The organism is Mesorhizobium waitakense (genome assembly GCF_056431085.1).
In genome coordinates, this window is record NZ_JBWKME010000072.1 from 1 (window position 1) to 55,650 (window position 55,650).

Here is a 55,650-nt window from a genome sequence, read left to right on the forward strand (position 1 = left end):
AGGAAATCGAGCGGAATCTCGTTGCGCCGGGTCTTGTCGAACAGATAGCGGGTGCCGCGAATCCATGTCGACATGATCAGCCCCATCATGCAGGCGACAGTAATTGATACCCATCCGCCTTCGAATATCTTGACGACGTTTGCCAAGAAGAAACCGCTGTCGATAATGCCGAACAGCAGGGCCAGAGCCAAGGCAAGCGCCAGCTTCCATTTCCACAGCTTGCGCATCACCACGAACAGCAGAATGGTCGTCATCAGCATTTCGCCGGTCACCGAAATTCCGTAAGCGGAGGCCAGCGCACTCGAGCTGCCGAAACCAACCACCAGCAGCATCACCCCGATCGCGATGAGCAGGTTGACGCGGGGCATGTAAATCTGCCCGAGCTGCATTTCAGAGGTATGCTGCACCTCGATGCGCGGCAGAAGGTTGAGCTGTACGGCCTGACGGGTCAGTGAAAAAGCGCCCGAGATGACCGCCTGGCTGGCGATAACGGTCGCGGCCGTTGCCATGCCCACCATCGGCATCAGTGCCCAGTCAGGCAGCATCTGAAAGAATGGATTGGTCGGCCTGCCACCATTGGCCAGGACAAAAGCGCCTTGCCCGAAATAGTTGAGCAGCAGGCACGGGAAAACCACGGAAAACCAGGCCATCACGATCGGCTTGCGCCCGAAATGGCCGAGATCGACATAGAGCGCCTCGGCCCCGGTCACGGCCAGGAACACGGCACCGACGGTCACAAAGGCGGCGGTCGGAGTACCGGCGAGATAATAGACGGCGTAGTAAGGATTGATCGCCATCAGGACCGATGGATCGTCCGTCAGGTGATAGAGCCCTGCGATGCCGATGGCCAGGAACCAAAGCGCTGTCACCGGCCCGAACACCGCCGCGACCTTTCCGGTGCCGAAGCGTTGCACCGAAAACAGAAAGGCCAGGATGACCAGCGTGATGGGCACGACATAGGCATCCAGTGTCGGGGTCACCACCTCCAAGCCTTCGACCGCCGAGAGCACGGAGATGGCCGGTGTGATGATAGCGTCGCCAAAGAACAGCGCCGCACCGCAAAGCCCGATCCCGAGAATTAGTCGGGCGCCTTTCGGATAGGCGCTTCGTGCAAGCGCCATCAGGGATAGCGTACCGCCCTCGCCCTTGTTGTCTGCACGAAGCACGAAGGCGACATACTTTATGGTGACGATGATCGTCAGCGCCCAGACAATCAGCGACAGAACGCCCAGCACATCGCTACGCGTATCGGTGCCGGGAGAAGCATGGAGCGCTTCTCGGAAGGCGTAGATGGGGCTGGTGCCGATATCGCCATAGACGACACCGAGCGCGCCCAGCATCAGAACCTTGGTGCTGTGCTTTTCGACCTCGGAATGGCTCGATTGTTCGACGGTTCCAGCCTCGCTACCGCTACTGGCAAGGGCCATCGACCACTCTCCGACAAGCGCGCGGCGCTCTATGCATGCTGCGATACGATATCAATTGCACGCGATGGCTGCCATACTTTCAATGCGCGGCTCTACCCTACCACCCGCAGGCCTTCAGGAACCGCCCCACCGTGCCGGCCATGCCATACTTCAACGCGTCGGCTGTCAATCCATGTCCGATCGACACTTCGGCTAACGCCGGAATGCGCTTTGCCAGTGCCGGAAGGTTGCTGACCACCAGATCGTGCCCGGCATTGACCTGAAGACCGGCGACAAGCGCGGCATCAGCGGTTTTTCCCAGTCTTTCCAATTCCTTGGCCGCTCCGGCGGGATCGGAATGATAACTACCATACGGACCTGTATAAAGCTCTATGCGGTCGGCGCCGGTGTCACGCGCGGCCGTCACGCCCGCAGGATCCGGGTCCGAAAACATCGACACACGAAAGCCGCCCTTCTTCAGACGCCTGACGATCGGAGTAAGGAACGCGGCCTCGGCGGCAAAGTTCCAGCCATGGTCCGACGTCGCCTGCGCCGGATCGTCCGGCACCAGCGTCACCTGTTCGGGCTGATGCTTTTCCACAAGCACCAGGAAATCCTCGGTCGGATAGCCCTCGATGTTGAATTCCGCGCGCGGAAATTCGTCGTCGATCAGGGACCGTATCTCAGGCAGATCCGAGTGTCTCGTGTGCCGCTCGTCTGGGCGCGGATGCACCGTCAGCCCATGCGCCCCGGCTGCGAGCGCGATGCGGCCGAGGCCCGTCACGCTCGGCCACGGCAGGTCACGCCTGTTGCGCAGCATGGCGACGGCATTGAGATTGACGGAGAGTTTTGCGGGCATGGAAGCGGCCTCGGAGATCATTCGACGCGCCACCTATAATGCCTTTGGCGGGAACAGACAGGGGGTTTCGAGTGTTCCAAGCGTGATGAAGTGAGTCCGCGAAAGGAAGCGCCATGAATTTTCTCGATGCCGTACCGGCTATCCGTCGTCTCGAGACCAGCCGTGACGATCTTCTCGCCATCGATGTCGTCGGCCACGTCTCGGCGGCCGATGGCGAAAACCTTTTCGGGTTGATGGAGGCAGCCTATGCCCTTCACCCACATATCGACGTGCTGGTGCGCCTTGTCGATCACGATGGCGTCGACTGGGCCAATATTGCCGAAGAGACCCTGACGCAGGGCACCGCCCATGCAATGCAACATGTCGGCCGTTGCGCGACGATCGGCGAGCCGGACTGGATCGCCGACGCGCGACATGTCCTGCGGGATGCGCCGTCAATCGAATTCAAGCATTTCGAGACCGAGGACGAAGCCTCGGCCTGGCAATGGCTTGGAGCCCGGCCGACCGAAGAGCAACAGGGTCGAGGCTGAAACACGACAGCCCCGCAGGGCCGTCGAATGCCTGCTACCTGACGATCGTCAGCCGCTCGGCCGCGCGCGTGATGGCGGTGTAGAGCCAGCGCTGGCGGGTTTCCTTGAAGGCCCAGCTTTCATCGAACAGCACGATCTCGTTCCATTGCGAGCCCTGCGCCTTGTGCACGGTCAGCGCGTAGCCATAGTCGAAATCGTCGAAGCGCTTCTTCTGCTGCCAGGGAATGTCGGCATCCGGATCCTCGAAGGCCGCCTTGAGCAGTTTGATCTTGGCGACGCCGCGATCCGGATCGTCCTCTTCCGGCGACACCAGAAGGTTGATGCCGGGCTTCACCGTCTCGCGCGACGAGGTCATCACCTTCCACAGCGAGCCGTTAAGCAGGCCCTTGGCCGGATCGTTGCGCAGGCAGACGAGCTTGTCGCCGGCCTGCGGATAGTCGGCATTGAAGCCTTTGAGTTCGCGCAGCCGCTGATTGTAGCGCCGCCGAGTCCGGTTGGTGCCGACCAGCACTTGGTCGGCCTTCAGCACCAGTTCCTGGGTGACGTCTTCCTTGCCGATCACCTGTGCCGTGCCATAGTCGCCACGCATGAATTCGCGGCCCTCGCGCACGTCGAGCGCCAGCCGCAGGATCGGATTGTCGCGTGCCTGCCGGTGGATTTCGGTGAGCAGGAAATCCGGCTCGTGGTCGGTGAAGAAGCCGCCGCCCGAAATCGGCGGCAGCTGGCCAGGGTCGCCGAGCACCAGGATCGGCGTGCCGAAACTCATCAGGTCGCGGCCAAGCTGTTCGTCGACCATCGAACATTCGTCGATGACAACCAGTTTCGCCCGCGAGATCGGGCTCTGCCGGTTGAGCGAAAAGGTCGGTGACATCGAGGTCTTGCCGGTGACCTCGTCCGATACCGATTCCTCGCCCTTCGGCCGATAGATCAGCGAATGGATGGTGCGGGCGTTGATCGCGCCCTTGGAGCGCAGTACCTGTGCGGCCTTGCCGGTGAAGGCGGCGAACTGGACCTGGCCGTCGACATGCTCGGCGAAATAGCGCGCCAGCGTCGTCTTGCCGGTGCCGGCATAGCCGAACAGCCGGAACAGCTGTGGCTTTCCGGTCTTGAGCCAGCGGGCAACCGCTTGCAGCGCCTCGTCCTGTTGGGGAGAGAATTCCATCAGCGCGAGAGACCGGATTCGCAAGGGAAAGACAAGATAGCCGCCACCACCATCGACGTGTCGGGGCGCTTCAGTGCCGCGGACGGGTCAGGCTATCAGGCGCAAACAAGAACGTAAAGAGAACAGAGGTAGCAGCGCCACGATTATGGTCAGGCTGCTGCCACGACCTATCGGATCGGCCTAGGGTCGTTCTCCAGCAGGATCGGCTTGCCATGCGGAGTGGCGTGCGCGGCGCGCTCCCAGGCTTCAGCCATGGCATCGACATCCGCCCTGGCGGCCAGCCCTTTCGAGACGAGCAAGCTTTCCAGCGCCACCAGCCAATGTTCGTAATAGTCATGGCCGTCATCCGCGGCACCCGGCTTCTTCACCTGTGCCGACAATGCCTGCGCCCATTCGCTCCACGAAAACTGGCCCTTGTCATGCAGCGCCACCGTCATGGCGAACACTTCGGCCTGCCATGGCCCGGCAAAGACCGGGGCATCGACGCTAAGCGGCAAATCGGCGGCGTGATCGTTTGCCTCACGCCGGCTCAAGATAGCTCTCCCAGGCATCGATCGACACGCTCAGCGTCGGGTCGGCGCCCTCGCCCCAGATTTCCGACCCTTCGAAAACCACCGTGTAGACCCATTGCGGGTTTTCGCCCTGGCCATGCGCGTTGCTGTCTGGAAACACAAAGCCGTCGCGCACCGCCTCGATCGTTCCATGCTTGCCGCGTGCATAGCGCGGCAGCCGCGTGTGGCCGGTCGGGTTGAAGTTCTTGGTCCGCACGGGATCGCCGGCCTTGAACCGCGCCGGCTGCGCCACCGGCCGGTCGCAAGGACCGCCCTTGGCCAGCACCGCAGGCACGTTTTCGGCCTTCAGCACCCGTTTCGGCGCCGCCGCCGGATCGACCGCGGTGCCTGCCTTGAGATCGCGCTCGCTGACAAAACCATGGCCCTTGAGCAGCACTTCCAGCGCCTTGATCCATATCTCGTAGTAGCTGGAGGCATAATAGTCGGCAGGATGCAGCGATTCCCGGGCATGCCGGCTCTCGTCAATGTTCCACGCGCCCATCGCGCCTGCGCATAAGGTCACGCCCAGCGCCCGCCTTTCCCAGGCGGCATGGAAATACGGCTCGTCAATTTCCGGCGCGACCGGACCGAAGCCCATCTGCCCGCCAAGGTCCTGCGGCCCGTTCATGCCGGCTGCCTCGCCAGAGCGGTGCCGATCATCGCGTCGCGGCTCACCAGATCGGCCAGCCGCTCCTCGCTCCAGCCCTCGGTGCCGTCGGGACGCATCGGCACGACGAGATAGCGCAGCTCGGCGGTGGAATCCCAGACGCGGATCTTTTTGTCGGCCGGCAGCGTCAGCCCGAACTCCTCCAGCACACCGCGGGGATCGATGACCGCGCGCGAGCGGTAGGGCGGCGCCTTGTACCAGACCGGAGGCAGGCCGAGCACAGACCACGGATAGCAAGAGCACAGCGTGCAGACGACGAGATTATGCGTGTCCTCGGTGTTGAAGACCGCCTGCATATGCTCGCCTTGGCGGCCGGTGTAGCTGAGCGATTCGATCGCCGCTGTCGCATCGCGTTTCAGCCAGTCGGCGAATGCCGGGTCGGCCCAGGCCTTCGCCACCACTTTAGCGCCATTGCGCGGGCCGATCCTGGTCTCGTAGGTGTCGACGATGACATCGATCGCGGCCGGATCGATCAGCCCCTTGCGAGTGAGGATCGTCTCCAGCGCACGTACCCGCGCGGCAAAGGGATCGAGCTCGTTGTCGTGATCGTGATCGTGTGACATGACCGCAAATTACGTTTCCGGTGATGCCACCGCAAGCGCAACGCCTTGGGCCAGATCCTGGCGACCTTGAATTCTATTCGGCGGCCGTCTTCTGCGGTTCGAGCTGCTGCTCCTCGTTGACATCGAACAGAGAGGGCTGCCTCACAGGTTCCTTCGGGATCTCTTCAGCCTTGCGCTTCGGCATCAGCCCGACCAGCCAGCCCGAGAAGTTCTCCATGTAGACATAGATCACCGGCGTCACGAACAAGGTCAGCGCCTGCGAAGCAAGCAGGCCGCCAACAACGGCCACACCCAGCGGCTGGCGCAGCTCGGCGCTGGCGCCGGTGCCGAGCGCAATCGGAAACGTGCCCATCAGTGCGGCCAGCGTCGTCATCATGATCGGCCTGAAACGCATGAGGCAAGCCTTGTGGATGGACTCGGTGGCCGACAAGCCGTCTCGTCGCAATTCCAGCGCCACGTCGACCATCATGATGCCGTTCTTCTTGACGATGCCGATCAGCATCAAAATGCCGATCACCGCTATGACAGACAGATCCATGCCGGCGAAGCGCAGCGCAACGACGGCGCCAAGCACCGCCGATGGCAGGCCGGTGAGGATGGTGAGCGGGTGGATGAAGCTTTCGTAGAGGATGCCAAGGACGATGTAGATGGTCAGGATGGCGCCGCCGATCAGCAGGCCCTGGTTGGCCAGCGAATCCTGGAAGGTCTTGGCCGTGCCCGCAAAGGTCGTCGAGATCGCCGTCGGCATGCCGATCTGCTCTTTGAGCGCGTTGATGCGGGTCACGCTGTCGCCGAGCGCCACGCCTTGCGGCAGATTGTAGGAGATGGTCACCGCGGGCAGCTGGCCAAGCTGGTTGACCGTCAAGGCGCCGGCCGTGCGATCGACCCGGGCAAAGGCGCCAAGCGGCACCAGACTGCCGCTCGCCGTCCTCATCTGGATGGCCAGCATCCGCTCGGGCGACCATTCGATGTTGGGATCGAGTTCGGTGATGACTTCGTAGCTGTCGGCCGAACCGAAGATTGTTGAAACCTGGTCGGTGCCGAACCCGCCATAGAGAGCGGAGCGCAGCGTGTCGGTATCGATGCCGAGTTGGGCGGCCTTATCGCGATCCACTACCAGCGTCGCCTGCAGCGCATTGTTCTGCAAGTCGCTGGTGACGTCGGCGAAAGTCGCATGGTCGGCCGCCATCGCGTCGTTCATCTTCTGCGCCCAGATATCGGTCTGGCCGGTATCCAGGCCCTGAACCACGAGCTGATAGGCGCTGGCCGACGATCGTGAACCCAGCCTCAAATTCTGCACCGGTTGCATGTAGGTCTCGATACCCGCCACGCCGGCCAGTTGTCGCCTTAGATCCGAAAGCACCTTCTCGATATCGGGACGTTGGTCCTTCCCCTTGAGCTGGACGAAGAGCTGCCCCTGGTTGAGCGCATTGTTGCCGCTGCCCGCCGACCACGCCACATGGTCGACATAGGGCGAATGCGAGAAGACGTTGGCCACCTGCCCTTGCAGCTTGACCATGGCGTCAAACGAGATGTCCTGGCGCGCGATGGTCGTCACCGATATCTGGCCGATATCCTCCTGCGGGAAGAAGCCCTTCGGCGAGACCTGGATCAGCCATACCGACGCTGCCGCGGTTCCGATGAAGACGAGGAACACCAGGAAGGTGTGCCGCAGGCAGAAGCTCAAGATCCGGTCGTAGCCGCGTGTGATGAAGTCCTGCTTGTGACCAGGGCCATGCTTGTCGCGATCGGCCTTGGTAACCGACAGCAGCCGCGAGCACAGCATCGGCGTCAGCGTCAGCGACACAAACATCGAGGCCAGGATGGCGACCGTCACCACGACGGCGAACTCGTTGAAGATGCGGCCGATCACGCCGCCCATCAGAAGCACGGGGATGAACACGGCGACCAGCGAAATCGAGATCGAGATGATGGTGAAGCCGATTTCGCGCGCGCCCTTCAGCGACGCATCGAAGGCCGACAACCCATCCTCCTCCATATGGCGGAAGATGTTTTCCAGCATCACGATGGCATCGTCGACGACAAGGCCGACCGCAAGCGTCAAGCCCATCAGCGATATGTTGTCGATGGAAAAGCCGAACAGGAACATCGCGCCAAGCGTGGCGATCAGCGAGATCGGCACAGCCACGGCCGGGATGATGGTCGCCGTCACCCGGCGCAGGAACACGAAGATCACCATGACCACCAGCGCGATGGTCAACAGCAGCGTGAACTGCACGTCATCGACGGCCTGGCGGATCGAGGTCGAACGGTCGTTGAGCAGCTTGATCGAGGCGGCGGCCGGCATCTGGTCCTGGAAGGACGGCAACATCGCCTTGACCTTGTCGACGACGTCGACCGTGTTGGCGTCGGGCTGGCGCTGCACGGCCATGATGATGGCGCGCGTTCCGTCATACCAGCTCGCCGTCGTCGTGGTCTGCACCGAATCGACGACGCGGGTCACCTCGCCCAGCCGTACCGGGTGACCGTTCTTGGTGGCGATGATGAGGTTGGAGAAGCCGGCAGCGTCGGTGAGTTGCGTGTTGGCGGTGATGGTGAGCTGCTGCTTGTCGTTCTGCAGCACGCCGAGCGGCGTGTTGCTGTTTGCAGACGCGATCGCCGCCTGCAGCTGATCGATCGAGATGCCGCGCGCGGCGAGCGCGGTCGGATCGATCTGGATGCGCACGGCGTATTTCTGCTGGCCGAAGATCGAGACTTGCGCGACGCCGTCGATGGTCGACAGCGACGGCGAGATGACGTTTTCCGCGAAAGCATCGAGGTCGGTCAGCGGAACCGTGTCGCTGACCAGCGACATCAGCAGGATCGGCGCATCGGCGGGATTGACCTTGCGATAGCTCGGCGGCGCCGTCATCTGCGGCGGCAATGATTTCTGCGTACGCGCGATCGCAGCCTGCACGTCGGCCGCTGCCGCGTCGATGTCGCGGTTGAGCACGAACTGGATGGCGATCGAGGTCGAACCGAGCGAGTTCGTGGTCGAAATCGAATCGATGCCAGCGATGGTGGCGAATTGCTTGATCAGTGGCGTCGCCACCGATGTGGCCATCGTTTCCGGCGAGGCGCCGGGCAACTGGGCCGAGACGTTGACCACCGGGAATTCGGCGCTGGGCAGTGCCGCCACCGGCAGGAACTTGTAGGCGAACAGTCCGCCCAGCACGAGGGCGAATGACATCAGGAGGGTGGCGACCGGCCTGCGAATGCAGAATTCAGAGATCATTGGGCCGCCTCGCCGGCCTTGTCGGCTTGCGCGACCTTGGGAGCGGCTTGGCCGCCGCCACCGGCCGCGGCCTTGCCTTCATGCACGGCGGCGCCGTCCTTCAGCCTTGTCTGGCCTTCGGTGACAACCTTCTCACCGCTTTTCAGCCCCTGGCTAATGGCGCTGTTTTCACCTTCGGTCAGTGCCACCTCTACCGGCCGCATCTCGACCGTGTTGTCCGGCTTGACCACGTAGACGAACGGCCCCTTCTGGCTGGGCTGCACCGCAACCGTTGGAACCGATGTCATCTTAGGCATGATACCGGCATCGAGCACGACATTCACATACTGGCCCGGCCACAACGACAGATCGGCATTCGGTACGCTCGCCCGCGTCGCGATCGTGCCGGAAGCGGTGTCGACGCTGGAGTCGACGAAATCGAGCGTCCCCTTGCCGATTGGCGTCGGATCGCCGTCCTTGGTCAGCGTCACGGCACCCTGCTGCGGCGCGGCAAGCGCCTTGTGCAGAAGCGCCAGGTTACTTTCCGGCAGATTGAAGTTGACCTGCAAGGGGTCCATCTGGGTGATGGTCACCAGTGGGGTCGCCGTGCTGCTGTTGTTGCCGTTGCTGGTGGTGACCAGGTCGCCGACCGCGACATTGACGGCGCCAAGCCGGCCGGAAATCGGCGCGGTGATCGTGGCAAAGCCAAGCTGGACGTTGTCGGCGTCGATTGTCGCCTTGTCGGCATCGACGGTTGCCGCGGCGGCCTTTTGCGCCGCAACTGCCTGATCGTAGGTCTGTTGCGTGCCGGCCTGCTTGGCGACCAGGTCCTTGGCGCGCTGGAGATCCGAATTCGAGCTGGCGAGCATCGCCTGGTCCTTGGCGAGCGAGGCCTGATCCTTGGCCAGTTGCGCCCTCAGCGCCCGGTCATCGAGCGAGAACAGCAGATCACCGGTCTTCACCATCTGCCCGTCCTTGACGTCGATCGACACGATCTGGCTGGATACCCGCGCATTGATGCTGACGACGGCCGGAGAGGAGACGAAACCGATCGCGTATCGCCGGATCGGGAAATCGGCCGTCGACGCGACGGCCGAGAGGATGGATGCGGAGCGCGCCGCGGTGGCGCCCTTCTTGTCCGAAGCCGCGGCCGGCTGGTCCGCTGCCGCCACCTGCTTTTGGCCGATGATATGTTGGACCTTGCCCAGCGTGTCGGGCGAAACATAGAGCCAGGCCGCCGCAGCAAGGCAAGCGACGGCAAGCAACGAAAGAACGACTTTTCCACGCATGGTCAAAGGCCCTCTCCACCCGACACGCCGTGGTCCGATGGGTATTCTAGCGCAAATCACGGCCCTTTGCCGCGATTTAGCCGAATAGATAGAACACGCCTTTGTCGGAAAAGGGCCAAAACACGGCATTACGAAGATTTAATGTGCACTGCACAATGGATGTGCAGCCGACTAAGGTGGGTCGGATTTCAGGTCAGGCCGGCATCACCTGAATACCGACACACCTAGCGCAGCATGGGCCACAGCGTCGCCGCCAGCAGCACGCCCATGGCGATGTTGAACCATTTCAGCCGCACCGGGTCGGACAGGAAACCGCGCAGCGCGGTGCCGAAACCCGCCCACACCGAGACGCTCGGCAAATTGACGACGGTGAAGGCCACCGAGATCAACACCACCGACAGGAACGGATGCTCCGGATTGGTGTAGACGGCCATGGCAGTGATCGCCATCACCCATGCCTTGGGGTTGACCCACTGGAACGCCGCCGCATCGATGAAGCGCATCGGCTGCCCCTTCGCCTCACCCTTGCCGGCAAGCGAACGCGACATGGCGATCTTCCAGGCGAGATAAAGCAGATAGGCGCCGCCGGCGACCTTGAGTGCCGTATGCAGGATCGGAAACGCCGTCAGCACCGCACCCAGGCCAAGCCCAACCGCCACCAGCAACACCAGGAACCCGATGCTGATGCCCAGCATGTGTGGAACCGTCCTGACGATGCCGAAATTCACGCCCGATGCCAGCAGCATGAAATTGTTCGGCCCCGGCGTGATCGACGTCACCAAGGCATAGACGAGCAGGGCAAGGAATGCGTCAAGCGACATGATATCCTCCCAGACACGTCAGCACTATTGTCTCTTTCCGGCGGCCGTACAAAGACCAGCGGCCGGTTTATGGCAGAGCCAGACCTATGCCTGTCAAAGATTTGGAAGGCCGAGCCGTGCCTACATCCCCTGCGGGCCGCGGTTCATGGCTGCCACGCCGGTGCGGCAGATCTCGACTAGGCCGAGCGGCTTCATGATGGCGATGAACTGGTCGAGCTTGGAGCCCTTGCCGGTGATCTCGAAGATGAAATGCTCGGTGTTGGCGTCGATGACGCTGGCGCGGAAGGCGTCGGCCAGCCGCAGTGCCTCGACGCGGGCCTCGCCGGTACCGGCAACCTTGACCAGCGCCAGTTCCCGCTCCAGCGGCCGCTCCTGGCCGAACTCGTGCGAACGCACGGTCAGGTCGACCACGCGGTGGACCGGCACGATGCGTTCGAGCTGATGCTTGATCTGCTCCAGCACATGCGGCGTGCCGCGCGTCACGATGGTGATGCGCGACAGGTGCTTCTCATGCTCGGTCTCGGAAACGGTTAGGCTCTCGATGTTGTAGCCGCGCCCGGAGAACAGGCCGATGACCCGGGCGAGCACGCCCGGCTCATTGTCGACCAGCACGGAAAGCGTGTGGTTCTCCGGCCTTTCCGTCTCCTTGGCGATGAAGTAGGCGGAGCCGGTGGGCTGAAGGTGCTGTGCGTTCATGACATGAATCTCGATTTCAAACTATTGAGCTAATTCTCTGTTTTCGCACGGCTTCTCGCGACAGCCCTGCCTCGGCTGAGCGGATTACACCAGTTCCCTGCCCTTGGCGTCGATGGCGTTGGCCACCGCCTCGTCGGTCGCCTCGTCGGGCAGCAGCATCTCGTTGTGTGCCTTGCCCGACGGGATCATTGGGAAGCAGTTGGCAAGCGTTGCCACGCGGCAATCGAACAGCACCGGCTTCTTCACCGCGATCATCTCCTTGATCGCATCGTCCAGCTCGTCCGGCTTCTCGCAACGGATGCCGTGGCCGCCATAGGCCTCGGCCAGCTTGACGAAGTCCGGCATCGCCTCGGTGTAGGAATGCGACAGCCGGTTACCGTGCAGCAGCTGCTGCCACTGCCGCACCATGCCCATATACTGGTTGTTGAGGATGAAGATCTTGATCGGCGCGTCGTGCTGCACGGCCGCGCTCATCTCTTGCATCGTCATCTGCACCGAGGCGTCGCCGGCGATGTCGATGACCAGCGCATCGGGATGCGCGATCTGCACGCCCAATGCCGCCGGCAGGCCATAACCCATCGTGCCCAGCCCGCCTGACGTCATCCAGCGGTTCGGCTTCTCGAAATGATAGTGCTGCGCCGCCCACATCTGGTGCTGGCCGACCTCGGTGGTGATGTAGGTGTCCATGCCCTTGGTCAGTTCGTAGAGCCGCTGGATGGCGTATTGCGGCATGATGACGTCGTTGTTCATCTTGTAGGCGAGTGAATCGCGCGCACGCCATTTGGCGATCTGCTCCCACCAGGGGTAGAGCGCCTTCTTGTCGGCCTTGGCGGTGGCCCGCCACAGCCGCACCATATCCTCCAGCACCCGGCCGACATCGCCAATGATCGGCACTTCGGTGTGGACGTTCTTGTTGATCGACGACGGATCGATGTCGATGTGGATCTTCTTCGAGTTCGGCGAAAACGCGGTCAGCCGCCCGGTGATGCGGTCGTCGAAGCGCGCACCGATGCAGATCATCACGTCGCAATCATGCATGGCCATGTTGGCTTCATAGGTGCCGTGCATGCCCAGCATGCCCATCCAGTTCTTGCCCGATGCCGGATAGGCGCCGAGCCCCATCAACGTCGAGGTGATCGGGAAGCCGGTGAGATCGACCAGTTCGTGCAGGAGATGGCTCGCTTCCGGACCCGAATTGATGACGCCACCGCCGCTATAAATGATCGGCTTCTTGGCGCCGGCCATCAATTCGACCGCCGCCTTGATCTTTTCCAGGTCGCCCTGGACCTTGGGCTGATAGCTGGTGCGCGGCGCGATCTGCGGCGAGACGTAAAAGCCCCTGGCGAACTGCACGTCCTTCGGAATGTCGACCACGACCGGACCGGGACGGCCGGTGGTCGCGACATGGAAGGCCTCGTGGATGGTTGCGGCGAGTTCGTTGACGTCCTTCACCAGCCAGTTGTGCTTGGTGCAGGGGCGCGTGATGCCGACCGTGTCGCATTCCTGAAAAGCGTCAGAGCCGATCAGCGAAGTCGGCACCTGCCCGGTCAGGCAGACCAGCGGGATCGAATCCATCAACGCGTCCTGCAGCGGCGTAACCGCATTGGTGGCGCCGGGTCCCGACGTCACCAGCATGACGCCCGCCTTGCCGGTCGAGCGCGCATAGCCCTCCGCCGCATGGCCGGCGCCCTGCTCGTGGCGCACCAGGATGTGCTCGACCTCGTCCTGTTGGAAGATCTCGTCGTAGATCGGGAGTACCGCGCCGCCCGGATAGCCGAAGACATGCTTGACGCCATTGTCCTTCAGCGCCTGCACCACCATTTCGGCGCCCGTCATTTCGGTTCTTGGCATTTCGCGCCGCTCACTCTGTCCGTTGCTCATCGGTCTGGTCCCGTACTGCCGCCATCTGGCGATTGCTGGTCGTTTAGTCGTGTTTCAGGCAATAAAAAAGGCCCCCGAGGGAGCCTGTGTGTGCGCATGGGAGGTTTTCGCCCGGCGGTTACACCGCCTTGCCCACGCGCTTTCCTACGAGAATGAGTGCCGTTTTCATGGTGGCGGACAATAGAATTGGTTTTACGCCGCTGTCAACGGCGAATCTGAGTGACATGAACCCGCAGCAAAGGGGCCGGCTCTCCTCTTCGGCACCGGCAAGCCATCACCGGAAAATCCCATGGGGTTCCCGATAAGGCATTGAAAACACGCCAAACTATTGGAGGGCGTGACGCTGCGGAGCTTTTGAAGAAATACTCCGCTCATCGTGGACAACTCAGTCCGGCCAAATCGCTCGATCGAGAAGCGATCACAATCCAAGGAGGAAAGCTGATGCTCGACAAGGCCCCTAACAAGAAACTGTCCGACCTGCTCGACCAATTCGGCGCCGCCCTGGTCGCCAATGACATCGAGAAAGCGGTCGATTGCTTTCAGGAGGACTGTTATTGGCGTGACCTCGTCACCTTCACCTGGAACATCAAGACCATGGAGGGCCGCGACCAGGTCCGCGACATGCTGAAGAGCCAGTTGTCGAAGACCAAGCCATCCCACTTCGCCATCGCCAAGGGTGAGGACGCGACCGAGAGCGGCGGACTGATAGATGGCTGGATCAGCTTCGAGACAGAGGTGGCGCGCGGCTTCGGCCATGTCAGGCTGAAGGACGGCAAGATCTGGACGCTGCTGACCACCATGGTCGAATTGAAAGGCCACGAGGAGCCGGCGGGTTTCGCGCGGCCGATGGGTGCCAAACATGGCTCGGGCAAGAACCGTCAGACATGGAAGGAAGAACGCGAGAACGAAGCCGCTGAGCTCGGCTTCAAGACGCAGCCCTACACGGTGATCATCGGCGGCGGCCAGGGCGGCATCGCACTCGGCGCGCGGCTGCGGCAGCTCGGCGTTCCCACGATCATCATCGAGAAGAACGAACGGGCCGGCGACAGCTGGCGCAAGCGCTACAAGTCGCTCTGCCTGCATGACCCGGTCTGGTACGACCATCTGCCCTATATCGATTTCCCGAAGAACTGGCCGGTCTTTTCGCCCAAGGACAAGATCGGCGACTGGCTGGAAATGTACACCAAGGTGATGGAACTGAACTACTGGTCCTCGACCGAGGCCAAGAGCGCGTCTTATGACGACAAGAAGAAGGAATGGACGGTCGTCGTCCACCGCGACGGCAAGGACATTGCGCTAAGGCCGAAGCAGCTGGTGCTGGCTACGGGACAATCCGGCAAGGCCAATATGCCGAAATTCAAAGGCATGGAAAACTTCAAGGGCAATCAGCATCACTCCTCGAAGCACCCCGGTCCCGATGCCTATGCCGGCAAGAAAGCTGTTGTCGTCGGCTCGAACAATTCCGCCCACGACATAGCCGCGGCACTTTGGGAAGCAGGCGCCGATGTCACCATGGTGCAACGCTCGACCACGCATATCGTCAAGTCCGACACGTTGATGGAAATCGGGCTGGGGTCCCTCTATTCGGAACAGGCGGTGCAAAGCGGTATGACGACCGCAAAGGCCGACCTCGTCTTTGCCTCCCTGCCCTACAAGATCCTGCACGAATTCCAGATTCCGGCGTACGCCGAGATGAAGAAGCGCGATGCAAAATTCTACACGGGTCTGGACAAGGCCGGCTTCATGCTCGACTGGGGCGATGACGATTCGGGCCTGTTCATGAAGTATCTGCGGCGTGGTTCGGGCTACTACATCGATGTCGGCGCTTCCGATCTGATTATCGATGGCTCGATCAAGCTGAAAAGCGGTGTCAACGTGGCTGAGATCAAGGAGCACTCGGTGCTGCTCAGTGACGGCACCGAGTTGCCCGCCGATGTCATCGTCTATGCCACCGGCTATGGTTCGATGAATGGCTGGGCGGCCGACCTGATCTCCAGGGACGTCGCCGACAAAGTCGGCAAATGCTGGGGTCTCGGTTCGAACACCACCAAGGATCCCGGTCCATGGGAGGGCGAATTGCGCAACATGTGGAAACCGACGCAGCAGGAAGCACTGTGGTTCCATGGCGGCAATCTGCACCAGTCACGCCACTATTCGCAGTTCCTGTCGCTGCAGTTGAAGGCCAGGCACGCAGGCCTGCCGACGCCGGTCTACGGGCTGCAGCAGGTCCATCACAAGGGATAGCGCCTCGCACATCCGCCCCTTTTTGAACCCGCGCGGCGATTCCGCCGCGCGGGCTCTTTCTGTTCAGTCCTGCAGCGTCACGCACTTCGCCTTGGCCCAACGCTCGAGGATCTTGCGCTCGTCCGTCGTTGCCAGACGATTGCCGAAACCGCGCACCTGGACCGCCCGATGCTGCGGATCGAGCTCGATCGTCAGCAAGCGTTCAGTCTTGCCGTGCGCCTTGCGCCGCAGCGCCCAGATCGAGGCATTGCCGGCAATGCATTTGGTCGCATAGGACGACACGCAATGATGCATCGCCCGGCTCTCGGCAACGAGGTCCTCTGCGGTCTTCAACTGGCGGATGGAGAACCACTCGCCATGCGCCTTCGCCTCCTTGGGCGGCGGATGCCATTCCCAATCCTGCAGGCGCGAGCCGTCCCAGGCGCTGCACTGCGTGGGTGCGCCGTCGACGGGCTGAGCCCGCGCGGCGGCCCGCCGGCGCATCGCCTCGATGCGTTCGATCGCAGCAAGATCGCGATGCCAGTCCGACATCTGCCGGTGCAGCGAGGCGAGCGTGCGGCCCTTCAGGCTGTAGGCAGCATCGCGCCGGTGCTTGGCGCCGACATAGTCACAGAGATCGTCGATCTCCTCCTTCGAAGCGGGATGTCCGCAGAAGAAGCGCGCCACCTCGCGCCAGAAGGCCAACTCGCCACGCGGCGTGCGCGCGATCCTCGTGCGTGCAAGTCGTGCAGCCAGCCCCCAATCCTCGGTGTAGGACCGGACGATCGCGAACCAGAACGCCTCGTCGAAGGTGAAATCGCCGGACACGTTCAGGAAGCAGTGCACCTCCTTTCGCGACAGCCACGCATTGGCGCCCGCTTTGTAGAGCGAGCCGCCACCTGCAGCCGTGACGTACCAGGCCAGGCGAAGTGCGATCTCCTGGCCATCTAGTCCCGACCTATCCAGCCAGATGGCCTCGAGCGCGGCCGAAACCGGATAACGCGCAAAGAGATAGCGGGCGGCAGCCAGCCGCAGCCGGGCCGGGTCGCGCGTCTTCAGCTTTGGACGCCACAACGCGCCGTCGCGGATCGCCATGCCTGCATAGCCGCGGCGAACCTCGTCGAGCGCCCGCTCGAAATCGGGAGCGGGGCGCGGCATAGCGGAAACCCGCCGCAGCGATGCTTGATATACTTCAATGCGTTGGCGCTCGGCGTCCTGCCTGCGCTGGATCATGGACTTTGCCATGGCCGTTCTTCCTGATTGGAACCCTGTCAGCCGCACGCAATTCCAGCGTCGGCACGGAATGTGTCGATCTGGGTTGGCGTGACATGGACAGGTCTCCTTTCAGGATGACGGGTTGGGAATGGCGCGGTCTCTAGGCTCACAAGAAACTTGGCACAAGTGCCATTCCTTCAATGTTTACAATGGCCTGCCGGAGTGTTGCAAAGCAGCATCTTTGATTTTCAGGCAGCCGCGATCGTCGGCGGGGAACTCTCGGCTTCCCACCGTTTTCCGCCCACGGGCCGTTGCAGCATAATGAACCGCATGCAGACGATAGCTGCCGCCGCGCATCGCGGCACGGCGGTCCTCAGAGTGCCAGAATATTGGAACCGCTGTGGCGCGGGTCAGCCCGTTCGTCCGCCGCGGAGGCGCAAAATGTGTGAACAAGATCTCATCGTCGCCTCCATCAAAAGCGTGGTCGATACAGTGCGGCCAATGAAAATATGGGCCGCATGTCGGGCGCGGCTAATACATCGGAACAGGCGCAACGGCAAGACGGCGAGCGTGCTCGACCTCGACGGAGTTGCGTCAGGCGCGATCGCGAAAGTCGCGAACGACCCGCTGCAGCAGCGGCACGTAATCGCGGAACGTCCGTGTCTTCATGTTGGCGATCTTGCCGCTCTCATCCCAGATGCGGACCCGGACCGCTTCCTCATGGAAGGGGTTCTTGCGGAACTCGGCCACCTCGTCCGCGCTCATCGGCCCGCCCTGCAACGACAGCGTATGCACCGAAGCCTGCGAAAGCTTGCCGAAATAGCTCGGGTCGGTGGCGCAGAGATAGCGCTTGGCCGAGACATGCAGCCTGACGCATTCGACGATGACAGGCGGAAAGAACGGCGCCAGCACCTCGCCGCCGGCTTCGTCATGATGCTTGTCCTCGACATCCTCGGGCGAATAGGTGCCAAACTCGCTGGTGTAGTGGCCGATGTCGTGCAGCAGGGCCGCCGCCACCAGCTCGTCCGGTGCGCCGTCCTGCTCGGCGAACCATGCGCCCTGCAGCATGTGCCCCGACATGGTGACGGGCTCACCGAGATAGGATTCGGCACCCCGGCGTTCAAAGATGTCGGCGATGAACTCGACGATGTTGTCCGCGTTCAGGTCCTGGCCGCTCATTCCGCCGCCTCCTTGAACCCGTGTTCGATCGCCGCAAGCGTCGACAGCAGGCCGTCCTTGTCGGCGTAGCAACCCTGCAGCCAGCGCTTGCCGGTGCCGGAAAACGCCTTGCGGGCATGCATGACGCGGGTGTTGTCGACGATGAACGCCTGGCCCGCTTCGAGCTTGAAGGTCACTTCGAAGGATGGATCCTCGATCAGCTCGGCAAACCGGCGATAGGCGGCATAGTAAGCCTCCATGTCGGCGAACGGCACGTCGACCGTCGGCGCCAGCGAACGGTTGTTGAAGCGGATGCAGATCAGCTCGCCGTCGGGCCCGAGCTCGATCATCGGCCGCTTCGCCTGCAGCCGCACGCCGGCCGAGCCGGCATATTCGAACCGCGCCGGGCATGAACTCAACAGCCGAAAGCCTTCGGGGTTCTCAGCCTGCAAGACGGCCGCGACGGCAAACCCGTCGACGACGCTGGACTCGCCACCCTCCACCGTATTTTCGATGCAGGACAGGATCTGCAGCGTCGGCACCGGATCGCGATAGGGATTGTCGGTGTGCGCCTGGAGGCCGAGATTGGTGTAGGCGAGATTGCTGGGATTGACCTCGGCGCGCACTTCGAACCAGCGGCCGTAATTGGTTTCCCTGATATAGCCGAACAGATCGGACACTTTGCAGAGCGCCCCGGATTCGGCCGGCAGGTCGTCCATCACCGCGAAGCCATAGGCTTTCACCGCCGACAGCCATTGCCGCAGGACGTCGCGGTCGCGGCTGGCAGCAGGGTAGCCGGCACGCGGCACGGAACTCTGCATCGTCGCCTTGGTCCAGCGCACGATGTGCTCGCCTGTCCAGCCGGCTTGGCGGGCCGCGTCGCGATCATAGGCATTGGCGCTCAGCCATATCGAGGGAAAGCTCACCGTCTTTCCTTCCGGCACGAAGCTGACCTCGAGGGCGTCGCCCTTGATCGACGCCGCGCCGATCTTCGTCGCGGCTGGAATGTCGAGGATGGTGATGAGCCGCTGGCCGTTGCCGGCGCTGCGCGTCTTGTCGTCCAGCGCATTGTCGCGCAGCCACATGGCGTGAAAGCGGGTGCGCGTCCCGTCCTTCCAGCCAAGTTCGATGGTTCCGCCTTCGTCGCCGATCAGCGCGTGGGTGAGCATGGAGATCCATTCCTGTCCGCTACGCCTGCGGTCCGATCCGCAGGTTTCGATTGCATGTTGACCGCGCGAAAGGCATAACTCAAATTATCCTTTTTTGGCCAATGACCTCAAAGAACTAATGGCTCGAATAATCCCGCCCTTGCCTCCGCTTGACTGGCTGCGCAGTTTCGAGGCCGCGGCGCGGCTGTCGAATTTCACCGCCGCGGCAACCGAGCTTGGCTTGACCCAGGCGGCGGTCAGCCAGCACATCCGGCTTCTCGAACAACGGCTGAAGACGCGCCTGTTCTCCAGGCTAGCACGTGGCGTCGCGCTGGCGCCGGAAGGCGCGGCTTACCTGCCCCACATCCAGTCGGCTTTCGCCACCATCGGCAGCAGCACCGCGGAACTGTTCGAGCCGCGCGCCGTCCAGACCGTGACCGTTCGAGCGCCGATCTCCTGTGCCCTGCTGATGCTCGTCCCGGCCCTGCCCGATCTGGCCAAGGCATTGCCGCGCATTCAGCTCGATCTGGTGACGATCCACCGACCGACCGACTACGACCTGCCGGGTTCGGCGCTCGACATCCGTTTCGGCAACGGATCCTTCCCCGGACGTGACGCCGACAGGCTGACCGCCGAGCGGCTCGTGCCGGTGGCTGCCCCGGCCCTGGCCGGCGACGCCGACTGGACCTCCCTGCCGCTGCTTCTGGTCGCCGGCGCACGCGAGATGTGGGCCGAATGGTTCGCGGCCGCAGGGTTGGCCGGCCACCCCCGGCGATCGCATCGCTTCGACAGTTTCGTTGCCGCCATGGAGGCGGCCAGGGCCGGTGCCGGCGTGCTGCTGGGCTCGCGGCCGCTGGTCGATGCCGCGCTCGACAGCAGGACCCTGGTCAGGCTTTCCGACTTCGAACTCTCCAGCACCTCGGGGCATTTCCTTACCAAGGCGTCGACCGCACGCCTGACCAGCGCCGAACAGGATTTCCATCAGTGGCTGCTGTCGCGCCTCTCCGGCTACGGTCCGACGTGACTGGTTACGAGATTGGTCCGATACGCTTCCAGTAGAGGAGCGTACCGGTCAGTCCGCCATGCGGTTTCAAGGCATAGTCCGGTATCTCGCCTGCCAGCGTGAAACCGAGCTTCTCGTAGAGGTCTGAAGCACCCTCCTCCGTCGCCGTATCGAGAACCAGCAGCGTGCGCCCCTTTTCCACGGCCAGGCTCTCGGCGGCTCGCATCAGGTGCGTTCCCACGCCCCTGCCCCGGTAATCGAAACGGGTCATCAGCTTGGCGATCTCGGCCCGGTGGGGCTGGTTGGGCGGACAGTCGAGCAACAGGGTGACAGTGCCGACCAGGACCTCGCCGTCCCAGGCGCCAAGCACCGCCCTTTCCCCTCTTGCCGCTGCTGCCAGGGATTTCTGCCAGAATGCGCTAGCCGCTTCCGGTGCCAGCGGATGCATGAAACTGACCGATCCACCGGCCGCTACCGTTGCGACCAGCAATCCGGCCAGCATCTCCTGCGTCGCCGCAGCTGGGGTCAGTGTTCCGATCTCGATCGAGTTCATGCGCGTGATGTCCGTGATTGCGATGGCACGACTGAAGCGGTCGTCAGTCGAGATGGCGCACGCGGCGGCGCTTTCGTGCCGCCTTGATGGCGCCAATGCGTTCGGTGTCTTCTTCCCTGAGATGCCGCCCGCGCTCCAATATCTCGAGCGTATATTCCTCATAGGTCAGGCCCAGCCGCTCGGCCTTGTCCATGCGCAGCAGCATGACCTCGCGGCTTGGCGCCTTCCACGCCTTGGCATGGGCGGCCTGCCAGGCAAGGAAGATGTAGGGGTCGCCCTTGCCCCATGGCGGCCCCTTGTACTCGTCAAGAGGCGGCCCCCCATTGTGGGAGCGCTTTGGTCGTCTGGCCATGACTTCAACCCCTGACCAGCGCGACGAGATAGTCGGCGCCGGGTTCCAGGGCGTGGAAGGTGCAGTCCGATGGCGCGCCGAGTGCCAGACAATCGCCGGGGTCGAGCCGGTGCACCACATCGCCCTCGGCGAACTCGAGCCGCCCCGAAATCAGCCATATCTGCTGCTTGATGAAGGCATAGGACGCGGCGGGAAAGCTGACCCTGGCGCCCGCCGGCAACTGAACCCTGATCAGTTCCAGCGGCATGTCCGAGGCGGGCGACAGATGCCGCCTGACATAGCCCGTACCAGGGTCGCGCCACACCGGTTGATCGGCCTCGCGCAGCAGCCCGCCGCCTTGCAATTCGGCGCGCGCGATGAGCGTCGACAGCGTCATGCCGAAGGCCGACGCGATGCGCACCAGGAGGGCCGCCGTCGGGCTGGTTTTGCCGCGCTCTATCGTGCTCAGCATCGCCTTCGACACGGCGGAGCGCCCCGCAAGCTCGGCCAGCGACCAGTCCCGCATGGTCCTTTCGGCGTGTATTCTTCTGCCGATGGTCGAGGAAATATCGTTCGCTATATCATCCATATATCCACTATAGCGAAATGCCGGCGATGGAAAAGAGCCCTCTCGCGACAATTTTCACGGACCCCTTAATCGTCTCTACACCATCCGACCTCATCCAGCCTTAACCCCGTTCCTGTAGGGTCGATGCTCCAGGGGAAATGGGGATTGGTCTGTCCATGTATGTCGAACGCGAAGCCTCCGTTGGAGAACCGACATCGCAGGAGCGTCGCAACGCGGAGCAGAACGACAGGCGCATTCTGGGCAACGTCGTGCAATGCGACGGCGCGCGCGCCACCATCGGCGCCTTTGCGGACGATATTGACGGCGCGGTGACCGGCCTGTGGACAGTCGGCAAGATGATTTCCATCAATCTGGGATCCACGCGAACCGTCGGCCTGGTCTACGGGATCGGCAAGTCGGACCGCGCCTGGAGCAATGAAGGTCAAAACCCGATCGAGGTCAGCATCGAGCTGATCGGCGAAGTCCGCGACGGAGCAGAGCCGGGCGCCAAGCCGATCTTCGATCGCGGCATCACCACCTATCCGCATATCGGCGCCATCGCCCATCGCATCCGCACCCGTGACCTGCAGGCGGTCTATGATCTGGCCGGGCGTCATTCGATCACCATCGGCACACTCTCACAGGACGAGACGATCGCCGCCAACATCGCCATCGACGATACGTTGGCGCGTCACTTCGCCGTGGTCGGCACCACTGGTGTCGGCAAATCCACCGCCGTCTCGTTGCTGCTGCGCAAGTCGATCGCGGCACGGCCGGACCTGCGCATCCTGATCCTCGATCCGCACAACGAGTTCGCCGCGTCGCTGCCCGAATATTGCGTCAGGGTCGATTCCAAGACGCTCGACCTTCCGTTCTGGATGTTCAGACTGGAGGAGTTCGCCGAGGTGCTGTTCCGCGGCCGCGAGACGGTGCCGGAAGAGATCGACGCCTTGCGCGACCTCATCCCCGCCGCCAAGAACCTTTACCGCAACCCGAATTCGGGCAGCTACATCAGGCGCGGCAGCGATGCGCTGACCGCCGATACGCCGGTGCCTTACCGCATCGCCGACCTTATCAAGCAGATCGACGAGCGTATGGGGATGCTCGAAAGCAAGACTGATCGCCCGACGCTGAAATCCCTGAAGACGCGCGTCGAATCGGCGGCGGCCGACCCACGCTACCGCTTCATGTTCAACTCGCGCCTGATCGAGGACACCATCCACGAGACGATCGGCAACCTCTTTCGCGTGCCGCATCATGGTCGCCCGGTGACCTGCTTCGAGATGGCAGGCATGCCGTCCGAAGTGGTCAATTCCGTCTGTTCGGTGCTGGCGCGCCTAGCCTTCGACCTCGCTTTGTGGAGCGAGGGCAAGCTGCAGCTTCTGCTTCTGTGCGAAGAAGCGCACCGCTACATGCCGGCCGATCCGCGTCTCGGCTTTGCGCCGACAAGGCACGCGCTGTCGCGCATCGCCAAAGAAGGCCGCAAATATGGCTGCTATCTCGGCGTCGTCACCCAGCGACCGGGCGAGCTCGACCCGACCATCCTGTCGCAATGTTCGACCTTCTTCGCCATGCGACTTGCCAATGAGCAGGACCAGGCGATCATCCGCTCGGCGATTGCCGACTCCTCGGCCTCGACGCTGGCTTTCCTGTCGTCCATGGGCCAGCGCGAGGCCATTGCCTTTGGCGAAGGCGTGGCGACGACGATGCGACTGAAGTTCGAAAAACTATCCTCGGAATTGATCCCCGGCACCAACAAACGCGAAGAGGCTGAGTCGAAAGCCGGCGAGGATGTCGACCTGGTGGCGATCGTCGAGCGGCTGCGCAACGTGCCGAAATCAACGCAGCAGGCGATGGCCTTCGCCGAAGTCGTCGATTCAAGCCGCCAGGCCGGCGATCCCGACTACCGCAAGCCGCCGGCCACCAGTCGGGTGCAATCGGATGACGATTTCGACATGCGCTACGGCCTCAAGCCCGCGACCTTCGGCCTGCGCCCGCAAAACGACTGAGCCGGCAACGTTACGTCTCCTGCTGACAGTTCCGAGAAGCTTGCGAGAAGCGTTCGGGGCTTCGTTGGCATGCCTGGGCAAATCCCGTCAGGGAATTCTTCAGGCTGAGTCGATTGGTGTCGACTTCAAGAACCGTAGCGGAGCGGACATTTGGTCCGTGAGCACCGGAAGCACAGAAGCCGGCATCAAACGGCCAGCCTCACGAATTCAATGATGGGATTTTAGGCGCAGACGCGGTTGCGGCCTTGCCTCTTCGCCTCGTAAAGCTGGCGGTCGGCGCGGCGATAGAACTCCTCCGCCGTTTCCTTGCGGTCCCAGACAGCCAGACCGACGCTGGTGGTGATCTTGAGCCGGACATTGCCGGAGAGCACCGACATGTTGGCGACCGCCTTGCGGATGCGCTCTGCAAACCTGCCCAGCAGTTCGGCGTCCATGTTGGGCGTGACCACGGCGAATTCCTCGCCGCCCAGCCGCGCCGCCACGTCGTGATAGCGTGTCATATCCTTGAGGCAGCTCGCGACGGCTTTGAGCACCTCGTCACCGACATCATGGCCGTGGGTGTCGTTGACCTGCTTGAAATGGTCGAGGTCGAGGATCATCAGCCCGACGGGCTTTTCGATGCGCCGGAACTCCTCGAGATATTCCTTCAGCGCGTCGTCGAAATAGCGCCGGTTCTGCATGCCGGTCAGGCCGTCGGTCAACGCGGCATGCTCGAGTGTCTCGGAGCGGGCGCTGAGCGATACCGTCATGGCGCGCAGCTTGCCTTCCTCCGTCGCCTGTTTGCGGATCAGCGGATAGATGAAGAAAATGCCGAAGAACAGCGCAGTGGCCAAAAGCACCCCGGTCGCGAACAGCAGCTTGTTCAGATAGATGACCTTGTCCATGCCCGAAGCCGTATGCAGCTCGGTGGCGAAGGATTGCAGCAGTCCATAGGCATGCAGCGTCACCAGGCCGGCGGCCAGGATCACGAAGATAAAGACGAAAAATGCTGATTCCGCCTTATGGAAACGCATCTGCTCCCCAATGGAAAAGTGCCCATTGACCTTATGGCATGGGCGGGCTTACGGAGGGTTAATTTGGACAACCGCAACGGGAACCTTACCTTGCAGATAAACTTTTCAGGTTGCAATGGAAACAGGCGATCAAATCGTGGTTTCCAGATCGTCACCGGGCCGCAATCTTTGCCACTCCGAGCCCAGTTGATGCCTGAACCAGGTCGTTTGCCGCTTGGCATATTGCCTGGTTGCGATCTTGGCGCGCTCGATCGCCTCGGGAAAGCCAATCTCTCCAGCCATCGCGGCCTGCAGTTCGCGAACGCCGATCGCTTTCATCGCCGGCAATTCGGGGTCGAGGCCTAGCGCCGATAGCCGCTTGACCTCGTCCAGCGCCCCCTTGTCCAGCATCTGGTCGAAGCGTTTTTCGATGCGGTCGACCAACGCCGCCCGGTCCGGCTCGATCACGATGAAACGCGCGCTCTGCCTGTCGATGAGCGGCCGGCCGCGCTCCGCCTGCCATTCCCGGATCGAACGGCCCGATGCATCGAGCACCTCCAGTGCCCGCACGATGCGTTGGCTGTCGGTCGGCTTCAGCATCATGGCAGCCGCAGAATCCTCGCGCAGCAGCAGGCTGTGCAGCTTGACGGCGCCCTGCTCCTTCAGCTCATAGCGCCAGCGGTCACGAATCCGCTGCGGAATGTCGGGCATTTCCGAAATGCCTTCGGCAAGCGCACGGAAGTAGAGCCCGGTGCCGCCGACAAAAATAGCAGGCTGTCCGGAGAGCGTACTGTCGTCGATCAGCTTCATCACGTCGCGCAGCCACGCGCCGGTGGAATAGGCTGTGGCCGGGTGGACATGGCCATAGAGAAAATGCGGCGCGCGGGCGAGGTCGGCCGCACCCGGCCGGGCGGTCAGCACGTCGAGCACCGAATAGCCTTGCATGGAATCGGTGTTGACGATGACGGCGCCCTTGCGCTCGGCCAGATCGAGCGCAAGGGCCGACTTGCCGCTGGCGGTCGGCCCGGCTATCAGGATCGCGTCCTTCACGCGGCCTTTGCCCGCCTGTCCGCCGGAATCGTCCATGCCGCTCATCGCCACGCTTGTTTCCCGTCCCGCCGATCGCGCTTTGTCGCTGTCGCTTGCGAATATGGCGTCACGCTCGGTCGGCGCAAGCGCTGTTGTCTGGCTTGCCGACGGGATTGCCTGCGATCTTGCCTTGCCGAAAGAGGCTGACGCCGTCGATATAAGTGCCGCCCTGCGTGCAGCACTCGCCACCGAACCGGTCGACGTGATCGTCCAGCAGGCGGAAACCCGCCGCAAGAAGATCCTCATCGCCGACATGGATTCGACCATGATCGACCAGGAATGCATCGACGAACTGGCCGACGAGATCGGCGTCAAGGATCATGTCGCCGCCATCACCGCGCGATCGATGAATGGAGAGATCGCGTTTGAACCGGCCCTGCGCGAGCGGGTGGCGTTGTTGAAGGGCCTCGACGCCGCCGTGGTCGACCGAATCGTCGCCCATCGCCTGACGCTGGCCGCGGGCGGCGGCGCGCTGGTGCGCACCATGCGGGCCCATGGCGCCTGGACAGCACTGGTGTCTGGCGGGTTCGAGGTGTTCACGACGCGCATCGCGGCCATGCTTGGCTTCCAGGAGAATCGCGCCAATCGCCTGCTCGAAGAGGACGGCCGCTTCACCGGGCTGGTTGGCGAACCGATACTCGGCCGCGCCGCCAAGGCCGATGCGCTAATCGAGATTTCCACACGTCTCGGCTTGACGCCGACTGACGCCATTGCTGTCGGCGACGGCGCCAATGATCTCGACATGATCCGGCTGGCTGGCACCGGTGTCGCCCTCCATGCCAAGCCGACGGTGGCGGCACAGGCAAAGGTTCGCATCGACCATGGCGACTTGACCGCATTGCTCTATGTGCAGGGCTATAGGCAGGAAGAGTTTGTACAATGAAACCAATGCGTACCGAGCGCCTGATCCTGCGCAACTGGGAAGATCGCGATCGCGAACTGTTCCACCGGATCAATTCCGACGAACAGGTCATGGAATTCTTTCCGTTCCGCCGCAACCGCGCGCAGGCGGACGCCAAGATGGACGAGGTCCGCGCCTGGGTCGATGAGGACGGCTATGGCTTCGCCGCGGCCGAGATTGCGGCCACGGGCGAGTGCATCGGCTTTGTCGGGATAACCGGGACAGAAGACATCGACGTCCTCCCCGACGGCACGATCGAGATAGGCTGGCGTCTCGCCCCGGAATTCTGGGGCAAGGGCTACGTCACCGAGGCGGCCGAGGCCTGGCTCGCCTACGGTTTCGAAACGCTCGACCTGGACGACATCGTGTCTTTCGCCGTCTACGAAAACCATCGCTCCACCGCCGTCATGAAACGCCTCGGCATGAGGGTCGACCCGGCTAGCGACTTCGACCATCCCGACGTCCCTGACAGCCACCCGGCGCTCAAGCGGCATGTCCTCTACAGATTGTCGCGCAAGGACTGGCAGGCAAGAAAAAAGGCGGCTCAATAGCCGCCTTTTTTCGTCTCAAAATCAGGGCACTACAAGCCTTTCCTGACTTCAGTCCATCCGGATCGTCACGAACCTGAGCTCGCCGGTCTTCGACGCCAGCATCAGCAGCGCGTTCTTGCGCCCTTGCTCCTTCAAGGCGCCAATCCGGTCCATGACATCTTTGGGCGTGGCGACCGATTCCTGTGCGATCTCGGTGATCACCTCGCCCGGCTGGATGCCGCGTTCGGCGGCAGCCGAATCCTTGGTGACATCGGTGATGACGACGCCGGAGACATCGGCAGCAATACTGAACTTCTTGCGCGTCTCGTCGTTCAGTTCGCCGACGGTCATGCCGAGCACCGAAGCCGTCGAGACCGCCGGAGCCTTGTCGCCCTTGTTCTGGTCGGTGTTGCTGCCGTCCTCGCCGCTGGCAAGCTTTTCGCCATCTTCGAGCCGGCCGAGCGTCACCTTCACGGTCTGCTCGACGCCCTTGCGCACGATCAGCACGTCGACCGCCTTGCCGACCGGGCTTTCGGCGACCACGCGCGGCAGGTCGCGCATTTCATGGATGTCCTTGCCGTCGAACTTAAGGATGACATCGCCGGCCTGGATGGTGCCGTTGTCGACCGGGCCGCCCTTGATGACGCCGGCGACCAGCGCGCCCTTGGCGGTCGCCATGCCGAGGCTTTCGGCAATGTCGTCGGTCACGGGCTGGATGCGCACGCCGAGCCAGCCGCGCCGGGTCTCGCCGAACTGGCGCAATTGGTCAACGACGCCGGAGGCGAGTTGCGAGGGGATGGAGAAGCCGATACCGATCGAACCGCCCGACGGCGAAATGATCGCGGTGTTGATACCGATGACCTCGCCGGCACTGTTGAACAGCGGACCGCCGGAATTGCCGCGGTTGATCGCGGCGTCGGTCTGGATGAAATCGTCATAGGGGCCGGAATTGATGTCGCGGTTGCGGGCCGAAACGATGCCGACCGTCACCGTGCCACCGAGGCCGAACGGATTGCCGATCGCCATGACCCAGTCGCCGACGCGCATCTTGGTGGAATCGCCGAACTTCACCGCCGTCAGCTTGTGGCCCTTCGGGTCGACTTTCAGCACCGCGACATCGGTCTTGGTGTCGGTGCCGACCAGCGTCGCCTTCAAGGTGATGCCGTCGGAGAAATTGACCTCGATGTCGTCGGCATCGGCGATCACGTGGTTGTTGGTGACGACGATGCCTTGCTCCGCGTCGATGACGAAGCCGGAGCCCAGCGACTGCACTTTCTGGCCGCCATTGTCCTTGTCGCCGCCACGGTTCTTGAAGAAGTCGTCGAAGAAATCCTGGAAGGGCGAGCCCTCAGGCAATTGCGGCATCGGCACCGCACCCGGACCTTCCGTACCCTTCACAGTCTGCGAGGTTGAAATGTTGACCACCGCGCCGAGCAGGCCTTGCGCAAGGTCGGCGACCGAAGCAGGCCCGTCGGCGGCAAATGTCGGCGCCACGAAGGACGGCACAGCGACGGAGCTGACGAGAAGGGCTACCGCGCCGGCGATGAACGTCCGCCGCGCTGCGCGCAAAAGGGAATTGGTTGTCATCGAGAAGCCTCCCGGTATTCTTGAAAAGAAAAGCGCTTCGACGAAAACGCCGCGTCGCGCCATGTTGGCAAAAAATACGGCACGTTTGCGGCTATGACTATCGGCAGAGGATAAATCATCCGTTATCCCGGGATCGAAGCTCGTATCACGGGATCGAAGCTCGTATCCCCCGGGATCGAAGCTCGCCGCCCTCACCCGCTTCGCACCAGCCAGACGATGCCGACACCGATGGCATTCGCCGCCAGCCCGGCGATCCGCAACGCATTCTCGGGCAGCGACAGCACTTCAGTGGCGAGTTTCCTGGCAAGGCCGGGAAAGCCGCCATAGACCAGACCTTCTATCACAAGGACAAGGCCCATGGCGGCGAAAAAGTCCTGCACCTGCCGCTACGGGCTGGTGCTGGGCTGTGCCGCCGGCGCGGCAGGTGCCGGCGCCGGAGCGGCTGGTGCCGTCACCGGAGCGGCTGGTGCCGGCGAAACCGGCTTCGCCGGTGCCTCCTTGCCGTCGGGATCGCGGAAGAAGCGGAAGAACTCCGAGTTCGGCGACAGCACCATGGTCGTCCCGGTGTTGTCGAGCGCCTTACCATAGGCGTTCATCGACCGGTAGAAGTCGAAGAAGGCCGGATCGCGCTGATACGCTTCCGCGAAGGTGGCACTGCGCTGGGCTTCGCCCTCGCCTCGCAGGATTTCCGACTCTTTCTGCGCTTCGGCAACGATCTCGACCACTTCGCGATCGGCGCGAGCCGTGATGCGCTGTGCCGCTTCGTTGCCGCGTGCCCTCAGCCGCGCAGCCTCTGCCAGGCGTTCGGCCTTCATGCGGTCGTAAGTCTGTTGCGAGACTTCCGCGGTGAGATCGGTACGGCGGATGCGGACATCCTCGATCTGCAGGCCGAGCGACGTGGCGTCGGGCCGGAGCTGATCGCGGACTTCGCGCATCATCACGGCGCGCTGTTCGGAGAGCGCGGCCTCGAAATCGCGCTGACCGTAGACACGGCGCAAGGCAGCGTCGAGACGCGTCCTGAGCCGGGCTTCGGCCAGTTCGATCTGACCGGACACGGCGGCACGGAAGACGCGCGGATCCGAGATGCGATAGGCGATGAAGGCATCGACCTCATAGAACTTGCCGCCCGACACCTGGACGCGGATGTTGTCGAGGTCGAAGCGCAGTACACGGTTCTCGATCAGTTGCACCGTATCGGCGTCGAAGAACGAGAACGGCGCCTTGAAGTAGATGCCGGGTTCGCTCTTGACGTCGACGATCTCGCCGAACCTGAGGACCAGCGCCTGCTGGCGCGCATTGACCACGAACACCGACGAGTAGAGCAGGAACAGGATGATCGCCGCGGCGACGACGATGATGGGGAGACGATTGGCCATTACTGGTTACCTCCCGTAGCGGCAGCAGGGGCGGCCGGCGCCTTCGGCTGCAATGCCGGCAGCGGCAGATAGGGAACGACCCCTTGCCCGTTGCCCTGCTCGACGATCACCTTGTTCGAATCCTTCAGAACTCTCTCCATGGTTTCCAGATAGAGGCGCTTGCGTGTCACATCCGGCGCCTTGGCATATTCGTCATAGACGGAGATGAAGCGCTGCGCCTCACCTTCGGCTTCCTGCACGACCCGGTTCTTGTAGGCGGCCGCGTCTTCGCGAACCTGTGCGGCCTCGCCGCGCGCCTGGCCGAGCTTCTGGTTGGAGTACTGGTTGGCCTGCTCGACGAACTTGTCCTCGTCCTGCTCGGCACGCTGCACCTCGTCGAACGCATCGGCCACCTCGCGTGGCGGTGCTGCATCCTCGATCGAGACCGCATTGACGTTGAGGCCGGCCTTGTAGCCATCCAGAGTGGTCTGGATGATCTCGCGAACCGAGGCGGCGATGCCCTGGCGGTCATCGCGGAAGATGTCCTGCGCCGGCCGGCGGCCGACGGCTTCGCGCATGGCGCTTTCGGCAACCTGCCGCAGCATGCCGTCGGGATCGGAGACGTCGAACAGATAGGCCCGGGGGTCGGAGACCTGATAGGCTACCGAGAATTGGACATTGACGATGTTCTGGTCGCCCGAAAGCATCAGGCCGTTGCCGCTGGTGTTGCCGCCGCCAATGTCGACGAGCTGTTCAGAAATCTTCGCCGTCTCGACGGTTTCGAGCGGCCACCAATGGAAATGCAGGCCGGGTTGCGACAGTTCGGCCTTCGGCTTGCCAAAGCGCAGTTCAACCGCGACCTCATCGGGCTGCACGGTGTAAACCGCCTGGAACGCCCACAGCACCACTAATGCTGCCGCGATCAGCGCGAAAATAGCCGGGCTTGCGCCACCGCCACCCGGCAGTGCGCGCCGTAGCCTGTCCTGGCCGCGGCGGATGATGTCTTCGAGATCGGGAGGTGAGCCCTGCGGGCCGCTCGGTCCCTTTGGTCCCTGCCCCCAGGGTCCCTGATTGTTGCCGCCGCCGCCCCATGGGCCGCCGCCGCCGCTTTTATCGTTCCAGGGCATGAATGTCCTTTCGCATGGAATTCCCTCAAGCGCCGGTATTATAGCGCGAAATCCAGTATCGTTCTTCTATAGGGACGCCACGAGACGCTTTCAACGCGATGCGTTGCCGACTTCGTCCGATTTGGCCCGGTCGCGACCCTTTGTCGTCTTTCAATGCACGTCGCGACGGCGCTCGTAACCCGAATAGCGCGTCGCGTGGCTGTCCTTTTCCCCCGCCGGAATCTCCTGTGAGCTGACCATACGCCAGGAATTGGGATCGATCGGCGGGAAATGCGCATCGCCGTCGACCGCTGCCAGCACATGGGTGACGTGCAGCCGGTCGGCCAGCGGCAGCGCCTGGGCGTAGATTTCACCGCCACCGATGACGCAGACCTCGTCCACACCGACCATGCAGCGCCCGCGCACCGTCGCCAGCTGGATCGCGGCCGCGAGCGAATGCGCGACCTCGATGCCCTCGGCGCGCCAGGCCTTGTCGCGGGTGACCACGATGTTCAGCCTGCCCGGCAGTGGCCGACCGATGCCTTCGTACGTCTTGCGGCCCATGATGATCGGCTTGCCCATCGTGTCGGCCTTGAAGCGCTTGAGATCGGTCGACAGGCGCCAGGGCAGCCCGCCATCCCGCCCGATCACGCCGTTCTCGGCAATGGCAACATAAATCGCGACATGCATCAGTTGGCATCCCCGCCATTGCTGTCCGTCGGATCGAGAAGCAGGATGTCGATGTCGTGCTCGGGATAGAAATCGTCTGCCGTCATCTCGAACGTCGTCGGCCCGACCTTTTTGACATTGTCGCCGCAGAACGAGACCAGCGCTTTCGGATTGACCTTGTCGACGGTCAGCTTGAACTTGCCGATGGTGCCCGCCGCCCAGTTGCCGCCGGTGGTCAGGATATAAGCGATGCGGCTTTCGTTGTACTGGGGATAGCCGTCTGGACCATCCTTCGCCGCCTTGCGCACCGCGTTCTCGAAGGTATCGTCCATGCAGTAACGGGTCTTGTAGCTGGCGTATTGGCCCTGGAACTTGCCGTCGAAGAAAAAGCTGACCGAAGACGTGCCGCCGACGCTCGGCTTGTAACGGTGCGAGACATGAACGTCCTTGTTGGCCGGAAAGGTCGAGCGCCACCAGTAGGTCGACCGCAATTGCCAGAACGGCGCGTAGTTGGGTTTCGCGCCGGGGCTGTCGTCAATCGTGTCCTCGATGATGATGCCGCGGTTGACCCAATCGTCGGCCACCGCTTGCGGCAGCTTTGCCAATGCGGCCTTCGCCTCGTCGCCGAACGGGTTGAACGGCACATTCTGAGCCTTCAGATCGGCACCGATGTCGATGCCGAGCGCGAACACCTTCTGCTCGAGCTGGGGGTTGGCGGCGACACCGTCGATCGTCACCTCGAAGCCGAGAAAATTGTCGCTCTGATTTTCAGGAATCGCCGGCATCTCCTCGGGATCGCCCGAAATGTCGGGCATCGGGAAAGCGACGATCGCGTCGACATCCTTGTCGGTGTTGTTGTGGAAGACGTAGTCGACCGTCACCTTTTGCGGCGAGATGAAGAGGTCCTCGCTTTGCATCGACACGGCATCGCTGCGCGACAGGATCAGGCCGCCGGTGCCGAGCTCGGCAACCGAATCATTGGCGAATGCAGGCGCGGCTGAAAGCGCCAGCACGGCGGTCAGGACGTATCGCAACATGGAAGCCCCCTCGGCTAGAATGCCTACACGACCCTAGCCGTTTCAATGTGGCGTTTCAAAGCCCTTCCGCATCCGCGGGCGCGCCATGACGCTCTGGACTAACAGGTTTCGATCGGGCAGGAGATCGTTCCATGCGCAAGCTTCTCGTCATCGGCATCGGCGCCGGCAATCCAGACCACATGACCGTTCAGGCCATAAACGGCCTCAACCGCGCCGACGTGCTGTTCATTCCCGACAAGGGCACGAAGAAGAACGACCTTGCCGACCTGCGCCGCCAGATCTGCGATCGCTTCGTCACCAACTCGAAGTCGCGCCGCGTCGAATTCGACGTGCCGGTGCGCGCCGAGCCGGCGCCCTCTTACCGCTCGACGGTTGACGACTGGCACGAGGCCATTGCCGCCATCTACGAAGCCCTGATCCGCGACGAGATTGCGCAGGATGGCTGCGGCGCCTTTCTGATCTGGGGCGATCCCTCGCTCTACGACAGCGCGCTGCGCATCCTCGAGCGCGTGCGCCTGAGAGGCAATGTCGCGTTCGAACTGGAGGTCATTCCAGGCATCACCGCTATCCAGGCGCTTGCCGCCAGCCACAAAATGGCGCTGAACCGCATCGGCGATTCCGTCCTCGTCACCACCGGCCGCCGCCTCTCCCAGGAGGGCCTGGCCGACAATGCCGGCAGCACCGTCGTCATGCTGGACGGAAAATGCGCGTTCAACACGCTTGCCGACAAGGATGTCGCTATCCATTGGGGCGCCTATCTCGGTACCCCGGACGAGATTATTCTCTCGGGCCGGATCGGTGATATCGGCCCGGAGATCGAAAGGGTCCGCGAGGAAGCCCGTCTGCAAAAGGGCTGGATCATGGATACGTATCTGCTGCGCAAGCCTGGCGAGCCGCAGGACGATCGGTAATTTTCAGGAACCGAAGGTCCAAACCTAACGACCTACGCCTGCCGTCGTTTCAAAATTGCGCAGAATTCAAAGTTGTTGTGCGGCGTGGCATAGACTTGCTCGACATCCAGCCCGATGAGACCGAGATTGGAAAGTGCCTGTATGCCGTCGCGGAAGCTTTGCGGTGTAAATTGCCACGCGTGAACATCGACGTATGCCCCGCCGGAATTGTCATATTCGCTCATGGCCACGGAGACGGCAGCAATATTCTGCCGATAAACCGGCAGCCCATGATCTCCGGCCCAATGACGGGCAGCGTCATTGTGCGTGATCAGGGCTCTGTGTTCGATGATGCTCTTTACGCAGTGAACGCTGTTGCCCCGAGCGTTGATGAAATCTGCAATTGAGCTCTCTGGAATGAAGTGATCGAAGCAATAACGCTTGTCCGGTACAATCAGGAGGTATCTGCCTGTCGGCACGAGAATCCTCTCGACCTGTCTCAGATGGTGGATCAGATCCGGTTGATGCTCGATGCAGTGACTGCTCAGGCAGAAGTCAAACGTCTCGGCGACGATACCCAAATCGCCGGTGCTGGAGACATAGTCGATATCCACAGGGGCGGTGGAGTATGGGTAGCCGACCGCATCCGCCCTCTTGATCAGGCCCTGCTTGTCCAAGACGTCGAGATATCTGACGTTTGGACCCCGAAGCGTTGGGTTGGTGAAAGGCCCGATCTCAAGGGCTGATCTGCGTCCGACAAGGGCAGTCAGGTCGTTTCGGTGAAACTCTGTGGGGCCGGCGTCCATTCGAATTAGCCCGCGCCTGAGCAGCGGCAGCAGTCTTCTCAACAGGGGAAGCGAGGCAAGCCGCGCCCGCATTGCGCGAGGCAATAGCCGCCAGACATTCGTTAGCCGATGCAGTACCCTCATCGCGCAGCACCTCGTCGTGTTGAGTTGTTGCTAGTGCTGCGCTGCTTCCAAGATCATGGCCTCAGTTTCCTCGATGTATCGAGTGCTCAGGGGGCCGATCTGCTGTGCATCAACGTGTCGTCTAACCAAGAGGTGCCAATTCTAACCAAGAATCCGGAGCCGGACAACTGGCCCACGAGGGCACAAAGCAACCGTTGCGATGATGTTGTTGGCACCGCCCTGTCGGCCTCTGGTTGGCGCGGTGAACTGCGCCAGGGCGTGCCATCTTCCGCTCGGCACCTTTCATCCGGCATCGATTTCAGCCTGCAACGCCTCCATGTGCGTCGCAGCCGCAACCGCCGCCGCGCGCTCGATGGCACGGAAGCGGCTGACAACCGCAAGACCCACCGCCGTCAGTTGCGCGCCGCCGCCCTTGCGGCCACCGGTCTGCGCCGCGACCAGCGGCTTGCCGAACACCCGGTTCATGTCTTCGACCAGGTCCCAGGCATGCTTGTAGGACATTTCCATGCCACGCGCCGCGGCAGAGATCGACCCGAAGGCGGCGATCTGCTCCAGAAGCTCGATCTTGCCCGGTCCGATGCGCCCGTCGGGGTCGAGATTTATCCGTAAGCTCAACGACGGCATTTTGGCTCCTCCGCGGTCACGCCCGATCCCATACTAAAAGCTCTTCCGCGATACCGCTATTCCAAAAAAACATAGCGATGGTCAGCCATCCGCTTCGACGGACAGGCCGGCGCCGGTGTTTGCCCGGTCGAAACTCACCGTCTTGACCACCGCGAAAACCTTGCCGCCGAGCCGAAGCTTCAGCCCCTGCCGCGACTGCTCGGTGATGCGGGCAAGCACGGTTGCGCCGTTGCAGTCGATGCCGACCTCGACTGTCGCGCCCTCGCCCGGACTGATGGCGACAATGGTGCCCGACAGAATGTTGAGCGCGCTGAGGCCTGTCGGTTTCTGCGTTGCGATCATCACGTCGCGGGCGCGGATGCGGACGCGCACACGCGCCCCTGTCTTCATCGCCAGCAGCGGCACCCGGATCTCGCCGGCGGTCGAGCCGAGCACGGTCATGCCGAAAACCTCGTCATGGTGCAGCACCTTCGTGTCCAGCACGGCGCCGCCCTCGGCGCGCTCCTCCGCCGGCAGCAGGTCGAGCCTTTGCATCACCGCCTCTGTCGGTCCGCTGGCGATGACATGGCCTTGCGCCAGCGTCACCACGTCGCTGGCCAGCCGAGCCACCTCGGCAACCGAATGGCTGACATAGACGATCGGGATTTTCGTCTCGTCGCGCAGCCGCTCGATATAGGGCAGGATCTCGGCCTTGCGCGCCTCGTCGAGCGAGGCCAGCGGTTCGTCCATGAGCAGCAATCTGGGGCTGGCCAGCAACGCCCGGCCGATCGCCACGCGCTGCTTCTCGCCGCCCGAGAGCCTTGCCGGTCGCCTGTCCAGCAGCGGGCCGATGCCGAGCAATTCGACAACGGCATCCATCTCGGCGTAGCGCTCCGTTGCCGGCGTGAACCAGCGGCCATAGCGCAAATTGCTGGCCACGCTCATATGCGGAAACAGGCGCGCATCCTGAAACACCATGCCGATGCGGCGCTTGTGCTTTGGCACGAAAATGTCATCGCCCGTATCGACCAGCACGCGGCCATCGACCTCGATGCGCCCTTTGTCGGGCCGGATCAGCCCGGCGATCATATCGATCAGCGTCGTCTTGCCAGACCCGGAAGGTCCGAACAACGCCGTCAGCCGCCCGGCGCTCTCAAAGCGAACATCGAGGCTGAAATCGCCGAGGCGATGGCTGATGTCGACGAGGACGGTCATTCAATGTCCATCCGCCGTCCGACACGCCGTGCCAACACCTCCGAAGCGACCAGTGCGGCCATCGAGATGACAATGGAGATCAGCGTCAGCCTGAGCGCGCCTTCATCACCGCCCGGCACTTGCGTGAAGGTGTAGATCGCCGACGGCAGTGTCTGCGTCTCGTTGGGGATGTTGGACACGAAGGTGATGGTCGCGCCGAACTCGCCCATCGCCTTGGCAAAAGCCAGGATGGCTCCGGCGATCAATCCGGGCAGGATCAACGGCAGCGTGATGGTGGCGAACACCCAGTAGGGATTTGCGCCGAGCGTTCCCGCCGCCGCTTCCATCTTGCGGTCAACCGCCTCGATCGATAGCCGGATCGCGCGCACCATCAGGGGAAAGCCCATGACGCCGCAAGCGAGCGCCGCACCCGTCCAGCGAAACGAGAAGACGATGCCGAAATGCTCGGCCAGGAAAGCGCCGGCCGGCCCTCGCTTGCCGAAGGTCAGCAGCAGCAGATAGCCCGTCACCACCGGCGGCAGAATCAGCGGCAGATGGACCAGGCCATTGAGCAGCGTCTTGCCCCAGAATTGTCCTCGGGCAAGCAGCAGCGCGATCAATATGCCCGGCGGCAGGCTGGCGAGCATCGCCACCGTCGCCACCTTGATCGACAGCCGGACCGCATTCCATTCGTCGGGAGTGAGGTCCAGCAGCCAGTTCATGCGTTGGTTTCGTACCTCAATTGCTCGGCGTCAGGACAGTAAATCCCTGCTCCTTGAACAGCGCACCAGCCTTGCCCGACTGCAGGCATTTCAGGAAAGCCGGCGTATCCTTGTCCTTCGAATCGGCGGTCTGGGCAACCGGATAGATGATCGGCGGATGCGAATCCTCCGGGAAGGTGCCGACCACCTTGACGCCCTTCTCGGCGTGCGCGTCGGTGGCGTAGACGATGCCGAGGGCGGCTTCGCCGGTCGAAACCAGCTTCAGCGCCGCGCGCACATTCTCGGCCTGCGCCACCTTGCCTTCGACCGACGACCAGACACCAAGCGATTCAAGCGCGGCCTTGCCGTATTTGCCGGCCGGCACAGCCTTGAAGTCGCCCATGGCCAGCTTGCCGTCGCCAATCAGCTTGGCAAGGTCAAAACCCATCTCGATCTTGGTTTCAACCGTCGAGTCCTTCGGAGCCACCAGCACGATCTCGTTGCCGAGCAGCTTCACTTCGGTGTCCGGCTTGGTCAGCTTCTTGTCGGAGAGATACTTCATCCAGTCGAGGTCGGCCGAAATGAAGACGTCGGCAGGTGCGCCGCCCTCGATCTGCTTGGCCAGCGCCGAACTTGCGGCGTAGGAGACGGTCGCGGCTCCGCCGACATCGGCCTCGCATGCCTTGTTCACCGCATCGAGCGCGTCCTTGAGGCTGGCCGCGGCAAACACCACCACCTTGTCTTCCGCATGCGCGGCCGGCACTGCCGCCATCAGCGTCGCGGCAAAACCGCCAATGGCGATCGCTCTCAATCCGAAACCTTTGCGCGTCATGGAAAACTCCCCTGGGTTTGAAATCCGATCGGCTCGAAGCCTGCCAACCGATATATCCGCATGAATATAACAAGGGAAGGCCCGGTACCCCTGTGCGACATCGATTGTTCTGGTAAGACGGGCAAAGAAGCCCTGGAAAGGAAACTCCGATGAAGATCAGCGCCCGCAATATCCTCAAGGGAACGATCACCGAGATCGTCAAGGGAGCCACCACTTCGCATGTCAGGATCGACATTGGCGGCGCCGTCGTCACCGCCTCGATCACCAACGAGGCCGTCGCCGATCTCAATCTCGAAAAGGGCAAGCAGGCCTATGCCGTGATCAAGGCTTCGGACGTGATGGTCGGCATCGACTGATCGGTGCCCGATTTCGAGGGTGAGCCGATCGGCGGGGCTTAGACCGCGATCGGCGCCTTGATCGACGCGTCAGCGACGTAGTTTTCCAGCCGGAAATCCTCGAAGCGGAAGGCGAACAGGTCCTTCACCTCCGGATTGATCCACATCGTCGGCAGCGCCCTTGGCGTGCGCCGCAACTGTTCGCGCGCCTGCTCGAAATGGTTCGAGTAGAGATGCGCGTCCCCGAGCGTGTGGACGAAATCGCCCGGCTTCAGCCCGGTCACCTGCGCCACCATCAAAGTCAACAGCGCGTAGGAAGCGATGTTGAACGGCACGCCGAGGAAGATGTCGGCGGAGCGCTGGTAGAGCTGGCAGGAAAGCCGGCCCTCGGAAACATAGAACTGGAACAGGCAGTGGCATGGCGGCAGCGCCATGGCTTCCACCTCGGCCGGATTCCAGGCTGAAACGATCAGTCGCCGCGACTGAGGATTGCGGCGTATCTCTTTCAAAAGATTTGCTATCTGGTCGATGGAACCGCCATGGCCATCCGGCCACGAGCGCCATTGCTTGCCGTAGACCGGGCCGAGATCACCATTCTCGTCAGCCCATTCGTCCCAGATCGAAACGCCATGGTCGGTGAGGTATTTGATGTTGGTGTCGCCGGCCAGGAACCACAGCAGCTCATGGATGATCGACTTCAAATGCAGCTTCTTGGTGGTGGTGACGGGAAACCCACGCGCCAGGTCGAAACGCATCTGGTAGCCAAACACGGAGCGCGTGCCGGTACCGGTGCGATCGCCGCGATCGGCACCGTTGTCCAGCACATGTTGCAAGAGGTCGAGATATTGGCGCATCGGTTCCAGCTTGATTCGAGATTTCACCAATCATAGCGCATGTGTGAACTGACGCCACGCTTGTCTGAAGTCTTCCCCGGCGGAGAGACCTTTTTCAGAATTCGCTCTGGCGAGTCGAATAGCGTGGTTTTCGAGAACCGGAGCGGAGCGTACTGAAGTACGTGAGCACCGGAAGCGCAGAAAACTGCGCTAGTCGGCCGCCAGAGTAGAATTATCAAAAGGTCTCAGAGGGAGCCGAGTTTGCCCAGGTCCTTTGCGACCAGGTAATAGAAAGTCACCCGGTTCTTGGTGTTGTCGGCGGCCATCGCCTTGCAGACCTTTTCGATCGACGCGTCAGCCTTCTTGTCGTCTGATATGCCAAGCTTCTTCGACACCCAGCCGGCCTTGACGCGGTCGAGTTCCTTCGGGTCGGTGCAGGACACCAGCGAGGAATCGCGGTTCCTGAGCGCAATGCCCAGGTGCTTCACGATCTTGTCGACCACGTCGGCGCTTGCCGCGGCGTCGTATTTCTTCACGTCTGCAAGATAGTCGGCCATCGAAATTCCCCTCGTCGGCGCCACGGATCCGATCGATGAGGGTTGTGGCGCGCTGCTGCAACCTGTGCGCTAGGTCGGTAACTCCTCACCATCGCAAAGCTTCGGTTGAGACAGCGCCCAAGTCAACCCTTGGCGATATGGTTTTGGTGTGGGGACAAAGTGCCATTGCGGCCTTTCATTTTCCGCGATCGGCCCCTATATTCGTTTTGTCGGCTTGACCGACTATGGCGATAAATGGGCGATGAAATAAGCCGTTCGGACCCGGGGGCGGTACCCGGCGCCTCCACCAAAAGCCGCTGTTGAGAACAGGGCGGTTTTTGCTGGGGGCGAAATAGGATCGACGAAGGTGTAAAGATCGTACTTTTGCCCGGCATTGTACCACCGTCATCGGGCTAAACCTGTAGTTGCAAATGACAACTATGCGGAAGCACGTCTCGCCGCGTAAGCGGTGCGATAGCTTCAATTCAAGCCCTAGAGGTTCGCACTTCTAGGCGGGGTTCGGAGGTACCTGGCAACAGAAACCTCCACTTCTCCCCTCCTTCAATACGCCTCACGCGCAACGACAGCTTCGGCTGATCAGGCCTTTTGCACCTCCCATGGCCGCGAAGGGCGCAGCACCGCGTGCCCCTTCTCCATGGACAAAAGATGCAAAACGATTCCGATCGATTCTTCGTGCTGACCGGTGGTCCGGGCTCCGGCAAGACTACCCTGATCGAAGCCTTGCGCCGGGCAGGCTTTGCCACCTCGGTCGAAGCCGGCCGCAGCATCATCCGCGACCAGTCCGCCACAGGCGGGACTGCCCTGCCCTGGCACGATCGCGCGCTGTTCGCCGAGCTGATGCTGTTGTGGGAGATGCGCTCCTATCAGGTCGCGTGCGACCAGATAGGCCCGGTCTTTTTCGATCGCGGCGTGCCGGACACGCTTGGTTATATGCGCCTGACGGGCCTGCCCGTTCCCGAGCACGTCATGCATGCCGCCCAATGCTTCCGCTACGCCAGTCGCGTCTTCATTGCCCCGCCATGGCCTGACATCTTCACGCAGGATGCCGAAAGAAAGCAGACGCTCGACGAGGCCGAGCGCACCTATCATTCGCTGGTCAATACCTACGCCGAACTAGGCTATGAACTGGCCCCGCTGCCTTTGGCGCCGGTCGAGGCGCGGCTGCACTTCTTGCTGGCCGAGGCAGGATTGAGATAAAAAGGCCGGGCAAGCCGGGCCTTTTTTCATCAATTGCGATCGCTTATTCCGCAGGTGCCTCGACGGGTTCGCGCGCACGGCCGAGCGTGAACTTGGCCAGCGTGAAGGAGATCACCGCGCAGAGCGTGATGCCGGCCACCATCGGCAGCGGCGTACCGTCGAAGAACACCCCGGCGACGCCCATGGCGACCGCACCGATGGCGAAGTGCAGCGTGCCCATCAATGCCGAAGCCGTGCCGGCGATCTCGCCATGCTCTTCCATGGCCAGCACCGAGGTGGTCGGGATGACCAGGCCGAGGAAGCCGTAGCCGACGAACAGCAGCGCTGCCATCACGTCGAGCCGGTCGATACCTGTCGCCATCATCGCGAACAGCACCACCATCGTCGTCGCGTAGCCAGTCACCGCGACACGCACCACGCGCCGTAGCCCGAAGCGCTCGGCCAGCAGACCCGTCAGCTGCGACATGCCGATGAAGGCGACCGCATTGATCGAGAAGAACACGCTGTAGACCGAAGGTGAAAGCCCGTAATGGTCGATCAGGATGAACGACGAGCTCGACAGATAGACGAAGAAACTCGCAATGCCGAAACCGGCGATGGCCACCAGACCGAGGAAGTTGCGGTCGCCCATCAGGAAGCGGTAGCCGGAAAGCGCGGTTGCAAATGAGGAACCGGCGCGGTCTTCCACCGGCCGCGTCTCCTTGAGCGAGGTCGCCAACAGGATGGTGGCAAGCACTGCTGCACCCGTCACCGTCCAGAACACCGCACGCCAGCCGAAATTCTCGATGATCTGGCTGCCGGTCAGCGGCGCCAGGATCGGGGACACCGAAAACACCAGCATCAGCAGCGACATCAGCTTGGCAGCCTCATTGCCGGTGTGCAGGTCACGCACGATGGCGCGTGGAATGGCCATGCCGGCGCTGGCGCCAAGGCCCTGCAGGAAGCGGAAAGCGATCAGCCATTCGATGGTCGGCGCCATTGCCGAGCCGATGCCGCCGATCATGAACAGCGCAAGGCCGCCATAGAGCGGCAGCTTGCGGCCGACCATGTCGGAGATCGGCCCAACGACGATTTGGCCAAAACCCATCGACAGGAAGAAGATCAACAGGCTCATCTGCACGGCGGCGGTGCCGGCGTGCAGATCCGCGCCGATCGAAGGCAGCGCGGGAAGATACATGTCGATGGCGAACGGGCCGATGGCGGACAACAAGCCGAGCACGACCGCAATGCGGAGGAATTTGGGACTCATGATAAAGGCTTCTTTCGAATCTGGTTGCCGCCGCGGGCCGGCGGGTAACCCAAGGACGTTCCATCCCCTGAAATTCCGACTCTCCAAGAGCGAATTCTCTTCGCCTCTCCGGAGCCAAATCTCTTCGTATTGTGTCCACAAATTTAGACACTCTTGTCTAATTCGTCAATCACCTCTATATACATTTCTATGAAGCTGCACGTTTCTCCTGACACTTTCCCGCCACGCGGCCATGAGGCCAAGCGCATATCGATCGTCGACGCCGCCGCTGGAGTCTTCTGTCGCGAAGGTTATGCCGGCGCCAACATCGACCTGATCGCGGTCGAGGCCGGAGTCTCACGCCAGACCGTCTATAACCATCATGGCGATAAGGAAAAATTGTTCGTCGCCGTGGTGCGCGATCTGACCGAGCGCTGCAATACCGGCATTTTCGCCACCATCGCCACCTTCCCCGATCAGCCCAAGGACCTTGAGGCCGATCTGATCGGCTTTGCCGTGCGCCTGAACCAGAACTGCATCTGCAACCGCGACGGAAAATTCCTGCGCAAGCTGATCCAGACCGAAGGCGAGCGCTATCCCGAACTGTTTGCCGAGTGGCTCGAGCAGGGCCCAGGCCGGACATGGCCGGCCATCGCCGCCCGCTTTGCGAGGCTGGCTTATGGCGGTTACCTCGCGATCGAGGACCCCGATGTGGCGGCGCGTCAGTTTCTCGGCCTCGTCAACGCCGAGCTGCAAACGACCTTCATGCTCGGCGGCACGCCGCGCGAGGACGAGGTGCTCCTGTCAGCGACCAATGGCGTGCGCACCTTCCTGCGTGCCTTTGGCAAGCGCCGGTCCGTCACATCGGTTGAAAAGCAGGCCGCGCTGGCCAGCGCCTGAGCGATCAAATCGTCGGCAATAGTCCTCGTCTCGATGCGGAGGTGATCTATATGCGGTTTACGCCGCGCTCAAGCTTGATTACAGCTATGCGGACGATTCAACGGAACCCGACCGCCACATGGCCGACGACCACATCCGCTACGACATTCTCGCCCAGGAGGCGTTGCGCGGCGTCATGCGCAAGGTCCTGGCCGAAGTCGCGCGCACCGGCCTCCCCGGCAACCACCACTTCTTCATCACATTCCTGACCGGCGCGCCGGGCGTGCGCGTGTCGTCGCGGCTGCGCGAGCGCTATCCCGAGCAGATGACGATCGTCATCCAGTTCCAGTATTGGGACCTGAAGGTGACCGACACCGGCTTCGAGGTCGGCCTGTCCTTCTCCGACGTGCCGGAGAAACTCGAAATCCCCTTCTCGGCCGTACGCGGCTTCTATGATCCTTCGGTCAATTTCGAACTCGAATTCGACGTCAAGACGGACGGTGTCGCAGCCGAGGAACTAGCCGCTGAAGCCTCGCCAGAGCCACTGACCATCGTCTCCGAGAAAAAGCCGAAGGCCGAGAAGAAGGCCGCCGCCGCCGAGCCGGAGAAGAAGCCCGCTGCTGCCGACGCCGCCACTAAGGGCGCCGAAGTGGTCTCGCTCGACGCCTTCCGCAAGAAATAGTCCACGCTTCGCGCCATGGCCGACATCGTCAACCTCCGCCAAGCCCGCAAGCAGAAGGCGCGGGACGAGAAACTGCGCGTCGCCGAACAGAACCGGGCGCTGCACGGTCGTTCCAAGGCCGAAAAGGAACGCGACCGCATGATCGCCGACAAGAGCGACAAATTCGTCGCTGGCCACCGTCGCGAACCCTTTTGCGACAAAGACAACCAGAGCTTCGCCCCGAAAAGCGCGCAGCGGCTTTCGGATGAATCAGATGCTTAGAGCAAAATGAGCACTCCGCCGTGAGCGCCGTGGAAAAGCGCTCGGTGACCATTCGCGGTCACCGCACCAGCTATTCGCTGGAAAAGCCCTTCTATGACGATCTCGTCGCGATCGCAGCGATCAGGAAGCTGACGCTCGCCGCTCTTGTCGCCGAAGTCGACGAGACGCGGCCCCGCGACACCAACCTGTCTTCGGCTCTCCGGCTCTTTGTCCTGCAGTGGGCAAAGCGCGGCGCCGGCTAAATCTTTGACTTTACGCACTTCCGGACGGAAAACCGCTACACACTTTTCCTGGAATTGCTGCTAGAGCGGTTCACCGTTTCCCAGAAACGGCGAACCGCTCTAACTCGTTGTTTTGACGCAATTCCGGACGGAAAACCGTCTCACACTTTTCCTGGAATTGCTCTAGAGGCTCTCGACCACGTCCGCCTTTTTCCTGCGTCTGATACCGAAGGCAAGCAGGGTCGAGCGATCGCGTTCCTCGGCCTGTTTCCTCGACCGCACGCGCATCAGATCCTTCCAGCCGACATAACCGACCAGCTGCAGGCCCTCACGGGTGACGACGGGCAGATGGGACACGTTGGCCAGCAGCAGCTTGTCGGAGAGACCCTCCAGATACTCATCTGGATAGGCCAGCGTAATCTTGCTGCCGGCCAGCAGCTCGCCAAGCGTCGTGGTGCGGTGCGTGCCGGCGCGTCTCCAGCGCAGGATTGCCGGCGGATCGATGAGACCAAGCACATGACCGTTCTCGTCGACGACGGGAAAACTCGGATGCCGCGTTTCCGGCGCCGTCAGGAATGCCGCCGCGCCATGCAGCGTCATCGCAGCAGGTACGCTCTCGACCTGAGAGGTCATCACCTCGCGCACCCTGGTCAGGGCGAAGGGATCGACGCGATATTCGCGAACCAGATGGTGTCCCCTTCTGGCGATCTTCTCGGTCAGGATCGAACGCTTCATCAAGAGCACGGTGACGGCATGTGCCGCCGCGCAGGCTGCGATCAGCGGCACCAGCATGTGCGTGTTGCCGGTCAGCTCGACGGCAAAGAAAGTTGCGGTCAACGGTGCCCGCATTGTGCCGCCCATGGTCGCGGCCATCGCCAGCAGCGCCCAGAAGCCCGGATCGGCCGCATTCAGAACGCCGGCGAGCACCGCTCCCATCGCCCCACCCATGATCAGCAGCGGTGCCAGCACGCCCCCGGACGTTCCCGAACCGAGCGCCACCGACCAGATGATGGCCTTCACCACCAGGAGGATGAGTGCCGCGGTGGCGACCGTGCGGCCGTCCAGCATGTCGGTGATGTTGTCATAGCCGACGCCGAGCGCCTGCGGCTCGATCAATCCGCCTATGCCGACCACCAGGCCGCCCAGCATCGGCCACCACATCCAGTGAATGGGCAGCTTCTGGAAGCCGTCCTCGCAGGCATAGACCATCTGCGTCAGCAGCCCCGACAACAGGCCGGCCGCAACGCCGATCGAGACCCAGCCGGCAAGGCCGACAAAGGACACCTCCATGCCGCCCTGAAACGGAAAGATCGGCCCGGGCAGATGCAGCATGGTGCGCTCGACCTCGGCAACGATTGCCGCGACCGCCACGGGAATGAAGCTGCGCGGGGTCCATTCGAAAAGCAGCAGTTCGACCGCCAGCATGATGGCCGCGATCGGTGTGCCGAAGACCGTGGTCATGCCGGCCGCCGCACCTGCCACCAGCAGCGTCTTGCGCTCATTGTCGCTGACCGGCAGCATTTGTGCGATCAGCGAGCCGATCGCGCCGCCCGTCATGATGATCGGGCCCTCGGCGCCGAACGGGCCGCCCGAGCCGATCGAAATCGCCGACGACAGCGGCTTCAGGATCGCAACCTTGGCGTCGAGCCTTGAGCGCCCGAGCAGGATCGCCTCGATGGCCTCTGGAATACCGTGGCCGCGTATCTTCTCGCTGCCGAAGCGCGCCATCACGCCGATGATCAGCGCGCCGATCACCGGGACGACGACAGAGGCATAACCCAACGGCGTGTCCTGCAGCTTCAAATCGGCAAGCGTGAACTGGCCAAAATAGGCAATGTTTGTGGCAAGCCGGATCAGTTTCAAAAGCGCGATGCCGGCAAACAGCCCCGCCGTCGCTACCACCACGGCGATGGCGGCAACGAGCAGCACCCTGGCATCGGTGGTGAAATCCCTGAGATGACCGGGATTGGAGTGATTGGGCTTCATGACGGACTTTGCTTTCTGGCGGCGAGCCGTATCACGCGGCATGGTCGAGGCGGCCAGCCGGCTTTGTCGGCTGGATATGTATCGTAACACGATATAAATATTCAAGCCGGTTTTGCTCGAAATCCGTTTGAGCTTTCCCGGAAAACGAACAAATGTCTGGTATGACGCAGCCACAGAAACCACGCCCCGCCATCAAGCAGTCCGACTACCAGCGGCTGTCCGAATTTCGCTACCTGATCCGCCGCTTCCTCGAATTCAGCCAGATCCAGGCGGAAGACGCCGGCCTGACGCCGCGCCAGCATCAGGCGTTGCTTGCAATCAAGGGATTCCCGGGCGGCGGACCGGTGACGGTTGGCGATCTGGCGGAGCGCCTGCGCATTCGCCATCACAGCGCCGTCGAGTTGGTCAACCGCCTTTGCGAGGCAGGACTGGTGGCAAGGGATCAGGATAAGGATGACCATCGCCGCGTGCTGCTACGGCTGACCGAGCGCGCCGACGATTGCCTGGCCGAGCTGTCGGCAGCACATCTCGACGAGCTGTCACGCATCGAACCCATGCTCAAGCGCCTGCTCGTCCGCGAGTGACGCGCCGGCGTCGTTGCGGCACGGCAGCGAATTATTCCTGGCACCCTGAATCCTTGGGCTTCCCGGGAACGTCTCGACAGGAGTGGGCCGGCAAGGCGAAACACGATCCAAGGAACAACCACGATGAAACGCCACCTGATACGCTACAAAACCAAGCCGGAGCAGGCCGATGAGAACGAGCGGCTGATCAAGGCCGTTTTCCAGGAACTGAGCGATAAATCTCCGGACGGCATCCGCTATATGACATTGCGGGCCGGCGACGGGACCTTTGTCCATCTGGTCGAAACGGAAACTGATGCCCACGCCGACCTCATCACCGGGCTTGCAGCATTCGAGGCCTTTCAGAATGGCATCCGGGACCGTTGCATTGAGCGCCCACAACGTGACGAAATGACCGTCGTAGGCAGCTATCGGATGCTGGGCGAGTAGTCGGGATAGAGGCGCATGAACATACCTGGCGATATCCGCGAGTCGTTCGATCGCCTGTTCGGGGAATTGCGCCCCAAGCTGCACCGCTACTGCGCCCGCATGACCGGCTCGGCCATCGACGGTGAAGACGTGCTGCAGGAAGCCCTGGCCAAGACGTTCGAAGCCCTGCCCAACACCGGCCCGATAGCGAATCCGGAAGGTTGGCTGTTCCGCATCGCCCACAATGCGGCGCTTGATTTCCTGCGCCGTCGCGCCCGTGAAAAGGCCTTTTCCGATGAGGATCCGGACATGATCGTCGACCCGGCCAACCCCACCGTCGATCGTCAGGCCGCGGCCGCCGGCCTGCACACCTTCATGCGCCTTCCCGTCGCGCAGCGAAGCAGTGTCATCATGATGGACGTTCTGGGCTATTCGCTACAGGAGATCAGCGCCATGCTCGACACCAGCATTCCTGCCATCAAGGCAGCGCTGCATCGTGGCCGCGGCCGCCTGCGCCAGCTCGCCGATGAACCCGAGGATCGCCCTTCCCCCAGGCTGAGTGCGTCCGAACGCCTGCTCCTCGACGCCTACATCGATCGCTTCAACGCCCGCGATTTCGACGCGGTGCGCGACATGCTGGCGGACGAGGTGCGGCTGGAACTGGTGGCCAGGGCGCGGCTGAATGGCCGCGGGCAAGTGGGCGCCTACTTCCGCAATTATTCGTCGGTCCAGGATTGGCGTTCCGTGCCGGGCTTCGTCGAAGGCAGGCCGGCAGTCCTTGTCTGCGATCCAAGTGACCCGACGGTGCGGCCTTCCTACTTCGTGCTGCTGGGATGGCAGGCGGGCAGGCTTGCCGCCATTCGCGATTTTCGTCACGCCCGCTACGTTGCGGACAGCGCCGAGATGTCCGTCCTCTGACGCGCAATTGTTCAGCGCCGGCGGCAGTTTCCGCTACTGCAACGACTTCAGCAGATTGTCGATGGTGAACGGATTTGACTTCGGCTTGGCCGGCGGCGGGTTGTCGTTGGCCTCCGGCAGCGGCGCACGCTCCACCTTCGGCGCCTGCTGCGCGGCCTTGCGTTCGGCCTCGAGCCTTGCCTTTTCCTGCGAGGCGATGCGTCCCGCCTCCTCGTCTGCTTGCGCCTTGGCTGCCTCGTCGGCGGCCTGCTGCTGGGCCGCGGCCTCGGCGTCTGCCTGGGCTTTCGCTTCGGCATCGGATTTCGCCTTTGCATCCGCTTCAGCTTGGGCCTGCGCATCTGCTTGGGCCTTTGCCCTGGCGTCGGCCTCGGCTTTCAGCCGCGCCGCTTCCTCCTGTTGGCGCAGTTCCTCGGCCGCCCTGTCGCGTTCGTCCTGCAACGCCGCGTAGTAGCGCACCTCGCGCCGCAGCCGCTGCTTTTCGAGCAGCGCCGCCTGCATCGCCTCGACGCGCTGCTGTTCCCTTTCCAGCGCGCGCTGGGTCAGGAACTGTGCCAGCGGCTCGCTGTCGAACTGCCGTTTCACGGCGCCGAAAGGCCCCTCGGCGGTGAAGTTCACGACCGGCTCGGAGCCGACCAATGCCTCGTCGCCGGGCTGATAGGTGATCGCTCCCTTGGCGGAAACCATGGCTGCGTTGAGGTCCGCCGCAATGTCGGCGGACAAGGTCGCCGCCGGATTCTCCAGGCTGATAGGCGGCACCCGCAGCGTGCCGCCGGCGATCGTGAAGGCGACATCGGTATCTTTGGCGGAAAAACTGCCATCGGCGGCGATCTGCGGCGCGAAGCCGGCGGTCTTGGCCGCATCGATGTCGCGCCCGATCGCATCCGCCTTGGCGAGAAACGCGCTGAACGCATCGGGATTGACGCCGGCCACCTGCAAGCCTTTCAGCGTCGCCGTGCCGGAACCGGACAGCGCGGCCACCATCGCATCGACCGATTTGCCGCTGGTCGACAGCGCCGTCGAGAAATCGCCATTGCCGCTGATGCCGGCATCCGGCAGCGCGGTCGCCAGATCGGCGCCCGTCACCTTCATCTGGCCAGTGAAAAGTCCGGTGCCGTCAGTGTTCTTCAGTTCGAACAGGCCGGTCAGCGCCCCATTGAGGAATTTCGCCTTGAGGTCCGAAACCCGGATGCCTTCCTGGTCGAGCTTGAGCGAAAAGCCGGCGTCATAGGCGGTGGCGAAGGGGCCGACGGCGAGTGCCGCCGTCGTCAGGTCGAGGTCGGCGGTGAACGGCAGGCTGGATTTCTGGCTAAACGGAGCGGCCGGCCAGCCACCCTTCTTATCGCTGAGGAAGGCGGAATCGCCGAACAACGCCACCGCCGTCGGGTCGAGATCGAGTTCGTCGAGCACCAGCGCGCCGGCCAGATGCGGCACGCCGTCCTTGCCGTCGACCCCCTCCTTCACATCGAGATTGATGTCGCCGGACACCGCCGCCTCGTTGAGGGCGCCACTGAGATCGCCCAGCACCAGCAGGCCGTTGCCATAGTCGCCCTGCGCCGTGAACGACGCCGACATGCCGGCCCCCATGCCCGGCAGGCCAATGCCGGTCGTCATCAGCCACGGCTCGATGTCGGCGGCATCGAGGCTGAGCTTGCCTTTGACGGTAGCCCCTTGCGGCGTGTCTGCAACGGTTCCCTCGAAACCGGCCTTGAAGTCGTTGCCGGCGAGGCTGAAAGTCGTCGCCAGACCACCGCCAAGCGTGCCCTTGGCCTGAACGTCCGTGCTCGCCTCACCCAGCATGCCGAGCGGCAGCGCCGGCAGGCCGTAGAGCGCCAGCAGCGCGGTGGCGTCAGGGTTCCTGGCGTTGAAGGTCAGCGTCACCGGCGCTTCGAGCAACTTGTCCGTGGCTCCCTTCCCCGACAGCGACGCCGAAAAGGCCGAGCCGCCGGCCTTGCCTTGGCCGCTCACCGCCAGCCCCGTGGTGCCATCGCCATTGTCGGCGGCACTTGCCACAAGGTCGACGCGCGCATCCTGGAACAGCTCGGGATAGGCCGCCGCACGGCTTGCCAGCCCCTTCAGCACGGTATTGTCGGGATAGTGCTGGGCGGCGACGTCGACCAGCGGCTTGAGATCGACGGCAACCACCGAAGCGTCGAGCTTGCCGGTCGGACTTGCCGGAAAATCCTTGATCCGGCCCGTGGCGCTGATCGAGGCGCCGGCCAACCCGCCCAACGACAGTCGGTCGATTTCAAGCAACCCGTCGCGCAGCCTCAGCGCCGTGTCGACCGTGTCGGCGGTCAGGCCGCCGGCGCTGACCGGCCCGGCCTTGATCTGGAAATCCAGGTCGCGGTCGGCAAAGCGGTTGGCGCCCTTGTCGCTGACGAAGATCGAAGCGAAGGCTGCCAGCCCGTCGACATCGAGCTCACCGCCTTCGAGCCGCATCAGCACCGACGATTTGGCATCGTCAGGCTGGCTGGAATCGATACTGCCGGAAAACTTCGCCTTGCCCAGGATCAATTCGAGATCGCTGAAGGCCTGCCGCTTTTCCGTGAGATCGACCGTGGCCTTGAAACCGGCGGCCGGCAGACGGCGGATCGCCTCGTCGACATCCTTCGACAGCCAGGCGGCAAAGCCTGAAGGTTGCGCCACAGCCAGCAGCAGCGAGCCGGTGAAGCCGAAATGATCCTCGACGCTGAGCATGCCGTTGGCTTCCAGCGTGGTGCGGCCAGGCAGTGTCGCGGCGAGCGATTCCACCAACCAGCCGCCATCGGTCGGCTCGGCGGAAAGATGGACGTCGCGCACCGTGGTATCGCCGGCGACCACCGCCGGCAGCTTGACCTCGACGGTGCCGGGTATGGTTGGCTTCGGCAGCTCGTGCAACGCTTGCTCAAGCGCCGCGATGCGCTGGTCGAGCGTCGCGCCGACGCCGGCCTCGGCGCCCACCGCCTCGTCGAACTGCACCTGCGCGCCACTGGCCTCGATGGCGAAGCTCGGCTTCAGACCGAGATCGACCGAAGCCTTGCCGTCGGCGGTGTACGGGTTGTCGAGCGGACCGGTCTCGAAGCGGAATTCGTCGACACCGAGCTTCTGGTGGTCGAGCGAAAACTTGCCGTTCAGCCGAAAGCCCGGATCGGGCTTGCCAGCACTGACTTTCACCGTCTCGCCGTCGTTGCCGCGCAGCGCGGTGCTGTTCTTGTCGACACCGGAGATCTTGAACTGGCCGGAGTAGACCGCGGCACCTTTGACGATACCGGCATTGCCGTCGGTTTCGATGACCAGCGGATAGGCATCGGGATCGGCCTTCAGCCGAAGCCGCATCTGCCCGGTGCCTTCGGCCTTGCCGGTGGACGCCACGACCGTGGTGCGAAGGCCGTCGAGCCGCAGTGTGCCGTCCATGCGCCATGGCCCGGCCAGCGACTTGGCCGAGATCGTCGAATTGATCTCGGAGATGAGATGGCTGCGTCCGCCGGCGGCATGGCTGAGTTTGATCTGCCCTTCCGTCACCGTCAGCTTCTCGATCGAGATCTGGTTGAGGTCGAAGGGCGAGGACGGCCGCATCGCCCAGTCGACGGTACCGTTGCTGGCAATATCGATGGTCGCTTTCGGCCGCACCAGCCGCATGTCGAAGATCAGCACCTCGCCACGCAGGAAGGGCGCCAGTTCCGCATCCATCGAAAACGTCTCGACGGTCATGGCCGGCTGGCCATTCGGGCCACCGGCGACGGCGACATCGGAGAAGGTCACCGACGGGAACGGCAACAGCCGCGCCGTGGCGTCGCCCCGCACGGTCACCTTGCGGCCGAGAACGGCGCTGGCCTCGCGCTCGAAATCGGCGCGGTAGCCGGTCCAGTCGACAAAATACGGCACCACCAGCGCCGCACACAGCACCAGCACGAACAGGCCACCGAAGATCACGAACAGACGTGCGAGCATCAGCTCCAAACGGGTTGATTGAAATTCTGCCGCACTCTACCTGCATCCGCGTGTCGATAAAGAGGCAATTCATCCAGCGTTGCGTGATGTCTCATCCGCAGGTTGCGTGATGTCTCATCCGCAGTTGCGTGAAGTCGGATGATCTGAAACAAATCCTGGAAAAGCGGAGATTTTTCGGATGTCAGGGAAGAACTGGGACCGCGTGCCGATCGATGCGCAGAGCGTCGATGCTCCACTGTCGTTGTCGGCGGTCTTTCTTGTCGTCACCGTCGCCGGCGAGCAAAGCGCTCTGGCCAAGGTCGCGGCCGTGCTCGGCGGGCTTGACGATCTCGTCAAGACTGTCGGATTCCGTGACCTGTCCAGCCACCTGTCCTGCATTGCCGGCATCGGCCGCGAGTTCTGGGATCGTCTCTCTCCAGACCGGCGGCCGCTGGAGCTGAGATCGTTTGCGCCGATCAAGGGCGCGGTTCATTCGGCGCCGTCGACAGCGGGCGACCTGCTCTTCCACATCCGCTCCGAACGGCCCGACATGTGCTTCGAGTTCGAACGCATTCTGCTCGACAGTCTCGGTGACGGCGTGACGGTCGTCGACGAGGTCTCGGGGTTTCGCTATTTCGATGCGCGTGACCTGCTTGGCTTTGTCGACGGCACGGCCAACCCGACCGGCCTCGATCTGTCCGCCGCGGCGCTCGTCGGCGATGAGGATGCCGCCTTCGCCGGCGGCAGCTATGTCGTCGTTCAGAAATATCTGCACGATCTCAATGCGTGGGCGCGAACCCCAACGCCCCTCCAGGAGGAGATCATCGGCCGCACCAAGATCGACAACATCGAAATCGATGATGACGACGCGCCGCGCAAGTCGCACAAATCGCTAGCCACCATCGAGGATGCCGACGGCAACGAATACGACATCCTGCGCGACAACATGCCCTTCGGCCAGCCGGGGCGACGGGAGTTCGGAACCTATTTCATCGGCTATAGCAGGTACCTCTGGGTGATCGAGAAGATGCTGCAGCGAATGTACATCGGTGACCCGCCAGGCGCTTACGACCGGCTGCTCGATTTCTCCACGCCGCATACCGGTGCGACGTTCTTCGCGCCAACCCGCCCCATGCTGCAAACACTCGTCGAGGGCGCGCAGGGAAAGCCTGCCGCCGCACGATAGGCAGGCTTCCTCAACGGTTTCAGCCGGCGATCATCGGGAACTTCAGCGTGCGTCGCGCTTTGCTTGCGCCACCTTGGCCGCCTTGCGCTGCCGGCCGAGTTCCATCGGCCGGACCAGATCCGGCGCCCGCCGGTTTGCCACCGACCGCATGCCCTTGCGCGCGGTGCGCGAGTTGAAGGCGGCGCCGTCCGGCGCAGCCCCTTGTTTCATGGCAAATGCCTTGCGCGCATTCTCGATCAGCGAAACGCTGGCCGCCAGCTGCCGGCGCCGTTCGGCCTCGCCATTCAGCCGCCGCATCGCCATGGCCAGCACCGCAAGCTTGAGCTGCGAGCCGCCGTCGGCTTTTGAAGCGACAGCGCCTTTCGGCGCGCCCTTGCCGCGGATTTCGCGCCGACGGCGATGCGCTTCGGTCTGCGCCTTGTCGCGCCGCTCCCGCAACAGCTTGACCAGACCGGCAAGGTCGGCGTCGGAAAGGTCCTGCACCACCGGATGGTGCGACTTTTCCACCAGATCATGTTCGTCGGCGCTCAGCGCGCGCGCCTCTTCCTTGCGTGAAATCGCCATGAAACTTTCTCCTCCGCTGACAGGCCTGTTGGCTCCAAGTCTTTCTGCGCGCTGAGCCTCTGCCTCAAAACCGCGGCGGTCAAGAAAGCCTTCCGGGCGATGCACCGAGGCCCGATGCCACGGCCCGCGCCTGTGAGGTTAGGCGAGCGAGTGTCCGACAGTCTCCATCAGCACGGCCAAAACGGCCCCTTTGTGAAGGCTGGTCGAAAAACTCTTGGCAATGAATTCCAGCGTCGAGTCTTGGAATGTCACGATGAAATGCCGATAGCCTGAAAACAAGTCGGGCTTGTGGGACGAATGAACTCGGTTCGCTTTTTCCAGCGAAGCGATCCAAGACGAGTTGAGAACCTCGAATCCCTCGTAAGGCCGCAAGCCCAACGCATAAAGACGGTGTCCGCTGATGGCTTCGTCGTTCGGCGGTCCGAATTGAAATGACAGATAAGGGTCTGCCGTCAGGATGGCGACAGTCTGGTTGCCCGTCACCGACGAAACCGAGCGCGGATTCGTGCCATCGAATGATGGATCCGGAACATTGACGATATAGGCAACGAGCAGCCTGCCCTCATCCGCAAACGCATGCGGAAGCGGCGCGCCGGCGGACGATGGCGGCACATCGATCGGCAGTAATGTCTCGGCTGTCGACATCTAGTGGCCGACGCCCGGCAATATCTTGCCCGGGTTCATGATATCAAGCGGATCGAGCGCCTGCTTGATGGTGCGCATGATGTCGACGCCGTGCCCGAGTTCATGGCGCAGGAAGCCGATCTTGCCCTGACCGATGCCATGCTCGCCAGTGCAGGTGCCATCCATGGCGATCGCCCGCATATTGAGCCGCGCGACGAATTTTTCCGACAGCGCGATCTCCTTGGGGTCGTCGACGTCCATCAGCACCAGCACGTGAAAATTACCGTCGCCGGCATGGCCGACGATCGGCGCGATCAGCCCCATCTCGGCGATATCGGCTTCGGTCTCGGTGACGCATTCGGCAAAGCGCGAGATCGGTACGCAGACATCGGTCGACAGTCCCTTGGCGCCCGGCCGCAGCGTCAGCGACGACCAGTAGGCGTCGTGCCTCGCCTTCCACAATTTCGTCCGCTCCTCGACGACACTGGTCCACAGAAACGGCCCGCCGCCATTCTCCTCGGCGATCATGCCGAAGGTCTCGGCCTGCTCGGCAACGCCGGCGTCGCTGCCGTGGAATTCGACGAAAAGGCACGGGCTTTCGGGATAATCGAGTTTCGAATAGTTCTTCATCGCCCGCATCTGCAGTGCATTGACCAGTTCGATGCGCGCCACCGGAATGCCCATCTGGATCGTCGCGATGACCGCGTTGCAGGCCGCCTCGACACTCGGGAAGGGACAAACGCCGCCGGAGATCGCTTGCGGAATGCCTTGCAGCTTCAGTGTCAACGACGTGATGATGCCAAGCGTGCCTTCCGAGCCGACCAGCAATCGCGTCAAATCGTAGCCGGCCGAACTCTTTTTCGCTCGTTTGCCGGTCGTCACCGTCTCGCCGTCGGCCATGACGGCGGTCAGCGACAGCACGTTCTCGCGCATCGTGCCGTAGCGCACCGCATTGGTGCCGGACGCCCGCGTTGCCGCCATGCCGCCGAGAGAAGCATTGGCGCCTGGATCGATCG

55 protein-coding genes and 1 other RNA gene (1 of these 56 only partly in view) are annotated in these 55,650 nt (G+C 62.7%); 18 read left to right on the plus strand and 38 right to left on the minus strand.

What is annotated here, in order from left to right:
* Nucleotides 1-1,427, minus strand: a 1,427-nt coding sequence (locus AC07FD_RS16640; RefSeq protein ID WP_478350725.1) for a potassium transporter Kup, incomplete at its 3' end; no start/stop codon positions are given.
* Nucleotides 1,428-1,524: 97 nt separating this feature from the next.
* Nucleotides 1,525-2,265, minus strand: coding sequence for a pyridoxine 5'-phosphate synthase (locus AC07FD_RS16645; RefSeq protein WP_478350726.1), 741 nt, complete (start codon nt 2,263-2,265; stop codon nt 1,525-1,527).
* Between the two features lie 113 nt (nt 2,266-2,378).
* Between AC07FD_RS16645 and AC07FD_RS16650 the strand changes: the two genes are divergently transcribed.
* The gene (locus tag AC07FD_RS16650) at nt 2,379-2,795 is read left to right on the plus strand and encodes a SpoIIAA family protein (protein ID WP_478350727.1); all 417 of its coding nucleotides are present in this window, start codon (nt 2,379-2,381) and stop codon (nt 2,793-2,795) included.
* Between the two features lie 34 nt (nt 2,796-2,829).
* Here the strand turns inward: AC07FD_RS16650 and AC07FD_RS16655 are convergent, their stop codons facing one another.
* From AC07FD_RS16655 to AC07FD_RS16695, 9 genes are all read right to left on the minus strand, one after another.
* Nucleotides 2,830-3,957, minus strand: coding sequence for an ATP-dependent DNA helicase (locus tag AC07FD_RS16655; protein ID WP_457151500.1), 1,128 nt, complete (start codon nt 3,955-3,957; stop codon nt 2,830-2,832).
* Between the two features lie 167 nt (nt 3,958-4,124).
* Nucleotides 4,125-4,490 (minus strand): nitrile hydratase accessory protein, encoded by a 366-nt coding sequence (locus AC07FD_RS16660; protein ID WP_478350728.1) that lies wholly within the window; start codon nt 4,488-4,490, stop codon nt 4,125-4,127.
* On the minus strand, nt 4,477-5,136 hold the full coding sequence (nthB, locus tag AC07FD_RS16665; protein WP_478350729.1) for a nitrile hydratase subunit beta: 660 nt from the start codon (nt 5,134-5,136) through the stop codon (nt 4,477-4,479). Before nthB ends, AC07FD_RS16660 begins: the two co-directional genes overlap by 14 nt.
* Nucleotides 5,133-5,738: a nitrile hydratase subunit alpha gene (gene nthA / locus AC07FD_RS16670; RefSeq protein ID WP_477287034.1), complete on the minus strand. Its 606-nt coding sequence runs from the start codon at nt 5,736-5,738 to the stop codon at nt 5,133-5,135. Before nthA ends, nthB begins: the two co-directional genes overlap by 4 nt.
* Nucleotides 5,739-5,811: 73 nt before the next feature.
* Nucleotides 5,812-8,973: an efflux RND transporter permease subunit gene (locus AC07FD_RS16675; RefSeq protein ID WP_478350730.1), complete on the minus strand. Its 3,162-nt coding sequence runs from the start codon at nt 8,971-8,973 to the stop codon at nt 5,812-5,814.
* On the minus strand, nt 8,970-10,241 hold the full coding sequence (locus AC07FD_RS16680) for an efflux RND transporter periplasmic adaptor subunit (protein ID WP_478350731.1): 1,272 nt from the start codon (nt 10,239-10,241) through the stop codon (nt 8,970-8,972). The genes AC07FD_RS16675 and AC07FD_RS16680 overlap by 4 nt, the downstream gene beginning before the upstream one ends.
* A gap of 224 nt (nt 10,242-10,465) precedes the next feature.
* Complete coding sequence (locus tag AC07FD_RS16685; protein WP_457151506.1) at nt 10,466-11,062, minus strand: LysE family translocator; 597 nt, start codon at nt 11,060-11,062, stop codon at nt 10,466-10,468.
* 120 nt (nt 11,063-11,182) lie between these two features.
* Nucleotides 11,183-11,758 carry an acetolactate synthase small subunit gene (ilvN, locus tag AC07FD_RS16690; protein ID WP_013894763.1) on the minus strand — a complete coding sequence of 192 codons (576 nt, stop codon included), beginning with the start codon at nt 11,756-11,758 and terminating at the stop codon, nt 11,183-11,185.
* An 84-nt stretch (nt 11,759-11,842) separates the two neighbouring features.
* The gene (locus AC07FD_RS16695; RefSeq protein ID WP_478350732.1) at nt 11,843-13,639 is read right to left on the minus strand and encodes an acetolactate synthase 3 large subunit; all 1,797 of its coding nucleotides are present in this window, start codon (nt 13,637-13,639) and stop codon (nt 11,843-11,845) included.
* Between the two features lie 441 nt (nt 13,640-14,080).
* Here AC07FD_RS16695 and AC07FD_RS16700 point away from each other — a divergent pair, with 441 nt between their 5' ends.
* Nucleotides 14,081-15,883: an NAD(P)-binding domain-containing protein gene (locus tag AC07FD_RS16700; RefSeq protein WP_478350733.1), complete on the plus strand. Its 1,803-nt coding sequence runs from the start codon at nt 14,081-14,083 to the stop codon at nt 15,881-15,883.
* Nucleotides 15,884-15,946: 63 nt separating this feature from the next.
* Here AC07FD_RS16700 and AC07FD_RS16705 read toward each other — a convergent pair whose 3' ends face one another.
* From AC07FD_RS16705 to tmpA, 3 genes are all read right to left on the minus strand, one after another.
* A complete protein-coding gene (locus AC07FD_RS16705) occupies nt 15,947-17,107 on the minus strand; it encodes a PcfJ domain-containing protein (protein ID WP_478350734.1) in 1,161 nt (386 codons plus the stop codon).
* Nucleotides 17,108-17,671: 564 nt separating this feature from the next.
* Nucleotides 17,672-18,256 carry a (R)-1-hydroxy-2-trimethylaminoethylphosphonate oxygenase gene (gene tmpB / locus AC07FD_RS16710; RefSeq protein WP_478350735.1) on the minus strand — a complete coding sequence of 195 codons (585 nt, stop codon included), beginning with the start codon at nt 18,254-18,256 and terminating at the stop codon, nt 17,672-17,674.
* The gene (gene tmpA, locus AC07FD_RS16715) at nt 18,253-19,404 is read right to left on the minus strand and encodes a 2-trimethylaminoethylphosphonate dioxygenase (protein WP_478350736.1); all 1,152 of its coding nucleotides are present in this window, start codon (nt 19,402-19,404) and stop codon (nt 18,253-18,255) included. The genes tmpB and tmpA overlap by 4 nt, the downstream gene beginning before the upstream one ends.
* Before the next feature lie 118 nt (nt 19,405-19,522).
* Between tmpA and AC07FD_RS16720 the strand changes: the two genes are divergently transcribed.
* Nucleotides 19,523-20,407: a LysR family transcriptional regulator gene (locus AC07FD_RS16720; RefSeq protein ID WP_478350737.1), complete on the plus strand. Its 885-nt coding sequence runs from the start codon at nt 19,523-19,525 to the stop codon at nt 20,405-20,407.
* A gap of 4 nt (nt 20,408-20,411) precedes the next feature.
* Here the strand turns inward: AC07FD_RS16720 and AC07FD_RS16725 are convergent, their stop codons facing one another.
* The 3 genes from AC07FD_RS16725 to AC07FD_RS16735 are packed head-to-tail and all read right to left on the minus strand — an operon-like array spanning nt 20,412 to nt 21,859.
* A complete protein-coding gene (locus AC07FD_RS16725; RefSeq protein WP_478350738.1) occupies nt 20,412-20,939 on the minus strand; it encodes a GNAT family N-acetyltransferase in 528 nt (175 codons plus the stop codon).
* Between the two features lie 43 nt (nt 20,940-20,982).
* Nucleotides 20,983-21,291, minus strand: coding sequence for a hypothetical protein (locus AC07FD_RS16730; protein WP_184873406.1), 309 nt, complete (start codon nt 21,289-21,291; stop codon nt 20,983-20,985).
* Nucleotides 21,292-21,295: 4 nt separating this feature from the next.
* The gene (locus AC07FD_RS16735) at nt 21,296-21,859 is read right to left on the minus strand and encodes a helix-turn-helix domain-containing protein (RefSeq protein ID WP_457153058.1); all 564 of its coding nucleotides are present in this window, start codon (nt 21,857-21,859) and stop codon (nt 21,296-21,298) included.
* 155 nt (nt 21,860-22,014) lie between these two features.
* On the opposite strand from AC07FD_RS16735, the gene AC07FD_RS16740 reads away from it, so the two are divergent.
* A complete protein-coding gene (locus AC07FD_RS16740) occupies nt 22,015-23,847 on the plus strand; it encodes an ATP-binding protein (RefSeq protein WP_477227045.1) in 1,833 nt (610 codons plus the stop codon).
* A 221-nt stretch (nt 23,848-24,068) separates the two neighbouring features.
* On the opposite strand, the gene AC07FD_RS16745 is transcribed toward AC07FD_RS16740, so the two are convergent.
* Nucleotides 24,069-24,860: a GGDEF domain-containing protein gene (locus AC07FD_RS16745; protein ID WP_478350739.1), complete on the minus strand. Its 792-nt coding sequence runs from the start codon at nt 24,858-24,860 to the stop codon at nt 24,069-24,071.
* 129 nt (nt 24,861-24,989) lie between these two features.
* On the minus strand, nt 24,990-25,934 hold the full coding sequence (miaA, locus tag AC07FD_RS16750; protein WP_478350740.1) for a tRNA (adenosine(37)-N6)-dimethylallyltransferase MiaA: 945 nt from the start codon (nt 25,932-25,934) through the stop codon (nt 24,990-24,992).
* Here miaA and serB point away from each other — a divergent pair.
* Complete coding sequence (gene serB, locus AC07FD_RS16755) at nt 25,924-26,811, plus strand: phosphoserine phosphatase SerB (protein ID WP_478350741.1); 888 nt, start codon at nt 25,924-25,926, stop codon at nt 26,809-26,811. The two genes, miaA and serB, sit on opposite strands and share 11 nt — an antisense overlap.
* The gene (locus AC07FD_RS16760; protein ID WP_478350742.1) at nt 26,808-27,380 is read left to right on the plus strand and encodes a GNAT family N-acetyltransferase; all 573 of its coding nucleotides are present in this window, start codon (nt 26,808-26,810) and stop codon (nt 27,378-27,380) included. Before serB ends, AC07FD_RS16760 begins: the two co-directional genes overlap by 4 nt.
* A 48-nt stretch (nt 27,381-27,428) precedes the next feature.
* Here the strand turns inward: AC07FD_RS16760 and AC07FD_RS16765 are convergent, their stop codons facing one another.
* The 6 genes from AC07FD_RS16765 to AC07FD_RS16790 form a co-directional block, all read right to left on the minus strand.
* The gene (locus AC07FD_RS16765) at nt 27,429-28,946 is read right to left on the minus strand and encodes a DegQ family serine endoprotease (protein ID WP_478350743.1); all 1,518 of its coding nucleotides are present in this window, start codon (nt 28,944-28,946) and stop codon (nt 27,429-27,431) included.
* Nucleotides 28,947-29,137: 191 nt separating this feature from the next.
* On the minus strand, nt 29,138-29,326 hold the full coding sequence (locus tag AC07FD_RS16770; RefSeq protein WP_478350744.1) for a DUF2065 domain-containing protein: 189 nt from the start codon (nt 29,324-29,326) through the stop codon (nt 29,138-29,140).
* Nucleotides 29,327-29,332: 6 nt separating this feature from the next.
* A complete protein-coding gene (gene hflC, locus AC07FD_RS16775; RefSeq protein WP_478350745.1) occupies nt 29,333-30,322 on the minus strand; it encodes a protease modulator HflC in 990 nt (329 codons plus the stop codon).
* Nucleotides 30,322-31,428 (minus strand): FtsH protease activity modulator HflK, encoded by a 1,107-nt coding sequence (gene hflK / locus AC07FD_RS16780; protein ID WP_478350746.1) that lies wholly within the window; start codon nt 31,426-31,428, stop codon nt 30,322-30,324. Before hflK ends, hflC begins: the two co-directional genes overlap by 1 nt.
* Nucleotides 31,429-31,578: 150 nt before the next feature.
* On the minus strand, nt 31,579-32,097 hold the full coding sequence (locus AC07FD_RS16785; protein ID WP_478350747.1) for a dihydrofolate reductase: 519 nt from the start codon (nt 32,095-32,097) through the stop codon (nt 31,579-31,581).
* Nucleotides 32,097-33,113: a DUF4424 domain-containing protein gene (locus AC07FD_RS16790; protein ID WP_478350748.1), complete on the minus strand. Its 1,017-nt coding sequence runs from the start codon at nt 33,111-33,113 to the stop codon at nt 32,097-32,099. The genes AC07FD_RS16785 and AC07FD_RS16790 overlap by 1 nt, the downstream gene beginning before the upstream one ends.
* Nucleotides 33,114-33,244: 131 nt before the next feature.
* On the opposite strand from AC07FD_RS16790, the gene cobF reads away from it, so the two are divergent.
* Nucleotides 33,245-34,024 carry a precorrin-6A synthase (deacetylating) gene (gene cobF / locus AC07FD_RS16795; RefSeq protein WP_478350749.1) on the plus strand — a complete coding sequence of 260 codons (780 nt, stop codon included), beginning with the start codon at nt 33,245-33,247 and terminating at the stop codon, nt 34,022-34,024.
* A gap of 32 nt (nt 34,025-34,056) precedes the next feature.
* Here cobF and AC07FD_RS16800 read toward each other — a convergent pair whose 3' ends face one another.
* The 5 genes from AC07FD_RS16800 to modA all read right to left on the minus strand — a co-directional run bounded on the left by AC07FD_RS16800 (nt 34,057) and on the right by modA (nt 38,262).
* A complete protein-coding gene (locus AC07FD_RS16800) occupies nt 34,057-34,809 on the minus strand; it encodes a methyltransferase domain-containing protein (protein ID WP_478350750.1) in 753 nt (250 codons plus the stop codon).
* A gap of 405 nt (nt 34,810-35,214) precedes the next feature.
* The gene (locus AC07FD_RS16805) at nt 35,215-35,556 is read right to left on the minus strand and encodes a winged helix-turn-helix domain-containing protein (protein ID WP_478350751.1); all 342 of its coding nucleotides are present in this window, start codon (nt 35,554-35,556) and stop codon (nt 35,215-35,217) included.
* 81 nt (nt 35,557-35,637) lie between these two features.
* Nucleotides 35,638-36,750, minus strand: a complete 1,113-nt coding sequence (gene modC / locus AC07FD_RS16810) for a molybdenum ABC transporter ATP-binding protein (RefSeq protein WP_478350752.1) — start codon at nt 36,748-36,750, stop codon at nt 35,638-35,640.
* A complete protein-coding gene (gene modB, locus AC07FD_RS16815) occupies nt 36,747-37,451 on the minus strand; it encodes a molybdate ABC transporter permease subunit (RefSeq protein WP_477286977.1) in 705 nt (234 codons plus the stop codon). The genes modC and modB overlap by 4 nt, the downstream gene beginning before the upstream one ends.
* 16 nt (nt 37,452-37,467) lie before the next feature.
* Entirely contained in the window at nt 37,468-38,262 is a 795-nt protein-coding gene (gene modA / locus AC07FD_RS16820) for a molybdate ABC transporter substrate-binding protein (RefSeq protein WP_478350753.1), read from the minus strand.
* A 149-nt stretch (nt 38,263-38,411) separates the two neighbouring features.
* Between modA and AC07FD_RS16825 the strand changes: the two genes are divergently transcribed.
* On the plus strand, nt 38,412-38,618 hold the full coding sequence (locus AC07FD_RS16825; protein WP_478350754.1) for a TOBE domain-containing protein: 207 nt from the start codon (nt 38,412-38,414) through the stop codon (nt 38,616-38,618).
* Between the two features lie 38 nt (nt 38,619-38,656).
* On the opposite strand, the gene AC07FD_RS16830 is transcribed toward AC07FD_RS16825, so the two are convergent.
* Both AC07FD_RS16830 and AC07FD_RS16835 read right to left on the minus strand, forming a co-directional pair.
* Complete coding sequence (locus tag AC07FD_RS16830; protein WP_478350798.1) at nt 38,657-39,451, minus strand: thymidylate synthase; 795 nt, start codon at nt 39,449-39,451, stop codon at nt 38,657-38,659.
* Nucleotides 39,452-39,675: 224 nt separating this feature from the next.
* The gene (locus AC07FD_RS16835; RefSeq protein WP_095087099.1) at nt 39,676-39,987 is read right to left on the minus strand and encodes a DUF2853 family protein; all 312 of its coding nucleotides are present in this window, start codon (nt 39,985-39,987) and stop codon (nt 39,676-39,678) included.
* A gap of 169 nt (nt 39,988-40,156) precedes the next feature.
* Between AC07FD_RS16835 and ssrA the strand changes: the two genes are divergently transcribed.
* Nucleotides 40,157-40,516: a transfer-messenger RNA gene (gene ssrA, locus AC07FD_RS16840) on the plus strand.
* Nucleotides 40,517-40,632: 116 nt separating this feature from the next.
* Nucleotides 40,633-41,184 (plus strand): AAA family ATPase, encoded by a 552-nt coding sequence (locus tag AC07FD_RS16845; protein ID WP_478350755.1) that lies wholly within the window; start codon nt 40,633-40,635, stop codon nt 41,182-41,184.
* Nucleotides 41,185-41,227: 43 nt separating this feature from the next.
* On the opposite strand, the gene AC07FD_RS16850 is transcribed toward AC07FD_RS16845, so the two are convergent.
* Nucleotides 41,228-42,433, minus strand: a complete 1,206-nt coding sequence (locus AC07FD_RS16850) for a multidrug effflux MFS transporter (RefSeq protein ID WP_478350756.1) — start codon at nt 42,431-42,433, stop codon at nt 41,228-41,230.
* Nucleotides 42,434-42,622: 189 nt separating this feature from the next.
* Between AC07FD_RS16850 and AC07FD_RS16855 the strand changes: the two genes are divergently transcribed.
* From AC07FD_RS16855 to AC07FD_RS16870, 4 genes are all read left to right on the plus strand, one after another.
* Nucleotides 42,623-43,312 (plus strand): TetR/AcrR family transcriptional regulator, encoded by a 690-nt coding sequence (locus tag AC07FD_RS16855; RefSeq protein WP_478350757.1) that lies wholly within the window; start codon nt 42,623-42,625, stop codon nt 43,310-43,312.
* Nucleotides 43,313-43,430: 118 nt separating this feature from the next.
* Entirely contained in the window at nt 43,431-43,973 is a 543-nt protein-coding gene (locus AC07FD_RS16860) for an SspB family protein (RefSeq protein ID WP_478350758.1), read from the plus strand.
* A 15-nt stretch (nt 43,974-43,988) separates the two neighbouring features.
* Nucleotides 43,989-44,234 carry a DUF4169 family protein gene (locus AC07FD_RS16865; protein WP_478350759.1) on the plus strand — a complete coding sequence of 82 codons (246 nt, stop codon included), beginning with the start codon at nt 43,989-43,991 and terminating at the stop codon, nt 44,232-44,234.
* A gap of 20 nt (nt 44,235-44,254) precedes the next feature.
* On the plus strand, nt 44,255-44,476 hold the full coding sequence (locus AC07FD_RS16870) for a ribbon-helix-helix domain-containing protein (RefSeq protein WP_478350760.1): 222 nt from the start codon (nt 44,255-44,257) through the stop codon (nt 44,474-44,476).
* 162 nt (nt 44,477-44,638) lie between these two features.
* On the opposite strand, the gene AC07FD_RS16875 is transcribed toward AC07FD_RS16870, so the two are convergent.
* Entirely contained in the window at nt 44,639-46,441 is a 1,803-nt protein-coding gene (locus tag AC07FD_RS16875; RefSeq protein ID WP_478350761.1) for a chloride channel protein, read from the minus strand.
* Nucleotides 46,442-46,593: 152 nt separating this feature from the next.
* Here AC07FD_RS16875 and AC07FD_RS16880 point away from each other — a divergent pair, with 152 nt between their 5' ends.
* From AC07FD_RS16880 to AC07FD_RS16890, 3 genes are all read left to right on the plus strand, one after another.
* Nucleotides 46,594-47,025 (plus strand): MarR family winged helix-turn-helix transcriptional regulator, encoded by a 432-nt coding sequence (locus tag AC07FD_RS16880; RefSeq protein WP_477302116.1) that lies wholly within the window; start codon nt 46,594-46,596, stop codon nt 47,023-47,025.
* A gap of 123 nt (nt 47,026-47,148) precedes the next feature.
* Entirely contained in the window at nt 47,149-47,454 is a 306-nt protein-coding gene (locus tag AC07FD_RS16885) for a hypothetical protein (protein ID WP_478350762.1), read from the plus strand.
* 15 nt (nt 47,455-47,469) lie between these two features.
* Nucleotides 47,470-48,351: a sigma-70 family RNA polymerase sigma factor gene (locus AC07FD_RS16890; RefSeq protein ID WP_478350763.1), complete on the plus strand. Its 882-nt coding sequence runs from the start codon at nt 47,470-47,472 to the stop codon at nt 48,349-48,351.
* Nucleotides 48,352-48,384: 33 nt separating this feature from the next.
* Here AC07FD_RS16890 and AC07FD_RS16895 read toward each other — a convergent pair whose 3' ends face one another.
* Nucleotides 48,385-52,281, minus strand: coding sequence for an AsmA family protein (locus AC07FD_RS16895; protein ID WP_478350764.1), 3,897 nt, complete (start codon nt 52,279-52,281; stop codon nt 48,385-48,387).
* 178 nt (nt 52,282-52,459) lie between these two features.
* Between AC07FD_RS16895 and AC07FD_RS16900 the strand changes: the two genes are divergently transcribed.
* Complete coding sequence (locus tag AC07FD_RS16900; protein ID WP_478350765.1) at nt 52,460-53,446, plus strand: Dyp-type peroxidase; 987 nt, start codon at nt 52,460-52,462, stop codon at nt 53,444-53,446.
* Between the two features lie 42 nt (nt 53,447-53,488).
* Here the strand turns inward: AC07FD_RS16900 and AC07FD_RS16905 are convergent, their stop codons facing one another.
* From AC07FD_RS16905 to AC07FD_RS16915, 3 genes are all read right to left on the minus strand, one after another.
* The gene (locus AC07FD_RS16905; RefSeq protein ID WP_478350766.1) at nt 53,489-54,010 is read right to left on the minus strand and encodes a hypothetical protein; all 522 of its coding nucleotides are present in this window, start codon (nt 54,008-54,010) and stop codon (nt 53,489-53,491) included.
* Nucleotides 54,011-54,148: 138 nt separating this feature from the next.
* Nucleotides 54,149-54,655, minus strand: a complete 507-nt coding sequence (locus tag AC07FD_RS16910; protein WP_478350767.1) for a hypothetical protein — start codon at nt 54,653-54,655, stop codon at nt 54,149-54,151.
* Nucleotides 54,656-55,650 carry the 3' portion of an FAD-binding oxidoreductase gene (locus AC07FD_RS16915; RefSeq protein ID WP_478350768.1) on the minus strand. The gene runs 424 nt beyond the window's last position, so the window shows 995 of its 1,419 coding nt (coding positions 425-1,419); its start codon lies off the right edge, out of view; its stop codon occupies nt 54,656-54,658.

Bases quoted from the DNA above. Each gene is read 5' to 3' on its own strand.
- AC07FD_RS16905 (WP_478350766.1), bottom strand. From the start codon at position 54,010: ATGGCGATTTCACGCAAGGAAGAGGCGCGCGCGCTGAGCGCCGACGAA.
- AC07FD_RS16675 (WP_478350730.1), bottom strand. From the start codon at position 8,973: ATGATCTCTGAATTCTGCATTCGCAGGCCGGTCGCCACCCTCCTGATG.
- ilvN (WP_013894763.1), bottom strand. From the start codon at position 11,758: ATGAACGCACAGCACCTTCAGCCCACCGGCTCCGCCTACTTCATCGCC.
- AC07FD_RS16730 (WP_184873406.1), bottom strand. From the start codon at position 21,291: ATGGCCAGACGACCAAAGCGCTCCCACAATGGGGGGCCGCCTCTTGAC.
- AC07FD_RS16830 (WP_478350798.1), bottom strand. From the start codon at position 39,451: ATGCGCCAATATCTCGACCTCTTGCAACATGTGCTGGACAACGGTGCC.
- AC07FD_RS16700 (WP_478350733.1), top strand. From the start codon at position 14,081: ATGCTCGACAAGGCCCCTAACAAGAAACTGTCCGACCTGCTCGACCAA.
- AC07FD_RS16825 (WP_478350754.1), top strand. From the start codon at position 38,412: ATGAAGATCAGCGCCCGCAATATCCTCAAGGGAACGATCACCGAGATC.
- tmpA (WP_478350736.1), bottom strand. From the start codon at position 19,404: ATGCTCACCCACGCGCTGATCGGCGACGAAGGCGGAACCATCGAACTT.
- cobF (WP_478350749.1), top strand. From the start codon at position 33,245: ATGCGCAAGCTTCTCGTCATCGGCATCGGCGCCGGCAATCCAGACCAC.
- AC07FD_RS16790 (WP_478350748.1), bottom strand. From the start codon at position 33,113: ATGTTGCGATACGTCCTGACCGCCGTGCTGGCGCTTTCAGCCGCGCCT.
- nthB (WP_478350729.1), bottom strand. From the start codon at position 5,136: ATGAACGGGCCGCAGGACCTTGGCGGGCAGATGGGCTTCGGTCCGGTC.
- AC07FD_RS16725 (WP_478350738.1), bottom strand. From the start codon at position 20,939: ATGAACTCGATCGAGATCGGAACACTGACCCCAGCTGCGGCGACGCAG.
- AC07FD_RS16645 (WP_478350726.1), bottom strand. From the start codon at position 2,265: ATGCCCGCAAAACTCTCCGTCAATCTCAATGCCGTCGCCATGCTGCGC.
- AC07FD_RS16875 (WP_478350761.1), bottom strand. From the start codon at position 46,441: ATGAAGCCCAATCACTCCAATCCCGGTCATCTCAGGGATTTCACCACC.
- modB (WP_477286977.1), bottom strand. From the start codon at position 37,451: ATGAACTGGCTGCTGGACCTCACTCCCGACGAATGGAATGCGGTCCGG.
- AC07FD_RS16880 (WP_477302116.1), top strand. From the start codon at position 46,594: ATGTCTGGTATGACGCAGCCACAGAAACCACGCCCCGCCATCAAGCAG.
- hflC (WP_478350745.1), bottom strand. From the start codon at position 30,322: ATGGCCAATCGTCTCCCCATCATCGTCGTCGCCGCGGCGATCATCCTG.
- AC07FD_RS16785 (WP_478350747.1), bottom strand. From the start codon at position 32,097: ATGCATGTCGCGATTTATGTTGCCATTGCCGAGAACGGCGTGATCGGG.
- AC07FD_RS16685 (WP_457151506.1), bottom strand. From the start codon at position 11,062: ATGTCGCTTGACGCATTCCTTGCCCTGCTCGTCTATGCCTTGGTGACG.
- AC07FD_RS16680 (WP_478350731.1), bottom strand. From the start codon at position 10,241: ATGCGTGGAAAAGTCGTTCTTTCGTTGCTTGCCGTCGCTTGCCTTGCT.
- AC07FD_RS16900 (WP_478350765.1), top strand. From the start codon at position 52,460: ATGTCAGGGAAGAACTGGGACCGCGTGCCGATCGATGCGCAGAGCGTC.
- hflK (WP_478350746.1), bottom strand. From the start codon at position 31,428: ATGCCCTGGAACGATAAAAGCGGCGGCGGCGGCCCATGGGGCGGCGGC.
- AC07FD_RS16695 (WP_478350732.1), bottom strand. From the start codon at position 13,639: ATGAGCAACGGACAGAGTGAGCGGCGCGAAATGCCAAGAACCGAAATG.
- AC07FD_RS16720 (WP_478350737.1), top strand. From the start codon at position 19,523: ATGGCTCGAATAATCCCGCCCTTGCCTCCGCTTGACTGGCTGCGCAGT.
- AC07FD_RS16850 (WP_478350756.1), bottom strand. From the start codon at position 42,433: ATGAGTCCCAAATTCCTCCGCATTGCGGTCGTGCTCGGCTTGTTGTCC.
- AC07FD_RS16800 (WP_478350750.1), bottom strand. From the start codon at position 34,809: ATGGACGCCGGCCCCACAGAGTTTCACCGAAACGACCTGACTGCCCTT.
- AC07FD_RS16835 (WP_095087099.1), bottom strand. From the start codon at position 39,987: ATGGCCGACTATCTTGCAGACGTGAAGAAATACGACGCCGCGGCAAGC.
- AC07FD_RS16805 (WP_478350751.1), bottom strand. From the start codon at position 35,556: ATGCCGTCGTTGAGCTTACGGATAAATCTCGACCCCGACGGGCGCATC.
- AC07FD_RS16760 (WP_478350742.1), top strand. From the start codon at position 26,808: ATGAAACCAATGCGTACCGAGCGCCTGATCCTGCGCAACTGGGAAGAT.
- AC07FD_RS16910 (WP_478350767.1), bottom strand. From the start codon at position 54,655: ATGTCGACAGCCGAGACATTACTGCCGATCGATGTGCCGCCATCGTCC.
- modC (WP_478350752.1), bottom strand. From the start codon at position 36,750: ATGACCGTCCTCGTCGACATCAGCCATCGCCTCGGCGATTTCAGCCTC.
- AC07FD_RS16855 (WP_478350757.1), top strand. From the start codon at position 42,623: ATGAAGCTGCACGTTTCTCCTGACACTTTCCCGCCACGCGGCCATGAG.
- nthA (WP_477287034.1), bottom strand. From the start codon at position 5,738: ATGTCACACGATCACGATCACGACAACGAGCTCGATCCCTTTGCCGCG.
- miaA (WP_478350740.1), bottom strand. From the start codon at position 25,934: ATGAGCGGCATGGACGATTCCGGCGGACAGGCGGGCAAAGGCCGCGTG.
- serB (WP_478350741.1), top strand. From the start codon at position 25,924: ATGCCGCTCATCGCCACGCTTGTTTCCCGTCCCGCCGATCGCGCTTTG.
- AC07FD_RS16765 (WP_478350743.1), bottom strand. From the start codon at position 28,946: ATGACAACCAATTCCCTTTTGCGCGCAGCGCGGCGGACGTTCATCGCC.
- AC07FD_RS16740 (WP_477227045.1), top strand. From the start codon at position 22,015: ATGTATGTCGAACGCGAAGCCTCCGTTGGAGAACCGACATCGCAGGAG.
- tmpB (WP_478350735.1), bottom strand. From the start codon at position 18,256: ATGAGCGGCCAGGACCTGAACGCGGACAACATCGTCGAGTTCATCGCC.
- AC07FD_RS16890 (WP_478350763.1), top strand. From the start codon at position 47,470: ATGAACATACCTGGCGATATCCGCGAGTCGTTCGATCGCCTGTTCGGG.
- AC07FD_RS16865 (WP_478350759.1), top strand. From the start codon at position 43,989: ATGGCCGACATCGTCAACCTCCGCCAAGCCCGCAAGCAGAAGGCGCGG.
- AC07FD_RS16860 (WP_478350758.1), top strand. From the start codon at position 43,431: ATGGCCGACGACCACATCCGCTACGACATTCTCGCCCAGGAGGCGTTG.
- AC07FD_RS16650 (WP_478350727.1), top strand. From the start codon at position 2,379: ATGAATTTTCTCGATGCCGTACCGGCTATCCGTCGTCTCGAGACCAGC.
- AC07FD_RS16895 (WP_478350764.1), bottom strand. From the start codon at position 52,281: ATGCTCGCACGTCTGTTCGTGATCTTCGGTGGCCTGTTCGTGCTGGTG.
- AC07FD_RS16845 (WP_478350755.1), top strand. From the start codon at position 40,633: ATGCAAAACGATTCCGATCGATTCTTCGTGCTGACCGGTGGTCCGGGC.
- AC07FD_RS16705 (WP_478350734.1), bottom strand. From the start codon at position 17,107: ATGGCAAAGTCCATGATCCAGCGCAGGCAGGACGCCGAGCGCCAACGC.
- AC07FD_RS16885 (WP_478350762.1), top strand. From the start codon at position 47,149: ATGAAACGCCACCTGATACGCTACAAAACCAAGCCGGAGCAGGCCGAT.
- AC07FD_RS16655 (WP_457151500.1), bottom strand. From the start codon at position 3,957: ATGGAATTCTCTCCCCAACAGGACGAGGCGCTGCAAGCGGTTGCCCGC.
- modA (WP_478350753.1), bottom strand. From the start codon at position 38,262: ATGACGCGCAAAGGTTTCGGATTGAGAGCGATCGCCATTGGCGGTTTT.
- AC07FD_RS16745 (WP_478350739.1), bottom strand. From the start codon at position 24,860: ATGCGTTTCCATAAGGCGGAATCAGCATTTTTCGTCTTTATCTTCGTG.
- AC07FD_RS16735 (WP_457153058.1), bottom strand. From the start codon at position 21,859: ATGGATGATATAGCGAACGATATTTCCTCGACCATCGGCAGAAGAATA.